Source organism: Paraburkholderia sp. RL17-383-BIF-A (assembly GCF_046028015.1).
Taxonomy (GTDB): Bacteria; Pseudomonadota; Gammaproteobacteria; order Burkholderiales; family Burkholderiaceae; genus Paraburkholderia.
The window spans coordinates 287,412-343,951 of the sequence record NZ_JARESR010000004.1 but is presented as its reverse complement, the minus strand read 5'-3'; the positions used below and the strand labels follow the sequence as shown (position 1 = coordinate 343,951).

Sequence of the window (56,540 nt, the reverse complement as noted above, 5' to 3'; positions counted from 1 at the left end):
CGAGAAACACGCCAAGCCCCGCCGCCGATACCGCCAGCATCAGCACCAGCGCCGACAGGCAGCCCGCCATGGTGGCGCTGGAGCGGCGCAAGCCGTGCTGGGCGCCGTGCGTCATCACGAGCAGCATGTTCGGACCGGGAATCGCGGAAACGACAAAGACAGTGGCGACGAACAACCACCAGGTATGCAGGCTCATGGGAATCACGGCGAAATAGGATCGGGCGGCTATTATGCCCGCCCGCGCCCGTCACCACTGCATGTCAGTGCCTCTTAGCGCCCTGCTCGCCGTGCGGCGACCTGGCCCAGCACGGCGAAATCCTTCTCGCCGTCGCCGTGAGCCACCGCTTCGATCAGACTGTCACGCACTACGCTGGCGATCGGCAGCGGCGTCGTCACGGCCTCAGCCGCGGCCAGCGCCAGACGCATGTCCTTCAGGCCAAGACGCGCCTTGAACAGCGCCGGCTCGTAGCGCTGCTCCGCGATCAGCTTGCCGTAGCCCGAATAGACCGGGCCCGGAAACAGGCCGCTCGTAATCACGTCGAGGAAATCCTGCATCGCCAGACCGTGCCCGGTCACCAGAGTGGCCGCTTCGCCGAGCGTCTCGACTGCCGCGCCCAGCATGAAGTTAGCCGCGAGCTTCATGACATTCGCCTGCTGCGGCAGCGAACCGATGCGCCAGGTTTTCTGGCCGATGACGTCGAAAATCGGCTGAACACGGTCGATCGACTCCGCCGGTCCGCCCGCCACGATGGTCAGCTTGCCCGCCGCAGCGACATCGGGCCGGCCCAACACCGGCGCGGCGACGTAGTGAACGCCGCGCGATGCGTGCGCCGTCGCCAGTTCCTCGGCCAGCGCGACCGAGATCGTCGCCATGTTCACGTGAATCAGTCCACGCGGAGCATGTTCCAGCAGGGCGGCGGTGATGACCTCGCGCAACGCGCTATCGTCGGCGAGCATCGAGAACACGGCGTCGCCCGCAAACGCTTCGGCCGGCGTCGCGACGATCCGCGCGCCTGCATCGACGAGCGGCTGCGCACGTTCCGGCGAGCGATTCCACACGCGCACCTGATGCCCGGCTTTCAAAATGTTTGCAACCATCGCGGCGCCCATCTCGCCGAGACCGATAAAACCGATGTCCATCTGTCGCTCCGTCTTCTAAAGAACTGGAAGTAAAGCACACCCATGCGACACGTGCAGGACAGCACGCAATGAAACACGGTGCGATACTGCGGTGATGGTGACCGCGACATTCCGCTTCTACGAGGAGCTGAACGATTTTCTCGCGCGCCCGCTACGCCGGCGCGCGTTCAGTTATGCCTGCGCGCCGGGCGCCACCGCCAAGCACATGATCGAGGTGCTCGGCGTGCCGCACACCGAGGTCGAGCTGATTCTGGTCAACGGCGAGTCGGTCGGTTTCAATCATCCGCTCTCGGACGGCGATCGCATAGCCGTGTATCCGAAGTTTGAAGCGCTCGACATCCAGCCGCTTCTGCGCGTGCGCGAACGGCCGCTGCGCGTGGTCCGCTTCATCGCCGACGCGCATCTGGGCGGCCTCGCGCCGCTCCTGCGGCTTGCCGGCTTCGATACGCTGTACGACAACCACTTTCCCGACGCTGACATCGAAGCGCTGGCCGCCGCGCAACAGCGCATCGTCCTGACACGTGACCGCGAGTTATTGAAACGCCGCAGCATCACGCATGGCTGCTATGTCCGCACGCTCAGACCACGCGAACAATTGCGCGAAGTGTTTGAACGGCTCGATCTGGCCGGCAGCGCGCAACCGTTTCGCTTGTGTCTGATGTGCAATGTGCCGCTACGGCGCATCCCCAAGGAGGAAGTCGGCACGCGCGCTCCCGACGGCGTGCTGGAAAGGCATGCACAGTTCGTTACCTGCGACGTGTGCCGTCGCGTGTTTTGGGAAGGCACCCATTGGCAGAGAATGCGCGCGCTCATGGACAGCGTGGCGGCCGCGCCTGGCCGGTCTGCCTGAGCTCCGATTGAGGTGCTTACTCTGGATCCCACTTTGCGCGGCGATCGATGCAGGTGAAGCCCCTGGCGCCGCGCGCTCGCCCGACGTCCGGCGCGGTGCGTACAATGCGGGATTACTTATCTGGCAGAGGCCTTCCGTATGGCGATGAAAAAGACCGACCTTGAAAAGAACAAGGCACTCAAGCTGAACAATGCAATGAAGCTGTCGACGGCCGACCGTTTCGGCAAAGCCGCGGCCGCAGAGCCGAAGCTCGATCGCCGCGAACAGCGCAAGCTCGATCAGGCGCAGGGCCTCGTCGCATTCGCGTGCAAGCTGAACGGCGATTTGGTGACCGAGCTGAAAGAGCGGGCCGCGACCCATCCCGAAGGAATGAGCGGACTGCTGAACGAAGTCATCAAGCGTGGCCTGGCAGGCTAATCGCCGCGACAACCGCGCCCGGAATGCAAAAGGCCAGAGCACGAGCTCTGGCCTTTTTGCTTACGACGCCTTCATCCGGATCACATTGCACCTGCCGACAAGCGGCTCGGAACGGTCAACCGGCGAGGCTGGCCCGAAAAATCGGGCCGCAGCTTAGTTTTGCGTGCCCTTGTCGTTCGTGCCAGCTGCCGAAGCGGCTGCCGAAACCGGAGCGCGCTTGCCGTGCGTCTTCAGCTTCTTGACGTGATGCTTCTTCGGCGCGCTTGCTGCAGCAGCCGGTGCTGCTGCGTCCGACGCTTGTGCGAAAGCTTGAACGGAAACCAGCGCGATCGAAGCGGCTGCGAGCGAGACGATAACTTTTTTCATGTGTTGTTCCCCAAACCTGGACGACTGAGTCAATGTGAATGAATAAGCTGCACGGTGAAGCAGACAGGGCTTGAGGCGCCTTCCCGCTCCCCGCGGGAGAGTATTACGCAGTGTAGGCGGTTTGTCATGCCCAAAACTCGATATGTATTTTCCGGGAGACAGCTTGCTTTCGACACGCTTTCACTCGTCAAGCGCCGCCTACCAGGGGATTCACCTAGACCGCATCAAACCAGGTTGCGCAACAGGCTGGCGTTCTCCAGAAGGGTCGGCAACACGCGATGCAACGCGGCGTTCGCCGACTCCTGTCCGATCGGCATGCTGACGCTGATCGCCGCCACGACCGAACCATGCCGGTCACGCAACGGCACCGCGACGCCGCGCACGCCCAATTCCAGTTGCTGGTCGGTGACCACGTAGCCATTGCGGCGAATTTCCCCGAGCACGTCACGCAACTGTTCGATCGTCGAGTAGGTGTGAGGCGTGAATACCTTGATCGGGTAAGACGCGAGCCACTGCTCGATGCTCTCCGGCGCCTGAAACGCCAGCAAAACCAGTCCCGCCGACGACAACGGCGCGGGCGCGCGCGAGCCGAGCACGAAGCCGACCGCCATCGCCCGGTTCACGCCGTTGCGCGCCACATACACCACGTCGTGTTCATCGAGAATCGCCACCAGCGCGGTTTCCTGCACCGTTGCGGTAATGCGTTGGAGAAACGGCTGCACGGTGCGCGGCAAGCGCGCTGAATCCAGATACGACTGGCCGAGCCGCAAGACACGCGGCGCGAGCCAGAATAGCTTGCCGTCGGTGTCCACGTAGCCGAGTTCGCGCAACGTCAGCAGATAGCGACGCGCCGCCGTGCGCGACAGGCCCGCGCGCCCAGCCACCATGGTCGGTGTCATGCGGGCGTGCTCTTCGTCGAATGCTTCGATGATCGCCAGCGCTTTGGCCGCGCCGGCGATCCAGTCTTTCTCATCCATTGCGTTTGCCTGAAAATCAGCCGGCTCGCTGGGTCAGTCGTGCACTGAACTGTTGGCCGTCGCGCGATTATCGCCCGAGTCGGGCGCGCTGCGAACGAGATGCGTCGATCGGATCATTCAAGGTCCAGTGCGTCTGATCGAAGATGCCGATAGTGAGGGATGTCCGGACATCAGCCCTCGCGGTGCACACGTATCATGTCTGCGGCCGAACGGCGACGCGCTCATCGAGTCGACGCCGCCAGTCAGCCGCGAACGCGTTGTCATCACCATCGAACCTGAAAGACCACCTTTGAAAGCCGAAACCCGCCAACACCTGCATGCCAATATGCTGATGCTGATCGCCGCGATGATCTGGGGCTCAGCGTTCGTCGCGCAACGCCTGAGTCTCGACGCGATCGGACCGTTTCTCTTCACGGGACTGCGCTTCCTGCTCGGCGCACTCGTCGTGCTGACGCTGATTGTTTGTGTCCGGCGCTCCGCGCTGGCCGAACTGTCGAAGCGCGAACCCGGTGGCGCACGCGAGCTGTTAGGTGCCGGCGTGCTGCTCGGCGTGGTGTTGGCCGCCTCGATTTCGTTGCAACAGATCGGCCTGCAATACACGAAGGTCGCCAATGCGGGCTTCATCAGTTCGTTGTACGTGGTAATCGTGCCGCTGCTGGGCGTGCTGTTCAAACATCGCACGGGAATCGGGACGTGGCTCGGTGCGGCGCTCGCGGCGGTAGGCATGTATTTTCTGAGCGTGAACGCGCAGTTTTCGATGCTGTACGGCGACTGGTATCAACTGGCCGGCGCACTCGTCATCTCCATCCAGATGATGCTGGTCGGGCGCTTCGCGCTACGTCATGACACGCTCATGCTCGCGCTCGTGCAGTTCGTGACGTGTGGGCTAGCGTGCCTTGTTGTCGGTCTCGCCGTCGAGCCGTTCAGTCTGGCGGTAATTACACGTGCCGCGCCGACCATTTTGTACGGCGGAGCGCTGTCAGTCGGCATCGCCTACACGATTCAGGTGGTCGCGCAAAAGCATGCGGCGCCGTCGCATGCGGCGGTGATCTTCAGCATGGAGGGCGTGTTCGCCGTGCTAGCGGCCTGGCTCGTGCTTGGCGAGACACTGTCGGCGCGCGCGCTGTTCGGGTGCGCGCTGATGCTGGCGGGATTGATCGTGTGTCAGGTGATGCCGGCATGGCGACGCGGGCGTGAACGCTTGCCCCATACATCGTCCTGAATGCATCGGCTTGAGGATATAGCCGGTCAACCTATCGCGTGTCGAAGAGTGCGAGCTATTTGCGTAGGCGGTCGGCGTTGCTGGATTGCGGGCCGTCTTTACGCAGCTCGCGACTGCGCATACAAAGCCGGCGTGTCCGCGGTGGGCGGAAATACACACCAGCAGCCGTCGTCGTGACGAAAGAAGAACAACCCGCGTGAGCCCGCCTCGAGCGACGTCTCGACGCGTACATAGCGGCGGCCACCTAGGCGGGTACGGCTGAATTCGGTGACATGGACCGGCACGGAAGGCTCCGGCGCAAGCCATTTTTCCACTAGAAACCGCAGCGACTGTTCGCTTGCCATTCTCATGATCCGCTCCGGGCTGGCTTGTCTTGATGCGCGTCGCGCGTGGGATCGGTGTTGCCGTCGCTGTCCGCAACGTCCGCGTCGTGTTCAGCGGATGCGAGCGTAATGGCCCGGTTGGTGGCTGCCGCCCGTAGCGTGCTGCAATGGGTGGCATGTCGAATATCCGAGAGAAGACGGACAAGCTGTCGTGCTGTTCTACGTTTCATTCCACACCCCCGCACCGCACCATTAACTTCAGAAAACACTTTAACTCTATGCCTGGATCGGCCGTTACCGAAATGGTTTTGACTAAATAGCAACAGTCGCGCTTGCAAAAAGAGAGACGCAATCTTTGTACCGTCCGTCTTGAATGTGCGCGTCGGGGCGGCTGCGGTCTGTACGGTGGCGAGCGCATGGCGAAGTTGAAAAACCTGCCCGGCAGCAGTTGAAGAAAGGGGCTCGAAGGCGAGTTATCCACAGTTCCCTATGAATAACTTCGGGATAGCGCGTGGAACAGCCTGTGTGCGGAATCTTGATAAGACGGCCCATCAGCCAGGCGCCATCGAACTTATCCCAGGTTTGTAGTTTTTCTACAGACGTGTTCCGCAGGGTTGTGGAGTTTGCATGACATTGATGTGACGGAACATTTGGGAGTTATCCACAGAAGGGGTTAACCCTTGTTAACTATTACTACATATATATACATATGAAGTAAAAGACATAGGATAAGTGATGCTTCGCGGTGAGATTGAAGGCTGATCAGCGCTTGATCAACCTCCACCCGGCGAACTCCCTTAGATCACTCAAGGCGCCACGCCGACTCCGCTCGCCGGTGGCACGGACGCCGCCGTGCCGATCGCGTCGGGCATCTCGCGAACAGTCGCCGGAGCCGCCGCTTGAACCGGCACCGGCAGGAGGCGCGTCTCGATGCGGCTGTTCGCGACCGGCTGCGTGCGCACCACCGTTTGCAGATAGTGATCGACAAGGCCGAAGAACCGGTCGTAGAACTTGCCCGAGGGAATCGTTTCGCTCGAGATTTTGACCATCGCATCGCTGTTCGAGCGGATCGGCAGCGACAGCGAACCCAGCACACTCAGCCCGACACTCGCCGAGGTGTCGCTTTTCTTCAGCGCAAAGCCGTTCTGAACGGCATTGACGTAGACGATGCTGGTGTCGCTCGCCTCTTCCCCGGGCGTGCAGACCACGTGAAATTCGACGACCACGTGGCTATCGCCGGTCGGCTGGAAATTCTTGGTGCCATCGACGGTGTCGTTGCGCGTCATCGTCGTCAGATAGCCTTGGCTCAATAGCGCACGACGCGCGGCCTCGCAGGTATCCGTCGCGCTCGAATTGAAATTGCGTGCATACGGGCTCGCGCCAGTTTCGAACAGTTCCTGTTGGAATTTCTGCTGCGGCGCGCTGCTACAGGCGGCAAGGGTCAGGAGGCCGGCGAGCGCGGCGGCAGGGGCTTTAAAAAACGAGGTCGGCATGGTCGATCGGAAGAGACGCCGCGTGAGCGCGAATGGGAATGCATTGTAGAGCGGTTGCCAAATATGCGTAAAAAGCACGCACTCCGGCATATCACGGGACGTGACAGCGCATTACCACGGCCGCGACGCCGTGAGAGAAGAAACAGCGAAAACGGGATGTCGCTCAGTGCGACGTAGCGGGAAGTCCCATTGACGACGCGGTCGCGCCATTTTTCCCGGCGGCGCTGACGGCCGGAATCGTGAACGCATCGGCCCAGCTATCCAGCGCAGCGCAATGGTCGGGCGCGGGTTGCGCCGCGCACGCGACAGCCTGCGCATCCGCCTGTCGATCAGAGTCTTGAGGCGTGGCGACCGCCGCGAAATCTTCAACCTTCAAGCTCACTTTCTGCGCGTAGGCCTGCGAGCCGCCGTAGCTCTTGAGCGCGGCGTTCATGTCGCCGTTGGCCGAGCGCATGTAGCCGTACAGGATCGCCGAACCCACTTCGATGTTCGCGGTCGGCTCAGTGAGATCCTTGACGTTCCTCAGCAGCCCGCGATGCGCGCCAGGCACCACCTGCATCAGCCCGGTCGCGCCGTTGGCGCCCTTGGCCTTTTCCTTGAAGCGGGATTCGATCGAGATGATCGCCAGCAGGAGCGCCGGCGGGAGGGAATATTTCGAGGCGGCGGATTGCACCGCGTCGGAAATCTTTTCAGCCTTTTCCTTTGCCAAGCCGAATTTATGCGTGAGATACGCGGACATTCGCTCGGTGTTTTCGTCGGCCGCCGCGGTCTGCATCAGGCCGAGCGACAGCACGATCAGACAGAGTAACCGGCTCATAACGGAGGACGGGAAAGAAAAGGGGATCCGGCCATTATAGCTCTGCCCCCAAATTAGACCCAGAACGAGCCGAAATTCGTCTTAGGAATTGCGGCCGCCCGTGCTTCTTTCGCGTTCAATGCGTGGGTTTCGGCTTTGTAACGTAATCGTCGTTCAGCGTGGCGAGGAAAGCGGCGACGTCGTCGATATCGCGCTCCGACCAGACCGGACGCTCGCCGGCTTTGCGTGTGAGCGGCTCGTCTGTCGTGTCGACGTTGACGCGTAGCGCGACGGGCAAGTCGTTGAATTTGTCGATCTTGCCGTGCGCATCTTCTGGATACCACTTCGCCGGATTGGTGTCGCGTTGCACGTAGAAGCGCAACGCGTCCTTCAACGTATGGAACCGGCCGTTGTGGAAAAACACCTGACGCGTCGCCGTATTGCGCAGCGACACCGATTTGAAGAGCCCGCAATTACTTTTGTCGCTCGCCTGATCGGTGCGCAGCGGGCCGCACAGCCCCATATCGAAGTACTTCGGATCGGAGTTGGCCCGCAATTCCGGATTGCGCGGCACGCCGAGCGCCTGGAAGTTGAAGTCGGTGAAAAGCGGATGGGAGCCGTCGGCGCCGACCTGGTCGATATGGCAGGAGGCGCAATTGCCACCCTCGGGATTGTCGAACAGCTTTTTGCCTCTCAATTCTTGTGCCGTTAGTTGCAATTTACCGTCCAGATAGTAATCGAACTTGCTCGTGTACGGATGGAAACTCGGGTCTTCAAGCTCGAAACGCTCGATCGCGTACATGGCCTGCGTGAACGCCTTGGCGCGATCAACGAAGATGTTCTGACCGAACACTTCCTTGAAACGCGCCGCATAGGGCGCGTGCTCCAGTTTTGCGAGCACGGCCGCCGGATCCGTGTTGGCCATCTCGTTGGGATTGAACAGCGGGAAACTCGCCTGATCGCGCAAACGGTTGAAGCGCCCGTCCCAGCCGAAACCGCCCACCGGCGCGTTGTCCGTTTCGCTCAGACGCTCGGACAGACTGGCAGCCTGCGCGTGGCTCCACATCGGCGTGCGGTTCAGCACGTAGCGCAGGCTCGGCACGGCGCGCGTGCCCTGCGAGTGCATGTCCGCCCCACCCAACTGTGCTGCGAGGCCGTTGGGCGGCCCATACGCATGCGACGGGCTATGGCAGCTCGCGCACGACATCTTGCCCGAGGCCGACAGCGAGGCGTCGAAGAACATCAGCTTGCCGAGCGCGGCGGCGTCGCTATAGGCGGGGTTCGTAGCGGCCGGCGCTGCCGCGGCCGCACCGGACATCAGCGCGGCGCCGAGCAGCGCGGCACGCGCCGCCCAATTCAGGCCGGCGCGCGCGGTCAATTGCATTGCAGAAGACAGCATCGAATCGCTTACAGGTTCGTGAAGATGTCGCTGCCGAACCCGACGAGGCCGGCCTGGCCCGCGTAGCCGAGGTGGTCCAGCTGGAAGATGTCTTCTATGCTCTTGAGCATCGAATAGTGGTTGTACTGCACCGTCGATACCGTACCCGGCTTGATGAACTTCGAGATCATGACCGCGCCGGTCTGGTCGCCGCCGAAGCTCTGCTTGGTCAGGTTGATCGTCAAACCCTTGTACGTCAGCGAAGACGTCTGCGGGAACGACGGCAGATTCGGCCCCGGCTGCTGGCTGCAGCAGGTCGCGCCGGTGAAAATCAGATCCTCGCTCGTGCCCGACTGCGTCACCGTCGCGTAACTGCTTTCGTCGAAGTTGATGATCAGCAAACCGTCCTGCTGAAACGCCGGTGACGCCGTGATAATCGGCACCCACTTCTGGAGGAACGTGTTCGCGCTCGTCAGGCCACCCGGCTGGCCGTTCACGCACGGCGCGTCATGGCCGTCGTCGCACAGGTTCGGCGTGATGAGGTTGAAGTTGGCGGTGGTCGAGACCGACTGCAAGTCGGTCGTGAGCTTGTTCAGATTGACGACGTTCTGCCCGCAGTCCGCCGAGTCGATGATCGAGTGGAAGTACATGAACGGGTTGTGACGCGTCGCGTACTGGTCGCCCAGCGGCACGGCGGCGCTCGGCGCTTCGGCAGACTGCGTCAGGTCGGTCGTGTTGAGCGTCGGGTGGCCGCAAGTGGCGGCTTCACGCGTCGGATCGTTGCCCATGTCGCCTTCATAGCCCTTCCACGTGTAGCCCGCGGCCTTCAACTGGTCCGGCAACGTCTTGACGCTCGCCGGGTAGACGCAGCCCGAGCCGATCGCCTGGCCGTCCGATGTCACGCCCGTGAGCTTGTAGTCCTGATAGGTGATGCAGTCGTTATCCGTTTCCGGCGTCGCCGCCTGGCCGCTGATCATCGAGATGTAATTGTCGAGGCTCACATGCCCCGTGCCGTAGTACTGCTGCACCATCGCGCCCTGCGAAGCGAGCGTCTGCGACAGATACGGCGCCTTGCTGTTCGCACCGAAGGTGGTCGCGTAGTTTTCGTTCTCGAGCGTGATGACGAAGACGTGGCGGATCTGCTGCTGACCGCTCAATTTGAGCGACGAGGATGACGATCCGCACGCGGCGACGATCAGGCCGATCAGGACCGCGCAAGCGACCATGAAGAATGCACGCAAGCCGCTGCGTTGTGACATGGAGTGCCCCTTTGTATTGGCGTTTTTAGTGGGGACAAACTTTATGCAGCGCGTATGACGCAGCCGTGAATCGCACTACATTCTTGCCATATAACGGTCATCTCGCGCGGCACATAAACGCGCCTGACGATGCCGGCGACCGGCTTGATCGACGGCCGCTCGCCGGTTCGCTTGTGGACCCACCGGCCGAATCCGCCGGGATTTGAGACAATGAAACCCGCCGGCGAATGTTTTCCCGGTACAACCGGGTGTAGGCTTGGCGTTCTTGCCGCTGTCGGCCCATTGAACAAGCGATGTTTTCAGGTATGGCCAAGACCGCATTTATTCCCAGCGTCCCCGCGACGTCCGAGGACGATTTTGAAATTTCAGCGACGTCGAAGCTCGCCGGATACAAGCGTTTTTTCGGCGTGTTGAAAGTGGTTCGAACCACCGACGCACGCGTGCTCTTTCCGTTCGACGGCGCGCCAGAGCTCGGGCCGTATGCGACCAAGCTGGAAGCGATCGCGGCGGCGCAGGTGTATGGCGAACACATTGTGGCCAGCGACCTGGCGCGCCCGGAGTTGTAGGCGCGAGAAGTCGCCGTTTTTGCGTTGATCGCTGGGGTTTATCGATTGCGTTGCGCGCTTGCGTTAATCGATCGTGATGATCACTTCGGGAGCAGCGAATGACCTGTCCGCGCAGATTCGCTTCATCGGCCGCTGTCATGTGGCGGGCGGCCGCGCTGGTGAGCATTCTCACCGTTGCGCCCTGTCAATCCAGCTTCGCTCAGGACGCCGATGCCCACGCCGGGCAGCAGGCGCTCGCACGCGCCGAGCTCATTCACGCTCAAGTCCGTGTGGTCGCCATCGACACCGCCACGAATAGCGTCACGCTGCGCGGCCCGCGCGGCAACCTGGCGGACGTGGACGTCAATCCCGCTCTCGCGGATGTCAGTCGGCTCAGAGTCGGCGACAAGCTCAACGTTGCGTACCAGCAGGCGCTGCTGCTTAGCATCGACAGATTGTCCACCAGGGGTGTGCGCGAACGCGTGGAGACGACCGCTGCGATACCGGCCTCGGCAGGCTATGCTTCGTCGGCGCATAGCGTGAAGGTGGTCGCGACCGTGATGAAGATCGATCGCAAGAACCGCATGGTGACGCTGCGTGGCCCGAAACATCAACAGGAACTCAGGGCCGCCAAGGGGATTCCCCTTGGACAGTTGAAAGTCGGCGATAGCGTGCGTGCGGAGTTTGTTTCGGCGGCAGCGGTGGAATTGGTGCGGGAGTAAGGTTGTTTGCGGGCAACCGTAGGCCCGAAAGAAAGACCTGGCGGGTGTTTTTCCAGCATGCGATCCCAAACGGGATAGGGCATTGTGCGTTCAAAGCGGTCGTTTCTCCGGGGTTCAAACGATGAGAAGATCCAACCTACGCAGCCAGTCTCTTTGCGCGATATTGTTCGGCATGCTCGCAAGCAGTGCCATCGCACAAAGCTCAGCGGACGACGCGAACAAGAGTAATAACCCGCTCAACGCGGCGCCCTCGTTCAACATACAGAATTACTTCACGCCAAACCTGTTCGGGGTCAGCGGTCACACCAACGATTTACTTTTGCGGCCGACAGTTCCGGTCGGCCCGATTGGGCCCATTGGCGTCCCACAGATTTTCCGGGCGACGGTGCCGGTCAGCACTCGCCCGGACGCCTCGGGCGGCTACAACACGGGCCTTGGCGACATCAATCTGTTCGACATTTTTTTATTATCGCAGTCGGATATCCAGATAGGTGTCGGCCCGCTGATCACGGCGCCGACCGCCACGGACCCAAGCTTGGGCACAGGGAAATGGCAGGCGGGACTTGCTGCGGTCGCCGTCAGTGCCACGAAGGCGCGTCTGCTCGGCGCGCTTGTACAGTGGCAGCATTCCTTCGCTGGCCAGAGCGGGCGACCCACAACACAATCGCTCACGGCCCAGCCATTCGGCATCTTCAATCTGCCTGACGGATGGTACATCCGGTCAACCGGCACATGGACCTTCGACCTCCAGCGTGGTACGTATTACATTCCGGTCGGCCTCGGTGCGGGCAAAGCATGGAAGAGCGGCTCGACCATCTATAACGCATTTATCGAACCTCAGTATTCGGTGGCTCACTCTGGCGCCGGGGTACCTCAGTTCACGCTATTCGCCGGGCTGAACCTGACATTCGGAAAATAACGAAGCGACTCTGAGAGGTTAAATAGTGAAACTTTCCAAGCTCTTTATTTCCACCTCGACATGCTTATTGATTTTTATGGGAATGTGCTGCCTGACCTCTGCTCCAGCCAGTGCAACAACGGCAGCGACATCGGTAACGGCAACTCCTGAGGAAGCCAGGACGATTGCAAAGGATGCGTTCATCTATGCGTATCCGATGCTTTACAACTACAAGACGATGTACGAGCAGGCGATTGACCCTACTGCCAAGGCCTACGTAGGGGGATTTGGGAAATTCAGAAACTATTCGCAGCCCTACGGCCCCGAGAACAAGGAAATCGTCACTCCGAATAACGACACGCCATATTCATGGGCATGGCTCGACCTCAGGCGAGAGCCTTGGGTGCTGACTGTTCCTCCGGTACCCGAGAATCGATACTTTGTCTTTCAATGGATTGACCTGTTCACCTATAACTTCGCCTACGTCGGCTCGCGAACGACGGGCAACCAAGGCGGCCACTACCTGTTTGCGGGACCGAACTGGCACGGCGAGACGCCCAAAGGTATCGACAAGGTCTTCCGTTCGGAGACCGACTTCATTCTGACGCTGGGACGCACAGCATTAAATGGCCCCGACGACGTGAGCGCCATGCAGGCTATCCAGAAGCAGTACCGGCTCACGCCGCTTTCTTCGTTTGAGCATGCCAAGGCACCGCCCTCTGTTCCAAAGGTGGCCTTTCCGAAGTGGGACGAGCCGAAGGCGACATCCATCGACTTCATCTCATACGTGAATTTCCTGCTGCAATATACGCAGCCGCCTGCGCCGTCGGAAGTCGAACTGATGGAGCGGTTTTCAAAGATTGGTATCGCGCCCGGCAGACCCTTTGATGCTTCCGCGCTGCCAGTTGATATCCGGCAAGCTATCGAAGCAGGTGTGGCGGATGGCAAAGCTGCGCTAGCCGATGCGGAAAAGCATACGACGAGTTCCTACGACATCTTTGGCTCCCGGCAGGAGATGAACGGCGACTATATGAAGAGGGCTGTCGCCGCGGCCATGGGCATCTACGGCAACACCAAGGAAGAAGCTGTCTACGTAGGCACGCGCGTCAATGCAGACCGCGAACAGTTGCTAGGTTCCCAGCCGTATGTCATTCACTTTGACAAGAAGGACTTGCCGCCCGCGAAGTTCTTTTGGTCGATGACAATGTACGACCTGCCCGGACGTCATCTCGTGGCGAATTCCATCCATCGTTATTCGATTGGTGACCGCACGAAGGGCCTGAAATACGGTGCCGACGGTTCTCTCGATATCTACGTTCAGCACGACTCGCCCGGCAAGGAGAAGGAATCGAACTGGCTGCCCGCACCGACGGGCGCATACAACGTCATCGCCCGGATTTACGGCCCGGGACAGTCAGTATTTGACGGCACCTGGAAATTCCCCGTCCCACAGAAGCAGTAAGCCTGTGTGGAGGGATCGGAGTGAGACATGAATGGAAAGGCGGCGACGTGGGTCACAGCGGTTTTGCTTGCGTCGCTCGCGAGTCGTCGTGCGCATCGGAATTAGATGCGTTTACAGAAGCCGGATTTTGAACCACATCGACAAAACGTCATGTGCAATGAATGCCTTACGGAAAGCGTAAACGCTTCTGGACACACGCAAGTCGCCCCGAAATCTCACGAGAATGACGCCAAGCTGAATTTGCCCAGCACCGGAGTCAAAGCGTTTACGCGCCGTCCCCCTTGGCTTCCGTGGTTTTCCGTAGAAAGTCGGGCCGTCACAGACCATCTTTCCCAAATGCCCTGCGGCACTTGGCAATCTTCTTCGATGTCGGACGGACCGGGAGCGTGCGCATGTGGACGCGCCACTCGTCGAATTTCGCACAGAAATCGTCCAGACCGTCGTCCGTCGGTGAGTGCTGACGCCGCGACGGCTGCAAAGCATCAAGAATGGCCATCGCGCGATTTACCGACACGTGCAGAGCGGCAACCAGTGGACCAAGCTGCATGTCCATTCGCTCGCCGAACGTATCAGGGTCAAGCTCATCGTCCCAAACCGTTACGGTAATCCGGTCATTCATCAAGTTATCGCCGAGGTCGTCCCAGTCTCCGTAGCCGCACATCCGCGCAAATATGTTTCTGGCGCGAATCGTTGACAGTCGTCGCACGCCCGCCACAAGCCTGAGCCGCTGTGCCATCTCTTCGCCGTAGCGCTTAGACGGAGGAAAGAAGACCGCATCCCAACCGTTCATAATATCCTCCTAGAAAGAGCCGGCAACCCTGTGCGGGCAAGCCAGCCCATGACCTTCCTTCGCGGGCGTTAATGAAGATGCGTCCCTGCATCGCCACGGCTACGCGCCAGCTTTTTCTCCCGGACTCTTGCCGCGTATGCTTGGTCAGCCGCAGTTGACTTTGACGGCTCCGTCGGCGTGGGCGCAACAAGCTGCTTGGTATCAATGCCGGCCGCGGCGGCCTGCTTATCGCCCCATTTGCGGTCAAACTGTGCAGTCGCCCGTGCCTTGGCGTCAGATACCGAGGTCCCCTCGAGCTCGATAACGTCGCTATGTGCCTGCAAGACCTGCTCGCGCGCGGTAATCAGTTCATCTTGCTCGACCGTCACGCGGTCACGGCTCGCCCGCCTTTTACTGTCGGCCGCAGGTTTCAGCATGGAGGCAACTTCTAGCGTCATGTCGAGCTCTGCCCAAGACATTTGGCGGATACGCATAGCATCAGCCTCAATTAACTTCAGAAGGCCTTCCTCTCCATTGGGCATCTTCCAGATAAGACAGTGAGGATTTCCCTCCAACCGTTTGACGGACACCACAAGTGGACCGCGCTGTTCTGTTGGAATTTTCACGTGGTTGTTCCAGAGTGTCGCCAGGTCCGCTGACCCATATCGAACCTTGCGTTTGAAATGAACCAACCCTCGGCGGACCTTATATCTCTTCCAAGGTACAAATCTAGCGAGCACGTCCCTCTCCGTCCATTCCCTCCGTGCGTCACCTCGCCGCGCCAACTTCGCTGTCTGAAAGTTTTGCGCCGGTGTGCCTTCCCAACCCTCTTTCATAGCAGCGTGGCCACGAAGATACGACCTGTCTGATGTGAGGTTGTGATGCTGCATAGCCTTGTAGATAAGCGTTTCGAGCTGCCGTATCGACACACCGCGCGCTCTTCGGGCGCGTCTGCGTTCTTCCTGTTGGACCTTGTCATGCTTCCGGTTATGGCCGCTGGGTTCCTCCTCACAGAACTGCACCATCAGCGAGTTCAAGTTCTCTCCTACCGGTTTGTAGTCTCCTCGTCCTGGCGGCGCCAATTCGTACGAGAGCCTCATCTCCCCGCAGGCGACCTGAACGTTGTCTTTCGCTGGTCCCGCGCCGTTGTCGACAAACACCCCATCTATGTTTCCATGGACGAGCCCATCGCTCGACTCAAGCCCCAACTCCTTTGCCCGCCCAGCCTTGTCTAAAAAACATGAGGCGATGCATCTGCGATAAGCAACCGCGTTCTCACCTCTCAACACAATTTCCGCGGCTAGTACTGCATGAGTATTGCGGGACACCGCAAATATCACCTTCACTTGAGTGGTCTTCCACTTGTTCCTGACTTTCACTCTGATGAAAATTTTTGGGGTGAAGCCGTCAACATCGACAATCTCAATTTTCCCTTGAGTGTAGTCAGTGGCCGTACCCACTCGAGCACCGCAATATTGTTCATGAATCACTGTCCGATTTCGGATGGCCACCAGGTCATGCTCGACTACCAAGCGCCTTGAGTGGTATCGGAAAGTGTCGACCGTCGGAATCTCGCGCTCGTCGATGCCCACGTAATGCTCAAGAACAAGCTTGGCGTACGCCCTTCCTAAGCTGAAGCGCTTGTTGGCCCAGTAGCGTGTCAGCACATCGACGAAATTCTTCTCGTCATCGAGATTCGTTGGCCGACGTCTGTATTTGACAGGCTTCCCGGTGACTTCGCTTCGTCCCTTGGCTCGAGCCTCCTTATCGGACAATCTGCCCGGTTTGATTCGCAACGTCCCCACGCGCGTCCTGATGCGCCCACCTTTCTCGTTGTGTTGCGCCAGCATGGCCCCGGTTTCGCCTGCGAAATGGCAAAACTGATGGAAGAGCTTTCTTACGTGCGACTCCCAACCGCGCGGTTTGCCGAGCGAATCCCGGACAAAGCGCTGCGCTTCGAGTCGCGCCTGGGTGTTCACCACCACCTCGTCGTTGAATACTAGGTCCTTTTCCCGGCCCTTTCCTCCAATGTCCAGGAAGCAAAACGCTTGCACGACTCGCTCGCGCCATGCGCGGCCGTTAAGCCCCTTCGTTAATTCCTTTGGAAGCTCAGTGAGCGGTTTCGTCATGTAATCGGGCACTACAGATTCGTCCGCACGTCTGATGTCCTTTAGTGGGGAATCGGGCGCGTCGGCGGCCCACACACACCACTCTCCCGGCCCCATCGGTGCGCCGTGGGATACGAGCTTAAGCACATGAAGCTGTCTGTCGACGGCATTCCAGCAAATTGCCCGATAGCGCACGGTTTCTCCATCGCGAAACCGTTTCAGCATCGCAAATCGAAACAGGCCTTTGGGCCATTCTTCCTGCGGTTGCTGAAGGCGTACTATCGTCGCAGCGTCCGCAACACGCGGCTTCAACTTGGATACGGGCGTGAGCCTTTCAGCTTCGGACTGGCTCATGCTCCAGACCTCGCTTTGGCGGCGGCCCTCGTACGCCGGCCGCTACGAACGAGATGCAGCCTCAAGTTCGTATCCAGCTCCTCGTTGTGGTCAAGCTGGAGGAAGCCGTATGCAACCGACGCCGCGAACCTGTGGTACGCCTCGTCGAGACCAATGCACATTGTGCGCGAGACACGCTCCATGACCGCGTCCAGGCTACCTCGGCTGCTGCTACGAATGACAATAGGCGCAAACTCTTGCGCGGCAAAGTAGAGGGACGGAAGGTTTTGCTCGCGCGCGAAAGTGAGGACGAGCCTCAGGTTTCCAAATTCCGTCATCGATATTGCATCACCTCGAATGAGCTCCCATGTCCATCCTCTTTCTGCCATTGCAGCACGTTCACGCTCCTCGCGCCTGAGTTGCTCGTCTTTTGGCAGGTAGCTGCCATGCTTTATGGAGATGGCGTGATACTTCAGCTTAAAGTCTGGCGGCTGGACATACGTGACGATGACATCGATTGTCATCAGGTCCGAACGGCGCATGCGCTCACCTTTCGCCTCAGCGCGCCAATACGCTTGGCGGTCGTAGATGCCATACTGCTCGCGAAAGTCCCAGACGGCTGGATGCAGTGCGAGCTTCACCATCACACGAAACTCGGACATCGACAGCGCCTGGTGCAATCGGTCCAGCTTGAAACCTGGAATAATCGCGCGCGTGCTTATCAGTGGCGTACGCGCCTTTAGCAGCGGTGTGTATGCGTCTCCGTGTGGCCATCCGAACGGGTCGTGCGCCGGCAGGACAATTTGGAACGGCGACACGAAAGGCGGCGTCAAATCAAAGATGTGAAATCCTTCCTTCGCTTTGACCGGCACTTCGGGAACGACGCCATCATCGTACTCGAAGTCAGGATGTCGCCAACGTTGAGCCGCGACGTCGAAAGGTGAGATGTAAGTATGTGAGCGGCGACCGCGCTCACCCGGGCGGCCGGTTTGACGCAAGACCATTTGAATCTCCTTAGCTGTTCGCAACATCGGAAGTCGACGTGGTGGGCGACCGATAAAAGCGTTGTATGGACCGGGCGCTTGCTGGCCTGTCATATGACGCGATTCGTGCTTTCCACTCCGCAGCAGTCTCCACATTTCGCTTCAGGGCCTCAGGCACACCCACCAGCTTTTCAGCCATACCTTTTCCACTCAGCGCCTTCGGGCGGACAAATCCCCGCTGTAGTACGCGCCGGTCGATGCGCCCGGGATACCGAGTCGCACGCAAAAATTCCGCACGCGTATCGATGTACTCGACAAGCATCTCAGCGAGTGCCCGATTTCGAACGCCATTCTTAAGAACCATCGGCACGTCGTGGCCGGCTGCCGCAAGTGAGTTCTCAGTCAAGACGTCATTAGCCGTGGTCGGCAGAAGTCGCATCAGCTGAACATGACTTAACTCGGGACGCTCACGCCGTAGTTCGTCGTACTGGGAGGCATAGCGACTGAACAAGCTTTGGAAGTTCCGGTTGATGTAGCTCTGGTGATACATCGTCCAGTTCTTGTGTGGTGTCCTTTTGACAGGATTGGATTGCTTTTCAATGGCTGCCGGATTCGGTGCGTTCATAAAAATTTTCTCCACGTGTTCCCAGCTTGCGTTCAGGGCCCTGAGCATGCCGATTGCTTCAATTGGGTGACGAAGAAACTGTCGACCCTTGAGGATGTTCCCGAACGTTTGACTACGTTCAATTGCGATTCCGGTGCGCTCGACAAGCGGTCGAAATGAGTGTTGCGCGAAGTACTCCTTGGTGGTATCCCAGAAAAACATACCGCTGCGTATGAGTCCATGCCTGGTTGCCGCTTCCGCAATTGCCTGGGCTACGCTGGCATGGTTGAGATGAGGGAGGTAGTCAGGCTCCAGCAGCTTCGATGCGATTCGAGCGACCTCGACTTCTGTTTCCGCATGTCTGTCCAGGAGTGATGTGGCCTCGGCAATGGGTCTGAGACCGCAACCACAGTGATAGCCAGCGTGCAGGACCCGCTCGGGATGCTTCTCGTAGTCCATACATAGTTCGCAAGCTTCATACAGCGGCAGCCCGTGAATTCCGCAAAACATGCTTCCGGGCAGCAGATGATTTCGGCGCCAAAACGGGCGACCGCAGCAACCAATGTCCTCTTCCAGGCACCGCAGGCATCGCAGCAGCCGATGCCGGGCCCAGCCCGACCTTGGCCCTGCCATTCCCTGTTTTGCTTGTAAGCCAGCGACCGGGCCGTCAAGGAAATGCGCCGTGACACAACGGAAATCTTCTGGCGGGATGAAACGCGAGGCGAGCGGGGAAAGAGTGTTGTTGGTAAGAACATCATTAACGGACCCGACAGTAGTCTCAAGGAGTTCTATCACCGGACGCATGCGGCTCGGGAGCATCCATGCGCGATTCGGAGAGAGGTTGTGTTTCGCCACTGCTCGGAGGCGTCGAAGGTACAGGGTGAGCATCTCCCCCTTGGAGATAGAAAGACCCAGGCCGGGGCGGTATAGACGCCTTAATTTCATGTGTTGTCAGCGAGACCTTGAACCCAAATTTAGAGACCGTTGCAATGCGCAACCTTGCAGCGCGAGACACTGTTGCGATGTCCAGTGACTTGCCATCGCGAGCGAGTTGTTCGAGGGCAAAGCCGACGCGTCGGCTAACGAAGAGCTCTTTCAAGCCTGGCAGTTGCGCCTGGCGACCCACCGCTGGCGGCATCGTGGGCAGTCGATTGAAAAGATACTCATTCATGCCGTACGCAAGGCGGGTTTGGTATGCAGACGGGAGTGGCTCCCGACCATCGTGATGCTCACGAAGGTCGACGTCGCCATGGTTGATGGCAGCGTTGATGAATTCCGGAATCTCATGGAATCGCCGTCCGCCTGCAGGTGTTGCGGCTGGGCGTTGGCGGTCTTGCAGCCACGGCCGGTCATTCCGGTACAGCCAGCTCCAAACGTCGGGGAGCGAATGCCGCAGTTGTGTTCGCGTCATCTCCGGGTGCGCAACGCTCTGTTCGAGCCATCTTGTTCGTTGTGACGTTCGCAAGGCCGCATCGACGTCTACTGGCGACGACGGGGAGTGTGGCCGCCGATGCGATGTACAGGCGGCATCAATGTCGCGGGCAGCGTAATTGAGCAGGACCAGCATCGGGGCCGGCGCCGCGCGGTCCGCCCGTTGAACTGCTTCGATGCAGCAATCGAAAAAACTCGGGTCGTGCACGAAATGGCAGAGGCGTTCGTCCTCAAAACCGGCGGAGAACAGTTTGCGATACGAGTCGCGCAGTTCCGCCATCCGCAGTCTCCCGTACTCGGTGACGTACCCCTTCTCACGGAGAATCCTCAGAATGCGAGGCCAGAGAGGCTCATGCGGAGCATCTTCGCTGATGGAACAACCGAGCTGTGCATATCGAAGTGAATTTTCGGCGCGAGCCTTGTTCACTTCCCTCGACAGGAGCATTTCCAGTCTGCTGCATTCAAGGTCACAAATGAGCCTGCAACCATGCCAAGGACACCTCGTCGCGTAAGGGATACAGTGCGCGCAGTAAGACACCCTGCGTCCGGCGGTCACGGTGGCAAGGAGAGTGCATTCCGGGCACTGCAGTCCGTACCGGTTGCCAGATTCGAACCCCGGCAACATCCGCGGAAACATAGTCCGACTCGTTGGGTGATACGCAATACTGCGCGCCGCTTTCTCCGCCATGTCTGCGGACATCCCGCACGTCGCGAAAGAAAGCAGACTATGCTTTGACAGTACATGCAGGGGGTCACCATATGCCAAACGGGTTGCTTCGCAGAGGCCGGCGGACCTGCACGGCAGCGTGCTATAAAGGAGTAAGTCGCCTCGAATTGCACATCGGAACATGCTTTTAACAGCCTTGTCGCCGGTGGTTCTGGCCACCATATCCGTGATGCTTGTGAGCGACTCTCCGGGTTCTGCCGGGATGTAGGTAGGCCCGTTCATGAGGCCTCTCCAATCAACGGCAGAAAAAGCGAGCCAGAATAGCTCTCGTTGACCGCCGGAATCGCCATGATGGACGTATCAAGAGGAATCCAGTCAGCGTAACGCAGAGCGCCATCCCGTGCGGTCGGACGATTCGCGCGGACGTGCGCGACTGCTCGGAGTGGGGCACGTTCAAGTTTTAGCGCCTGTTCCGCGAAGGAGGACAGCCGCTCCGGGGTGAGCTCTTCGCCGGCATTCAGCTCACGACGTTCATAGATGTGCCGGACGAGTTTTGTGGCCACCTCGGTGTGACCGCGCGAGTGGTTCCACAGCTCTTTGTGCAGCCAGTCGGGCATGACGTGGTTGAAGACGAATCGGAGATAGTTGTCCCACAGATACTCGGTCCACAATCCCCATTGGGCCTCCTCGAGTTCGAGCGCTGCGATACTGACGCCTCCCTTGCTATAGAGCGATGAGGCTGTGGCTCCAAGTTCGACAAGACGAGAGGCCGCTCCCGTGGACCCAAGGCAGACAAGAGGCACGCCTGAAAGCTTCGCGAATTGAGAAAGCTCGCCGAGGAGGACCGAGGCACCACTTTGCTCGAGGGCTTTCGCAGTGATGTCCGGAACGAGTATCACGCCAATGTTGTGCCGGATGCATAGAGCACACATCGCGAATGCGCACTCATCCGGGAGCCGGTGGAACGGGCCGGTCGTTTCATTTGCATAGCCCGTTTGCGCCGCAGTGTCGATTGCGTGTAGCAGAGTTTTCACGAAGCGCTTCGGGGAGCCATTTGGCGGAAACCGGACCGTGAGCGACTTGACCTTGTTGACTTCGATTTGTCCTCTGTGCGGAGTGTTCACATAGAACCACTTGCTCTCCGTGCCAACATAGTCTTCGATAGCTTTCACCAGTGTGTCCTGGCCCATCTCGGCGGGCATGAACACGAAAATGCCTCGAGCTCCGTCATTGCGAACAGATATAGCTTTTGTAGATATGGCGTGCCCGTGACAGTCTTCGGTTTCAGCTAGGACGGCTGATGCGTTAAACATCAGGCGCTGGTACTCAAAATCAGCCGGATTGCGCTCAAGCGCACTGAAAAACATCGCCTCAACGATTGCTCGGGTCAGATGCGCTTGAACTGAGGTGGGAAAGTTGGCAACGCCGTCAGACTCCATGCGGCCATTGCCAAGCCGGATAGGCTCTACGGTTAGCCTGTCCATCGCATCGTCGAATCCATTCCAAACCGGTAGGTAGTCGAGGCAAGGGTTGTTTGGAACCGGGGATGGCTGAAGCATCTCGATTACGCCATCAGCGCCGCTCTCTTTGGTCGTCATCACGCGGACTCCCGATTCGGGAACACCGCACCGCGCAGTTGTCGAGATGCAATTCGTGGCGGGAGGAGGCCGATTCCCTCGCCGGCTGCCGCAAGCCAACGCATCCCCGGGGCAAATGCGCTTCCGCGCTGGCGCGAAGGGAATAGAACTGCGCTTCGTCCGCCGATAGACGCATCAGCGCGCCAGCGACACGATTGTCCGCAGCTATGAATGTTGGTTGGCGCCACATTGGGCGATGAATCTAACTTGCTGAAATACAACACTTTTTTGCCTCTCACGATTACAAATTGGGGACGAGAATGCCCCTGCCTTCCGGGCGGAGGCATAGGCGCGAGTTGACGCCAGCGCTCGCTCATGAGAGACTGCAGTTCTGTGTACTGCGGTGTATCCCTCTTGAGGGCGCGCCACGACAAAAGGGGACGGTTGCCGCTGTCCCTTTTTTCGTTTACCGGTCGTCTGTGGTCGATTGAATCCGTCGACGCGGCGGTGATTTATTTGCCTCTTACATTTCTTACTCCTAGCGCGATTCCGCGCCGGTTCGATTCACCGCGATGATTGCCGTCATCGCGATGCCTTGCATCTGATTCCCCGGGCCCGTGTTCGTCAACTACCGTGCACAAACCCGTTTTCCCGATACGCTCGCTAATTAGAGTTACACGTCCTGCTGGAACAAAACCCGTTGGCCCCGCATTGGCGCCGCTTAGAGGTGCGCTTCGCGCGCCGAGTCGGACACACCTGCAGTATGCTTATCCGGGCGCCGGGCTAAACAAACTTCAGCCTCGAACGTTTTAGATAACTTTAGAAGTGCCCCCTTCCGTATCTTTTCTCCCGCGGCACGTCCTTGGGCCCCATGTGATTCAAAGTGGAGGGGATAATTTCACGCTGAGCGGTTCGTTGCAAGAGGCTATGCTTGATTCCCGGCGCCGCTCGCAACAATGTCGAGGCGTTTTTCCTTTCTGAACAAAGAATTGGCAGCTTCAAAAAAATTTAAATCTTTTTTGAGCCAACTGGACTTAACGCGCTTCCGATACAGCGAAAATTCGGATGCACAATTCCCGACGTCCGTCAATAACCCCTTCATACCTCTAAAAAAAGACCTGTATTTCTTAAAATTTAGATGATTTATAAATCACTTACAAATCATGTGTTTATGAAATTAGGCATCCTTAAAATATACACCGTGTACATTGTTGTGAGCGCAATGTTGACGACCTAAAGTCGAGCACGAAAAGCTTATTCCATCGGGCTTCCGTGCGGTCGTCTCAAAAAATCTAAAGTGAATTTACTGCGCAATCGTAGCCAAATCGGACCACCGCGTTCGGGCTATCACTTTAGATAACCTTATGCGTCTTCTCACACTGGACGCTATGAGGGCTGAATAGACGCCAGCTGTAAGACGAAGCCCATTTATGGTTACTCGCCCTTCCGCTTTGAATGAGCGAGTACACGCGTGTTCCAGTGCCAACCGCATTGGCCCAAAATCTCCGCGCTGCGCGTGTCCACGCGGATTGCTATCAGAGGTCCGGCGCATTACGGTCGGCGGACCGCACGCAAAGGTGCGCAAATGCCCGTTCAGTTTGCAAACGTTGCATTTGAGTTGCTTGATATGCACCCCTGCAGTCCGGCAAATGATATGTTCGTCGGATGCACGTTGGGTAACGTCAGTGAAATCAACCGGACGAAATCGCTGGCGTATACCCGACGTGAGGTAAGGGGCTGCGGTGAAAGCTGGTGGTCGCCTGCCCATCCATCTAAAATCGACTGCTCTGTCCGTCAGTTCTGCGCGAACTCCCTCCTGCGCTGGGTGCTCGCAAGCGCTGTTTTTTTATCTTTCTCAAGTGAGATTTATCTCTCACTTTCAGTCTAGGACAATCGCGGTGGAAAACAAGGAAATCTAACGTGAGCGAGGTCGATTCGGTTTGGCAGAGGCTTGCATCCAGAGTTATCCGCGTTGCGCTCGCGCGCAAGGACAAGTCCTACGCCGAGCTCATCGAGGAGTTCGCAGAACGCGGTTCGCCAGAGTCGATACGCGCCCTGACGAACCGAATTTCACGCGGTACGATGAGGCTGAGCCTCCTCCTTCAGGTAATCTCGGTAACTGGTGCGACTGCGCCAGCTCTCTGGCAGACTGCCATCCACGCGAGTGGTGATTGGGACGACAGGGCGAGGGCCGTGGTTGCAGCAGAGCTTGCTCGTCAGCCGTGGGTAACGCCGGCCGAGTTGAATCGGCGCCTAGGACAAATGGGCACGAACATCTCCCAGCGCACGCTTACCACTCACCTGACTTCCGGCTCTGTCCCGCTCTCCCTATTTCTCCAATGCATCGCCGCGCTCGGCAGCAGTAGTCTCGAGCAATACTTGGACTTCGCCGATTTGCATGCGGCCGCAAATTTCGACCGCGAGCCTCTCGAGGGCAACCCTAGCACCTGACCTCCCAGGGATGAGCGACATGCCGGCCCGCGTTAAGCGCCGCCTCCACATGTCGCGGGGCTTGCCTTTTCCCTCACGCGACCTAGAATGAAAGTGAGATATTTATCTCAACCAACAGCGTCGCCAGACCGACGGCATTTGACGACACTCCTTCGCATTGAGCCTTTCCTTAGTGGCTCGTACCGCCTGCACGCTCTCTAAAAGCGCTTTCCTGCGTCCTAGATGGCCTGCGAGGCATGTGGGCTGCACCGGACCAACCACCCGACTTGCGCCCACCTCAGACTTCGGAGTCGAAAATGGGCATAGGGATGGCAGCGCGGTTGAGTGAGCAGTAAGTTTGTCGGCAGGAACGTTCATAGACTCGACGGCCACATCAGTTCTCCCGTTCAATTTTTCGACGCTGACCGACGGCGAGGCATCACATCATCAGGTGTTGATTGGACCTCCAGGGGGGCGCTGTCGTCAGTCAATATGTTCGGGACGAATGGCGCGACCGTCATGGCGTTTCAGGCTAAACCGACGTTACGGACGAACTGTTTCAGGAGAACTGGCAATGAACATCACCCCTGAAGAAAGAACTCGCGCCATATTAGACGCTCGGCAGTTGCTCCAGACGCTCGCCGCTGGTGACGAAATCACTGTGGTCAATCTGCTCCGCTCCGTCGCGGTAGGCGTGCTCCAGCACTATCCGCTTGACGTTGACCTTGAGCTGTCCGCAGTCGCATTACCGGAAATCTGGGGCGCACTGAAGAGCAAGCAGATATGAACCGCGAGTCTCCAGAGAGGAGAGGTCGGGCCATCGACCACCAATCGTGCAGTCCGCGTCGCATAACGGCCGCCTCACAGGTCCTTTACACGGACCTCGACCACAGCCTGCACCGCACGAATGCTTATCGAACGAAAGACGGAATTGTTCCAGGGTCATCAAGCACCCCTTTCTTCGAGTTCGCCGATTTGCTCGAACGAATTCTTGCTCCGTATCGCGATGTCGCTATCGTGTTAAGTACATCCTGGGTGCAGGAGTTGGGGTTCGAGGAAACCCGCTCGCGCTTCCCGATTGCCTCACTAAGAGCGCGCATTGTTGACTCAACTTATCACCCAGAAGATGGGCCAGTGTCCGAGTGGTCCAAGATTCCAAGAGGCGCTCAAGTTCTTCGCCACGTGCGACGTTACGGGCTCAACCGCTGGCTTGCGATTGACGACGACCGGAGAGGCGTTAACGGTTACGAGTCTCGTTTAATTCACTGTCAGCACGGTGTCGGTCTTGGCGACCAAGACGTGCAGAAGTTACTTGCTCGCCGCCTTGAGCAAATGTTTGCATTGCAGAGTTCCTCATGCGCCGGCATATCACAGTCGACGCCCCCGACATGAGGTCTAAGCGCCATGGACGGCACGTCGCCATCGGCTCCGAGACATCGCGCGTTCTCACATATGCGCTGAGTGGAGTCGCGAAGGAATTCGCCCGTCTACTCGGGCGACACTTGGCGCGGCGCCGCAAAGCTCTGACGCGGCGAGGTGAAACACGGATATCAAATCGAGACATTTTTTGCCTTCTCTGTCAGGCATTCTCGAGGGCAATGCTAAACCCGCGCGGTGACGTAGCGCGGGCGGCAAGACGGCGGAACGCCCTTATATTCGCGCTCGCTGCCGCAGATATGCCTGCGACTCTAAACGTCCCGGGCATATCAACGGAACTACGTCGCGCTCGGAAGCGGAGGAGAAGATGACAATACCAGTCAGGCATTCGCAACACTTGTTGGCCGACGAACCAACGCTCTACCTTAATTTCGGAGGCGTGCTCAACGTTGGTCATGGCCTAATAAATGAGGTCGGCGATATCGCATTGGATACGGGACGGCGGCCTTTTGAGTTTGTGCCTTATCTCGTTGACATTCTCGCACCCTACTCGCAGGTACAACTCGTCCTCACCACTTCCTGGCTGCAAAGCCTGGGCGCCGGAAGGACCATCGCCCTGTTACCAGACCATCTGCGCCGTAAAGTCGTTGGCACGACGCTTGGAACGCCGCCTCGACTAGGCGAAATAAAAGATGGCACAGCGAAAACGATGTCCATCATGCGGCACGCAGCCAAACACGGCGTAGCGAAATGGTTGGCATTGGACGATGACGCATGGGGCGTGCCGCCGGGTTTTGAAGAGCACTTCCTGCACACAGATTCGGAAACAGCACTCGGCTCGCCGGAAGCTCGCAAACAGCTACGAGAGTGGCTCGAAACAGCTTCCAAGCCTTGATTGCCGACAAGTCTTCTGGGTAGCTATCGGTCGGCTTTCTAATCCACGACCAACTTGAGAAGCCCAGCGTGGAGTGGAATGGAGGAGATTGTGCAGAAAATTGACAGCATACGGATGGCAGCCAGTCGCGACTATCTGAACGATGCGCTGCGTGAAGAGTTATCGTCTTCGACACGGCTCAAATGCGCGTGGGAAGCAATGTACTTCTGCTGCGTCGAATACTTTGCTAGCAAAGGTGGTTGCATCGATAACCTCGAGCATCCGGACGCCAGCGTCGTTGAGCAACTGCTTCAGGCACTCCCGCTGTCTGCAGGCGAGCGGACTCTAGTTGAAGCACTTTTCCGGTGGCCGTCATACCTACAGCCGCTGCTCCCAGAGCCTTGCTCCCCTGAAGAGGCTTGCGGCCTTGCCGAGTACGTTAACAGTCAAACTGCGGCGCTGCTGGCCGCGACGAAAGAGAGACGAAGTGAATCATGAAAGTATCCGAATTATTGGAATTGCTGCGGCGCGCAGACCCCGAGGCGCGACTGATGTTTATGCCGCCCGGTGCAGACGAGCAGGAAGTCAGAGATATCGTCTCGAGTGACGTCAGATGGACCCACGAATCGGGTGTAGACAAAGGGCGTCAATACGAACTCCTGTACCCCGGTGAGGCTCACCGTGACCTTCGCACCGACTGCGAACAAGTTAGTTACGCGACAGTCTCAGTCGTCCTGCTCCTAACAGAAGAAGAGTCTTCGCGTTTGACGCGCCCCGGCTGATTGTCGGTGGATGTTGTTCACAACTGGGCTCAGACCTCCGCCCGCGGACTCTGCGCTGACGTACGCCGGCCAGCCTAGGACAATTCGCGATGAAACTGGAAACCCGCGTCATGCGCTCGATTATCCGGCGGAGGGGCGTTGTGATTCTTCGCTCCGAGCTGTCTGACCTCGGGAGTCCAGCGCAGTTGACCCGCGTTCTCGCGACACTGCTCAAAAGCGGAAAGCTCGTACGCGTCGGTAGGGGTATCTACGCTAAAACGCGAATCAATCGGTTCACGGGAAGACCTGCGCCGGCCGCTCCCTTCGAGGCAATCGCATCAGAAGCTTTTCGCAAACTGGGTATCGACATCGCTCCCGGCACGCAACTCAGCGAGTACAACGCTGGAGTGTCCACGCAAGTGCCTATGACTCCAGTGGTATCGACCGGAACGCGTCGAATCAGTCGAAAAATCCAAGTCGGAAGGAAGGTTCTTATATACGAGCGCCGGAGCAAATCGCGCTGGCCCTCGTGACAGTGCGATGCAGTGCGCGCGACAGGAATATTGAGATGATAGGGGGATTACATGTCCACGAGCGGTTGGGACATTGCCATGCAACGCATCGACGCCCAATACGACCTCCCACAATTCGTAGCGTCATCCCTTGTGCGCAAAATCGCGGCGAACAATTTCCGGCTCCCGACCGCCGACCGCACTAAGTTCCAAAAGCTCCCCGATGAGGTGATTGCTCACATAGAAGACATTGTTCGGCAGGCTTACATCGAAGCCGACGAGGACGTCGGCGGCAACGCTCTACGCGAGCATCTTTGGCAGCAAGCCCTCGATGCCCGCCACGCCATGATTGCAAATGGCGAGCTGATTTCAGAAGATGACTTCCGCCAACGCCTCGGCGCCACTCCGCGGCGTCTCAGCAAGCTGCTGACAGACTGCAGCGTGTTCACGTTAGAGGTCGACGGAGCCCTCTACTACCCCGCACTGCTCGCAGACTCAACATTTGACCGAAAGCGATTGCAGGCAATCTGCCGCATCCTCATTCCCGCACCTGCTTGGAGTCGCCTCGATTTTCTGTCGTCGACTCGCGCTAGCTTGGGCGGCTGTCGTCCCATCGAGCTGCTCGACGCGGACGATGATTTCAAACTGTTGCGACAGGAGGCTACAGCATGGGCGAGCGAGTGGTCGCGTACTACTGTTACAACATACGAAGGCACGCACGAAACCGAACCCGCCGGCGTCACGCCGTTGTACACGGCGAGCACAGAAATTGACCCGCGCCGAGCACTATGGGAACGTGCATCCGAGGCTCTCCATGCGCACGGATACGAATGGCCGATGGGACCGTATCCGGACGTTCGGAAATTTAGCCTCTTTGTTGAGCGACAAACTGCTGGAGATGCTACGCCGACGTCGGAGGCTTGCGTGCAAATCGTTGTGGACGGTGAGTACGTCCGAGTCCGAGTCGTCGCTGCCTCAGGCACTGTGCTGCATCCAGAGACGGTGCTCCGCGATAAGCACGAGAGCTTCGTCGAAATCGCTAAACGTCTCATTGGTCAGCTTTGCAAGCACTTCTAGTCGACGAATGAGCAGGGAGAACGAATGACAAATCCCGATGAACCAACAGCAATCTCGGTGGCCGTGAATGAACGTGACTTCACCCTCCTGCTCAAAGACGGTCGAGAATTTCGAGTCCCGTTTCGATGGTTTCCTCGATTGCTAGGGGCGACGCCCGAGCAGCGACATGAAGTCCACGTTTGCGCGGCCGGCGCGCGGCTCCGTTGGAACCAATTGGACGAAGATATCTGCGTTGGTGCGCTCATGCTCGACGTCGAGCAGCTCTTGATTGAGGAAAAGTTGAGCTCGCAGATACCTGACGACTTTCCCTCAGACACGACGCCAGCGTCACTGTCCGGGTCGCAACCAAAACTCGCAGCGCGGAGAATTGCCGGAAGGATTATCGTCGGCCTGACGGCACCAGAAAGATATCAGCGATGGGACATTTGCGAGGACCTGGCGCGGCAGCTGGTTTCCAAAACGCTGAAGGACGCTGCAAAGTTTCCCGAGCACTCGCACGATACGACGCTCCGACGAATGCGACGAGCCATTGAAGGCAAGCGATGGACAAGCGTTGTTGAAACGGATTGGCTTATGGAACGGCTGCGCGTGCTACTCGGTTGGTAACGCGCAACTGCATGAAGGCCCACCCGTGCATCGACTTTCTGCAAGTGTAGCGCGAGAACTGGCTCCTATCGGCGAGGCTAGTCAGCATAGCGGAAGCCGACGGCGCATCTCGCTTACCGACAAGGTCGCATTGGCGCCGCATGGTGATGCACTTGTTTCACGCACGACTATGTCTCTCACGCGAAGAGCGCGCCACTCGAAGTCATCTGGGCCGGGCCGCGACTCAGTCCGTTGCTCCTGCTTTTTGTCCCAGCTTGCCATACAGAGATGTCCGCAACTCGCTGAATAGCGCCGTGATGGGGTAATGATTCGGTGCAAGTTCGGCCGCGAACACCGAAGCGGCGAAGTTAGCTGCCGTTGCACCAACTTCGCGCGTGTGTGCTGCGCGGGTGCATTCGACCATTACGCCATTTATACCCTCACGAACGCGGGCCAGATTACTCGCATATCAATACTTTCTGAGCCACTCGGGGATGTTTGCCCGATTCGCTGCGAAAGTGGTCAGGCTTGAGTACACTTGCCTTCCATTGATGCCTCAATTCCAATCTGGGCGTGGTCCTGCCAGTTGAGGGGCGGGCACATGCGGAGCAAAGGTATGTGAATACGGGTTGACCTATGCGTGTATTGATATATGAGCACGACAACGCGTTCGCTGAAGTTTTGCGGGAGGCTTTGCGGGCGAGAAGTTACGCTGTCGACCGCGTTAGCAGCCGTCGCCACGCCGCACTCGCGCTCGAAAATGACATTTATGATTTGATTCTTTTCGGAATCGAAGGCGACCCTGGCAGCCTTTCAATCCTCAAGGAATATCGTGCTGGCGGCAGTAGGGCAAGCGTTGTGGCTTTCAGTTCGCAGCATTCTGTTGCGGAGCGGACCCTCGCATTTGAGGCGGGTGCCGACGCCTGCCTCGAAAAGCCCGTCAATATGACTGAACTCACAGCGCAGATTCGCGCACTTATGCGGCGGCGCACCGGACAACTGCGGTCCGTCGTGTCTTATGGCACGCTGACGCTCGACGATGCTTCATGCAGTGTGTGGGCTGATGATGTGCCTATCGCGTTAAGGGCCAGAGAGTACGCAATATTGCGCATCTTCTTAACGGAGCCTAACCGCTTTTTTTCCGCCGCTTATCTTGAAGAGAAAATCTACGGCTGGGGAGAAGAAGTCCAGAGCAATGCAATCCAGGTGCATGTGCATAGCCTGCGAAAGAAGCTCGGCACTCAGCGCATCGAGACGCGCAACGGAGCTGGGTATCGGTTGGTGACCAACTCAGCGGACGTGACATGCAGGTTGAGGACCCGGCAGACTGCTGCCGTGGCGGAGCACGGCGAACAGGGCTATCAGGTAAAAGTCGTTTCGTAAGTTGTGGCGTGGTTCACGGTCAACGCCCATGCGTCGCGGTCGAACATAAATTCAATCGTCAGCATTTTCATGGTGTTTGTCCAGTGACGTCGGCTCGTGCGTTAGCCGCGCCGAAGTTGCATGTACCGCTAAAGCCCTACCGGTTGCGCGGCGGCAACCCGCAGGCAGGTGCTCGCACCCGAACAAAGCAGACATGGCCGCGTCCAGATGCGATGCCTGATTGTGAGTCGTGGCTGGCTACTGAAAATGACAGCGCCGCGCTGAATTCGAGCCCCTGGCTTTTCATACATTCCTCCATATTCTAGCCGCCAAAGGCGACGCGAAGTTCGCTGTGAGTTGCGCTGTGAATAGCCGGTCAGCGTGAGCGGCTTCGTTTTCGGTCACGCCGCTGCAAATAAATTTTTCGGCGATATCGTGTGCTTGCGCTGCTACCGTTATAGACGCTCCGCTCGACGGCTACTGGCCGCGTGCTAAAAGGCGTTGATTTCCGCGGCGCTGCTGCAGCACCAGGGCCACATTTCCGAGACGGCCCGCGCCCTTGGCATCTGCACAAAGAGTCTTTGAGAGAAAATACGCCGATATGCGATTGCAGCCGAACCGCCTCATTGAACCTCGCTCGTCAGTGCATCGACCTGCAACCGGAGTACGCCCATGGAATCCCACGATAAGGACGAGCCGCTTGAGATACGATTGGCGCAAGTGTGTGGCCAGGTGCAGGGTGTGGGCTATCGGGAGGCGTGCTTACGCCGCGCGTCAGAACTCGGCGTCGCCGGTAAGGCCCGCAACCGCATGCGTGCGTCGACGAGTTTGACGTAACGGAAGTTCCGCCACCGTTTGCCTGCTTTGACAACTTTGAGCGGTTGCCCACGTTGTAGCTGCAAGGTCGTCAGAGCCTCACGCGAAGCGCGGGCCTCTCTAATGCTTCGGCTGTAAGATGCGCAGCATCGTCTGTCCGCCAAAGTTTTTGAGTGGAAAGTAGGCGCGGTGTGTCTCGACGTCTACCGCCACGACGTGCGCGTTCGGGCCGACATGACCGTCACCCAGTTTCGAGACCCCGCCGGCTCCCACTCGAAACATCGAGACAACACCCGCCTCGCCGGCGACGTATAACCAATGCAATGAAGGGTCGTACGCGAGGACATCCGGCTCCTTTCCGACTTCAAACGACGATGTCACGCGCCTCGTGCGCATGTCGAGAACAATGAGCCGGTCGTTTCCTTCGCATGCGATGAAAGCCAGCATCTGGTCGGAGGCTATCAGCAGCCCATGGTTTCCCTTCGCGCCGGGCAAGTCAACGCGCGCGAGAATCCGGTCACTGGTCGGGTCGATTTCAACTAGTTGATTTCGCGTCTGGACGTTGACGAAAATGTGCTTCCAGACGGGGTCATATTGAGTGTTCCCTGCCTCGCCACCGAGCGGGATGGTTCCAACTCGCCGGTTAGACGTCACATCAACGACCGTCACAGTCCCGTCGGCTTCATCTGAGACATAAAGTTTGTGTGCGTCAGGCGCGTAGGCCATCCCATCTGGATATGCGCCTGTGGGCATGCGAGCTGTGATTCCGAGCGTCGCCATGTCGATGGCAACTACCTCGTTTGCGGCAGTAGCGGACGCATAGACACGTCCCAGTTCTGGAATCGCCAGCACTCCGTGAACCGAACTGACGTTCGCGACACGCCCGACGACACGAGACATCTCCGTGTTGAAAGCGACGACTTCGCTATCGCCCAGGTGCGCGATGAATAGCAGATGACGGCTTGGGTCAAAGCTTTCGTAGTCAAAGCGCGTTGTCCCACCGCCGAGAGGCACGTCGGCAACTTTCTGCAGAGGTAGATTGGAGGCTTCAACCGCTTCTTCTGTGCCATTTGTGCGGTTCGAAACAGATGCAATTACGACGATTGCAAGCGCTGCAGCGGCGGAGGCGCGGAGGGTCAAGAACATGTTCGAAAAAGCCACAATGTTGCCCCAGCATCATCGTTCCTACGACGCTGGCGGCCAGCCGTGTGCTTTGCTCTGACAGTCGCGACACCACGCGTAGAGCGCGTCATACATGACCATGCCATAAGAAAGCATCTCGTGGTCGTCCGCATAGATTCGCGATAGACCGAGAGACAAGGCCAGCAGCCCTGGGGCTTGCGGAGCCAAGTCGAGCCGAGCCGTATCTGCTCCACGTACGATGACTGCAAGTGCGGCCAGAGCCGGGTCGGTCAACTGATATTCCGCGAGGAAAGTATCGAAGCTGCAATGTTCGCCAACGTGTGAGAGCTTTACGCCGGGAATGTCGAACGGTATCGCGCCCTCACGCTCGGCGACGACCGGCACCTGGTCTGTTGATACGAATAGAAACTCCGGCGACTCATCGATGAATCGGGCAATCAGCCATGGACAGGCTATACGGTCGATTTTCGGACGTTCACGCGTAACCCATTTCATGTCGGCCTCCGCGTTGGCTGTGCGGCACTGAATCGTTGTGCAGCATTTTCCCAGTTCAACAGCGTGAAGAGTTGGGTGAGGTACTCGTTGCGCTTGTTCTGGTACCGCAGGTAGTACGCGTGTTCGAAAACGTCGAGAACAAGGATGGGTTGAATACCCCACGCTGTCAGCTTCTGATGATTTTCACACTGCAACACCATCAGCTTCCCGGTTGCCGGAAGGTATCCGACGACGCCCCAGCCCGATGCTTCGACCGCCAGCGTCGCTGCGAATAGCTGAGCCTTGAACTTGGCATAGGAGCCAAAATTCGTGTCGATAGCCTTGGCCAGTTCGCCTTTCGGTTCGGCGCCTTTGCCCGAGATGCTGGTCCAATAAATCGTGTGCAGGATGTGGCTCGAGAGCTGCAACGCCAACTCTTTCTCATAGAACTTCACCAATGCAAAGTCGTTTGAATCGCGTGCCTTCGCAAGCGCCTCCTCCGCCTTGTTAGCCGCGACCACTGCTGGCTTGTGATGGAAGTTGTAGTGAACTTCGACGGTTCGAGCATCAATAATCGGCTCGAGTGCGTCGTATGCAAATGGCAGTGGCGCCGCCGAATACTTGCCGTCCGCGTCTACAAGCTTGTCACTGTCCACAGTTTCCTCAGCTGCCTGCAGTACATCGGCGGAGGTCAGAACCAGGCCTGCGCCTACTGCAGTCGTCTTGTGCAGAAAATCTCTTCGGGTCGCCACATGCTTCTCCGTTCGTTCGCGAGAGCCACCTGTCTCGGCTGCGGCGTCACATCCGCCGACCAAACGCGCGTTTTGAAAGCCCCGGATTGGCCGGGCGCGAATTGTGAGTCGCCCGCTCCTGCGACGAATCGTAGGCCTGAATTGCGCACAAAACAAAAATGATTTGTAGCGTTCGCAACTATTATGTAGAGTACGTAACATGAATGAGTTAACCGACTGGCTTCTCCTCGTGCTCACGCTCCCGACCGACAACGCAACCGCGCGCATGCGTTATTGGCGTGCCTTGAAAACCAGAGGCTGCGCTGTCTTGCGGGACGGGGTGTATCTGCTTCCGGACGGCGAAGGCGCGGGCAGCGAGATGAGAGAAATGTGCGAGGGTATTAGCCAGGCGGGGGGCACAGCCTATCTGATGCGGTTCCCAAGCCGCGATGCGGTGCAGGAGCAGGAATTCCGGGGGCTGTTCGACCGAGCCGACGAATATGCGACGCTGCGGCGCTTACTCGACGAAAGCCGGAAGTCGCTCGCAAGCCTTGCGCCTGCGGACATCACCAAGGTCCTGCGAAAAACGCGAAAAGAGTTTGAAGCGCTTTCGGGCATCGACTTCTTTCCGAACGAAGCCACGGTCCGTGCCCAGTCAGCCTGGCAAGACTTCGTCGCCGCTACGGATGCGGTGCTGTCCCCTGGGGAACCCCATCAGACGGAAGGCACGATAACCCGTCTTAAGCCAGAGGAGTACCAGGGCCGAGTTTGGGCAACCCGTCGGCGGCTCTGGGTCGACCGCGTGGCAAGCGCATGGCTCATCAGGCGATTCGTCGACCGTAACGCCCGCTTCAAGTGGCTTGCCTCTCCGGATGATTGCCCCCCAGGGGCGGTCGGTTTCGATTTTGATGGCGCCACATTTACGCACATCAATGAACGCGTGACCTTTGAAGTCTTAGCGGCCAGCTTCGGTATCGACGAAGAGCCGGGTATGGCCGGACTCTCAAGCATGGTTCACTCGCTCGATGTCGGCGGCATCGTCGTTCCCGAGGCGGCCGGGTTTGAGGCGGTGATGACAGGCGCCACACAGCGCGGCCTGAGCGACGACGAACTGCTGGACGAAATGAGCCAGATGCTTGACTCGCTGCTCGCGCATTTTGCGGCGGTGGAAAAGGGAGCAGCCAGGCGACGGAGGTGAACGGGCCTCTGAATGGTTTCGCAGTAGCTTTCTCCGTTCACAGTGTCCGTTGCCAATCGCCATGGAAACCGATGTCGCAGTCAGCGCCCACGCGACTTACAACACCCGTCTGGGGTGACGCCGCCGAGGTACCGGCACACCGCTGAATATTCAATCGCAAGTTGAAGCATTCGGAGTTTTAAGTGCAACAAAGTCAACTGGCACCAGATAACGAAATGAGCAATCAGCGCATTGAGGCGGTCGAGTCGGTAACCTTCGGCCAGGCGCTTTGGTACTGGCTCAAGCTAGGCTTTATCAGCTTTGGAGGTCCGGCCGGGCAGATTGCCATCATGCATCAGGACCTGGTCGAGCGAAAACGCTGGATTTCCGAGAAGCGATTTCTGCACGCGTTGAACTACTGCATGGTCCTTCCCGGACCGGAGGCGCAGCAACTGGCCACGTACATCGGTTGGCTGATGCACCGCACTTGGGGCGGCATAATCGCCGGAGGGTTCTTCGTTCTTCCGTCCCTCTTCATCCTGATAGGACTTTCCTGGGTCTACATGGTCTTTGGCAGTGTCCCGGCCGTAGCAGGCGTGCTTTACGGCATCAAGCCGGCGGTCACGGCCATCGTTGTCTTCGCCGCGTACAGGATTGGCTCTCGCGCACTGAAGAATGCGTGGCTGTGGTCAATTGCAGCAGCGGCATTCCTCGCTATCTTCGTAGCGAATGTCCCGTTCCCTCTCATCGTCCTGGTAGCCGGCATCATTGGGCACATTGGAGGTAAATACGCTCCGTCCAGATTCGTGGTCGGAGGCGGACACAAGTCGGGCGACAAGGGGTTTGGTCCCGCACTCCTTGACGACGACACGCCCACCCCGCGTCATGCGCTCTTCACATGGAAGCGGTTCACGGTCGTGCTTGCGGTCTTCATGCTGATTTGGCTCGTGGCCATCACGGTGCTTTCGCTTATGTACGGCTGGACGGGAACGCTTACGCAAATGGCCTGGTTCTTCACGAAAGCCGCTTTACTCACTTTCGGGGGCGCGTATGCGGTGTTGCCGTATGTGTACCAAGGCGCCGTTGATAACTACCACTGGCTGACCGGGTTGCAGATGATAGATGGCCTGGCGCTCGGAGAGACGACGCCTGGACCACTCATCATGGTCGTTTCCTTCGTCGGGTTCGTGGGCGGCTGGACCAAGGCAGTGTTCGGGCCGAATGCAATATTTGCCTCAGCGGTCGCCGCATCAATCGTCGTGACGTTCTTTACGTTCCTGCCGTCTTTCCTGTTCATTCTGCTCGGCGGTCCCTTCATCGAAACCACCCACGGTAATCTGAAGTTTACTGCGCCGTTGACAGCCATCACTTCCGCTGTGGTTGGCGTCATCGTGAATCTCGCCGTGTTTTTTGCCCTTCACGTGCTGTGGCCGCATGGCATCAAGGGCGGATTCGAATGGCCCTCGCTGCTTATAGGGCTGACCGCCGGTATCGCACTGTTCCGGTTCAAGGTCGGGGTAATACCGGTCGTGCTCGCATGCGGTGTAATAGGACTCGCGCTGCGACTGTTTGTTCTTTGAGGGACCTTATACCAGCACCAGCTGCCGACGCTGCTTATGCGGCCGCCCGTCAATAGAAGGCCCAAATAGCCGTTTGCCGTCCTTCGCACGTCAATGGGTATGCCGGTGATGGATGTCGGGAAAGTGCGCGTGCGTGTGAGTGATAGGCGCATGTTGATGAGGATGCGTGTGCGGCTCCTCACCGTCCCAATCAAAATCATGCGTATGCTGGTGGTGCTCGTCGTGCCGGTGTCGATGGTTATGGCCCAAAACCTCGTGAGTGTGCGGATGTTCATGCCGCTCACGGATATGAAGCCAGATTCCCAAAGCCATGAGTGCCGCGGCAATCCAGAAAGACAGCGATGGCACTTCGGGCCAGAGGAAAAGCGATAACGCGACGCCGAATACCGGGGCGACTGAAAAATACGCGCCGGTTCGGGCGGTACCCAGATTTCGCAGGGCGACGACAAAAAGAACCAAACTCACGCCGTAGCCAGCGAAGCCGGTCAGCATGGCAGCCGCCACCTTCCCGGCGCCTGGCAGATGCGCGCCGAGAAGCAGCGCGATGCACAGATTGACTGAGCCTGCGACAAGCCCTTTCAGGCAGGCAATGACCATCGCGTCGTTCGCCGAGACCTTTCGCGTCAGGTTATTGTCGACCGCCCACGCAACGCAGGCTGCAACGACGAGCAGTGCACCGAGCGAGACGGCAGTGTCGCCAGGCTGCCACGAAAGGACGACACCGCCTACCACTATCGCGACCATCCCAAGAAATATCTGGACGTCGACGTTTTCGCGGAACACAACCCAGGCAATCACCGCCGTGAATACGCCTTCAAGATTGAGTAGTAGGGAACTGGTTGCAGCGGGAGTTGTGCTGAGACCGAGCATCAGCAGCGCAGGTCCGGCCACCCCGCCCGCTGCGATTGCCCCGAGAAGCCAGGGCACTTCGGCGACCTGAATCCGGCTTTCGTTCTGGCGCTCTCCAGTCGTGCGGCGTAGGCGTTGAACACAAATTCCGAGAGCAAGACCAACGCCACTGCCCAGGTAGAAGAGGCTTGCGACCATGAAGGGCGACAGCGTGCCAAGCAGCGTCTTGGCGAGCGGCGTTGTCGCGCCGAATAGCGCGGCTGCTAGCAGAGCGGTAAAAGCGGCGTTGTGACGTGCATTCATGAATGACGGCTGCAAACATTAACCGGGTTTGGGAGGCATCTGGCGAAATCAGCGAGCACGGATAATTTCACACAAACAAATGATACCCCTACCCCCTATGGTAGACTCGGAGCAATTATATACCCCGGTGGGGTATCCGGAGGGCGCGATGAGTCACACAGTTCAGGAAAAACAGAAGCTTCTTAACAGGGTCCGCCGTATCAAAGGGCAGGTCGAGGCCATCGAACGTGCGCTTGAGGAAGAGCACGGGTGCTCCGACGTCCTGCAACGGATTACGAGTTGCAGGGGAGCGATGAACGGCCTGTTGGCAGTTGTGTTGGAGGACCACATCCGGAACCACCTTGTCGATGCTGAAAACGGCGAGGAACACGGCGACAGCGCCACGGAACAGCTCATCGAAGTTGTTCACAGCTATTTCAAGTGATTGGGTTGGAAATGAATGATTTCAAAGACGCCGCGTTCGGCGCAGGGCATGACCACATCTTCCTTGGCGCTGGTCACGAAAAGAACGAGCGAAAGACGTGGGCCGTGATTGCGCTGTGCAGTGCCATGATGCTGGTTGAAATCGTTGGCGGCAGTATGTTCGGGTCGCTTGCGCTGGTCGCCGATGGACTGCACATGTCGACGCATGCGGGTGCGATGCTGATTGCAGCACTTGCCTATACATACGCGCGCAAACATGCTTCTGATTCGCGCTTCGTGTTCGGCACGGGCAAGCTCGGCGACCTGGCCGGATTTACCAGCGCCATCGTACTGGCAATGATTGCCTTGCTGATTGGTTACGAGGCGGTCTCCCGATTTCTTGCGCCGATTCCTATCCATTTCGGCGAGGCAATTCCCATCGCAGTGGTCGGCTTGCTGGTCAACCTCGCGAGTGTCTGGCTTCTGAGCGGCGACCATCACGGCCATAGCCATGGTCATAACCACGGACATGGGCATGGTCATGGTCATGACGACCACGCTCACGAAGAGGAAGCGCAGAAGATTGTCGCCCCATCTGGTGTATTCGCGGTATCAATTTTCGAGGACGGCGTGCCGCCCGTCTTCCGGATTACTCCGGAATCACCGGACTCGCGCATGGTCGCATCAACGATGACTATCACGACCGTCAGACCGGACGGGGCGCGTCAGGTTTTTGTGCTGGGGGACCGTGGTGGTTACCTGGAATCGAAAGACGAAATCCCGGAGCCGCACGCATTCAGAGCGATTGTGAGTTTGTCTGACGGCGACCATGAAGTCGAATTTGCCGAGCATGAGCATGGCCACTACACGCATGAGGCTGTAAGCAGGGACCATAATATCCGCTCCGCCTATATGCACGTCATGGCTGACGCGGCGGTATCCGTGCTGGCAATTCTTGGTCTTGTACTGGCGCGCACCTTCGGCTGGCTCTGGATGGACCCGCTGGCGGGCATCATCGGGGCGCTGGTGATAGCCAACTGGTCTTATGGACTTATGCGCGACACCGGTGCGATTCTGCTCGATATCAATCCGGACAGGCGCATGGCGGAAAACGTGCGTCACGCCATCGAGGACCATGGCGACAAGGTTGTCGACCTGCATGTCTGGCGCGTGGGGCCTGGCCACATGAGCGTGGTAGTGTCGGTCTCGACCAGTGAGCCACAGCGAGACTCACGCTTCTATCATGCGGTGCTCGAGCGTTTCAAGGGGCTATCGCACGTCACGGTGGAAGTTCAGCCATCGAAGGCGGCGGCCTGACTTGTGGCAGTCAACTCGCCGGGCTTCGACGTATTCAGAATTGATGGCAAGCCCGGTATATGCGTCGGAAGCTGTTGCGCACGGGATGCCCGATAAGCAAGCGAGTCCAAGCACGGCAGACGTCTCTGATGTCGCCCTCGCAGCGACACATGCAAGCTGCCCTTGTGTCCATCGCTGTGAGCCAGTTAATTAACATCTCAAACTTGGAGGAGCTATGCCTAGGCGACACAAGGAACAGCATCGTCTCGAATCGATTAGCTGGTTGCGTGCCGCTGTACTGGGCGCCAATGACGGGATTGTCTCGACGGCGAGCCTCGTCGCCGGCGTGGCATCTGCGCACACTGCTCATGGAAGCGTTGTGCTCACGGCCGTGGCAGGCCTGGTTGCTGGGGCTATGTCAATGGCGACGGGAGAATATGTATCCGTTTCCTCGCAGGCGGATACTGAAAAGGCATCCTTGGCCCAGGAGCAGACCGAACTCGATGCCGACTTCTCCCGCGAGCAACGGGAACTGACTGCAATTTACGTGAGTCGTGGTCTGGACTTGCCGCTTGCCACCCAGGTTGCTGAAAAGCTCATGGCGCACGACGCACTGGGGACTCATGCGCGTGATGAGCTAGGCATTTCGGAGGTCACGGCTGCGCGACCTCTGCAAGCCGCGCTGGCTTCCGCTGGAAGTTTTGCGGTTGGCGCCGCATTGCCGGTTATCGTCGCCGCCCTTACGCCCGAATCGGTACTGCTTCCAGCCATCATCCTCTCTGCGCTGGTTTCGCTGGCCGCTCTGGGAGGCCTCGCCGCGAAAGCCGGTGGAGCGAAAGTTGGGCCGGGTGTTATCCGCGTGGTCTTCTGGAGTGCTCTGGCAATGGGCGTGTCATCAGGCGTCGGCGCTTTGTTTGGCGCGGTAGCGTGAGCACCAGACGCTAGCGGAGGCGATACTTCGAAGAGAACCGGAGCCTGGGTGGCCGTCGGGAAATGCTACAAGTGCTTACAAATCTTGCGGACTTTACGTCCACCGGTTTGCCGGCTCCCGCGTTCTTGCTGACACACGTCAACGGAGCGCGACATGAACACCAACCAGACATCCAATCTGCCGCAACGCAGTCGTATTCATCCGCTGGTTGCCGGTGCTGCTGTGGCCGTCATCCTGGCGAGCGCGACAGGCATCGCTGCGATGACCGGCATTCTGCCAACGTCACGCGCAACGACCTCGCCTTCGACGCCAGCTGCGCCAGTGACCGCTCAAGTTTCGAGCGCCCCAGCGACTTCACCGCAAGCTGCCACGGAGCAACGCGTCACGCATGAGGACACGTCAGCGCAACCACGCGTCCATCATCACCGTAGCGCGACGGTCGAACAGGCTCCGAGGTATGCGAACGACAATACCTATCAAAACCCGGCACAACCCGCACCAAGACCGGTCGCCGTCGACCCGAATGCCGGCGAAGTGGTTGCCGTCAATACCGTTCAGGAAGCCGAACCGACAACGGGTCTCGGAGCCGTGGGCGGAGCCGTCGCTGGTGGCCTGTTGGGAAATCAGGTCGGGGGAGGACGCGGTCGCGTTCTGACCACGATTGCAGGAGCGGTTGGCGGCGGACTTGCGGGTAACGGCATCGAGCATGCGGTGCGTAAGGCGACCAGCTACCAGGTGCAGGTAAGAATGCAGGACGGCAGCTACCGGAATTTCAATTATTCGACGCAGCCGCCGGTTCAGGTCGGACAGCGCGTCCATGTCTCGGGCGACTCGCTGAGCACATCGTAATCGCGGCCGGAACCGGCAGTATCCGAAGCAGGTTACTGCCGGTTACAGAATTGACATTTCAGCCGCACCTGCGGCCGCGCGCCACACCTAGAATCCGCATCGTTTCACCATTGTCTGGCGTCCGTCGGAAGTGGGCAGGACAGGAGAACACCATGAGACGCGCTACCCTTTTTCTGGCAGTTGGCATTTCCGCTGCATGCGCATCCAGCGCGGCTTTCGCGCACGCGGACATCGGCGTGTTTCTGGGCGTGCCGGGGCCAGTTTATGCTGCGCCGCCGCCTGTTGTGTACGAGGCTCCGCCGCCAGTGGTCTACGCACCCGCCCCGGTCTATGGCTATGGATACCGCTATGACGAGGATTACGGCGACGGGCGCCGGTGGCATGACCACGGGCGCCACCGCGGATGGGAACACCATCGCCACGGTGATGACGACGACTGATTCAACGACGGCTGCGCCCCGCCCCACATTGAACGCTCAACCTTTCAGCGTGACATCAACCACGTTCGAATCCCACTGCACATGAAGTGCTCTTCTGGCATCGACGCACGCGGTGACAACAAGAGGGTTGCCAACACGCTACCCGGGGGCGTAGAGGGTCATGTCCGCACCATGTTGCATGATGATGTGCACCGTCGCGCTGATGACAAACGTGACGAAGGACGCCACGCCGAGTGAAGAAGCGTCCCTCTGGCTTGCATCGCCTACATGATGTAGCACAGTTGCCGTTGCTATCCACGCCACACCGAAGCTGATTCCGGCGAGCACATCAGAAAACCAGTGGACGCCCAGATAAAGGCGTGAGAACGAAATCAGGAGAATAAACAGCGCGGTGGCAATTGCAATACGCAGCCGTGCGGCGCTGCCCCATGCGCGCGCAACGAAAAATGCCAGAAAACCGTAGGTGACTACGCTCAGCGTTGCATGATTACTGGGAAAGGAAAATCCCTGCAGGCCCTCATACATCGATGACGGTCGCGCACGGCGCATGGCAAACTTCAGTGTTACGACGAAGGCCTGTGCAAGCACTGTCGCCAGTATCCAGTAAGTGGCGCTCCGCAGCCGACGTTGCCAGACGAGCCACGCAAGGACGACGAGAATCACCGGGATGGTGACGGCAGCATCGCCCAGTTCCGAGGCGGCGACCATAACGGAGTCGAGTAGCGGGAAACGGATAGATTGGAGCGCCGCGTGAATCCTGACGTCGACCGTAACAAGCGGGTCCCCGCTAACGACATCCTCCAGCACGCCAAGGAAAAGCCACGTACCACCGACAGCTAGTACGCCAGCAACGAGCAGGTTGCGGATTCCGATGCGGTTGAAGAGCAAACGCCAGTTCATGCTTCACCGCCAGACATCGTTGTCCTCGCGACGAGCGCAATCAGCGTCGCGATACAGAATCCAGCGCCTGCATAGAACGTTGTGCCTGCTCCAAACCGGTCCCAGAGCTCGCCGGCGACGAGGCTTGCCACAAGCATTGCCAATCCGCTCGTGAGGTTGAAAAAGCCAAACGCTGTCCCTTTCAGTTCGGGTGGTGCCACTTGCGCGACCATGGTCGCCAGCAGACCTTGTGTGAGCCCCATGTGCAGGCCCCACAGAATGACGCCGAGCAGCACGATTGGCCAGTGACTTCCGTGCGCAAGCACGACATCCGACACAATCAGCACGACGAGACCGATGGCTAGCAGTCTGGTGTGACTCATCGAGTCAGCGAGCTTGCCAAATGGATAAGCCGAGGCCGCATACACCAGGTTCATCACGACCATCACGAGCGGCACGAGCGCCACGGGTACGCCGCCCTGCATGGCGCGCAGGACGAGAAACGCCTCACTGAACCGTGCGAGTGTGAACGCCGCACCGACAAATACAACCCACCAGTACGGCCTGCTGAGCTTCTTCAGGTTTTCGAGCCTCAACGGATTGACGCGTTTCGCACCTGACTGACGCTCCGGCTCCCTCACGCCGAACACAAGCAATGTCACGGCGGCGATGCCCGGAATCACGGCCACCCAGAATATCCTGCGGAAGTCGTTTGCCCAAAGCAGCATCAACACGACGCCCAGCAACGGACCGATGAAGGCGCCGACGGTGTCCAGCGACTGGCGCAGGCCATACGCCGCACCGCGCAGATGCGGCGGAGTGATATCCGCTACTAGCGCATCGCGCGGCGCCCCCCGCAGACCCTTCCCGACCCGGTCCACAACGCGCGCGGTCAGGACAATCCCCGCCGTAGGCGCAAGTGCAAAAAGCGGCTTGCTGAGCGCACCCATGCCGTAGCCAATGACAGCGAGCCATTTCCTGTTGCCAAGATAGTCGCTCAATGCACCGGAAAATATTTTCACGATGGGCGCGGTCGCTTCCGCGACACCTTCAATGAGTCCAACCATCATGGCGCTCGCCCCCAGGCTCGTCACCAGGAACATCGGTAGGAGGCTGTGGATAATCTCCGACGAGATGTCCATGAACATGCTGACGAAGCCGAGCATCCAGACGCCACGGGGAATCTGGCTGAGCGTGCGTGCGCGAGGCTTGAGATTAGTCTGCATTCTTTCTGATTCTGTAATCGTCCGGTTCGATGGCGGTATGGCCGCACGTCGGGGCTAAATCAATATGAAGTGCTACCGATGGTATCGGACGTTGTTCCGCCCTGAGGTGGTTTAGGTTACCTTCCGACGCTGCTTCTCACGCCTGTACACATAAAGCGCCGGTAACAGGTTTGTACTTAGCAGACCGCTCCAGACCAGACCGCCCAGCGTAACAATGGCCAGGCCCTGTTCAGGGGCGGCGCCTTTACCGAAACCGAGTGCGGTCGGCAGCAGGCCCAGTGAGGCTGTCAGCACAGTCAGGAGAATCGGCCGGAAGCGCACGTCAACAGCGTCGCGCACGGCTTCGACCACCGGGAGTCCTTGCGCTTCGTTTCGCTTTACCAACTGCAGCAAGACGATGCCGTGGTTCAGGCTCACTCCAATCAGGGTAAGAAACGCAATCAAACCGATGGCGTTGAGACCGACACCACTCACCACCAAGGCAATAGCTCCCCCGGAGAACGCCAACGGCATCTGCAGCAGAAGCAGACCGGGCACGAGGAGGCCATCGAACTGCAGTGTCAGGATACCTAGCATCAGCGCGAGAGCAACTACGGCTGCCACGCCAACATTGAGCGCGGCATGTTCGAGTTGCGGATACAGGCCACCGAACCTCACCTCGTATCCCGCCGGTAAGGGAAGCGTCGCGAGGGCCTTCTTTGACGCTGAAATGACCTGGCCGAGCGGCGCAGTGGGCGTCGCCAGAATCTCGACCGCCCGCAGTCCGTTCAGATGCCGTATGACGTTGGGTCCGGTCGCCATGCGGACGTACGCCACGTCTTTCAACGCAACCCACCCATTGGCCATTACAGGAAGCTGGTTGAGCTGCTCGATGGACAGATGCGTGGGGTCGGCGAGTCTCACGAACACATCCAGGTGACCATTGCCCTCTGGAACGGTGGCGACCGTTTGTCCCGCCAGAAGGATGTGCAACTGGGAAAAAAGCGCCGCCGGCGTAATGCCGTGGAGCGCGAGACCATCGGGATTGGGCGTGATTTGCAACTCTGTTACGGGATAGGCATCGTTGTTGAAGACGTCCGAGAGGTCGGATACCCCTGAGAGCCGACGTGTAACCTCGTTCGACAGTGACTGCAATGCTTCAATCGAATCGCCGTAGACATCGATGACAAACGGTTGCGGCAGGCCGGACAGCGTTTCACCCACCCGTTCGAGCGTCGGTGTCCCGATGACTGTCTGGACCGCCGGGAGCTTTGAGGCATCCAGAACCTGCTTGCCGACTCGGTCGAGACTGCTCGCGTTCACATCAGGTTTTAGCGCAATCTGAATCTCGCCTGCATAGGCAGGCTCGGTGTATGAGGTTCCCGAAGCAGACCCCACGCGGGAAAACACGTGCGCAACAGGCGCGAGCCCCATCAATCGTTGCGTGATGCGGTCCGATGCGTCCTGGGCGTCATGCAATGAAGTTCCCGGCGGCAGCGTAAAACTTTCGAGTAGCACGGCCTCGTTCGGAAGCGGCAGGAAATCGACGGGCACCAGCACAAGCCCAGCCACCGAGACCACGAAAATGGCGATGCAGGACCACAGCGAAACACGCGGATGACGCAGCGCAACTTCGAACAGGCGCAAGTTGCGGCTTTTGAGCCATGCGACCGCACGCGAACCAGATGTGACGCGCTTCTCGATATGCGGTCCGATGAATCCCAGCACAAGCGGAATCAGACTCAACGAAATAAGTAGTGACGCAATGAGACTCACTGTCATTGCAAGAGAGAACGGGACGAAGAAAAGTCCGGCGAGGCCTCCCACGAACACAAGCGGCAGGAATACCGCGACGGTCGTCATCGTCCCTGAAATGTCGGGACCGGCTATGTCGCGCAAGCCACGTGCAACACCTTCCCAGCGACCGTCACCCGCCTCCCAGCGGTGATAAATGCTCTCGAGTACGATGATGGCGTCGTCGGCGAGCAGGCCGACGGCCACTGACAAGGCGCCGAATGTCAGCAGATTCAGCGTCTGCCCCATGAGGTACAGCCCTGCAATACCGAGCAACAGCGACAACGGAATGCTCAGCGCGAGCGCCCATATTCCGCGACTCGCGCCAAGCATCCAGAACAGGACCGCAACCGCGAGCAAGGCCCCAATGGCCAGATTCCTGGTCAAATCCGATGCGACCACGCCGACAATGTGCCCCTGGCTGTAAATTCGCACAAAGCGTGCGCCGCCGGGCAGTTGGGGTTCGAGTTCCTGCAGAGCCTTATCAACTTCGTTGACAACGGGCAGCGTCGAGGCACCGGGTTGCTTGAAAACAACTAGAGCAATGGTCGGCCGGTTATCGAGTTTCACGGAGTGATGAGACGGGAGCGCAGACCGGATGACCTCTGCAACAGCGCCTAAAGGCAACGTGGCGCCAGGGCTCCCAACGAGCATGCGCGCGTAGCCGGAGGTACTCGTCGGCAGACTTCTGCCTTCCATGAATACGTCCTGATGTCCGAGGTTGACATATCCGCTCGGCACCATCGCTGTCGCCGCGTCGAGCGATGCTGCGAGCGCCGACGCAGAGACGTTGAAACGCTGCAGCCTTGCAAGGTCGGGGCGCACCCATATCGCATCTGCTCCGGGTCCGGCGACCGACACGCGTTGTACACCAGCGACCGCCCGGACACGTGGTGCGAAATTTGACTCGACAATACGCTGGATTTGGGACGCGTCCACGCCGTCAGGAATCTGGATTGCGTAGTCCGCCACCTCATTTATGGCATTGCCGGAGATTTCCGTCGTCAGAGTCGTACCTTTGGGTAACGAACCGTTGATGCGTCCGATAACACCGTTGACGTCCTGGAGCGCACTTGCTGCGGTGGTCCCCTCCGAGAATCGCGCTTCAATCTTGACGGAACCTTGCCCTATGACTGTCCGCACGTCGCTCAATGACGCGAGCGACGATAGTTCGGCCTCGACCGGTCGGGCAATCAGCCCCTCCAGGTCCAGCGTCGTTGCGCCCGGCAGTTGCGCGACGACGCTCACTTGCGGCATATTGAACTGCGGCAACACTTCCGCGTGAATGTTCAACAGCGCGTAGACACCATACGCAATCAGCCCTGCGTAGAGCATGACCCAGAGTAGCGGCCTCTTGACGATATCGTTGAGCATTGTTCTTCTTTGAAAGCGACGTCAATCGGCTTGCTGATAACGCGTAGCAAAGTCCTGGTGAAAGAGAAGATAGGCGTCCTGCGTCACGACGCGTTCGCCCGCCACGAGACCTTGCCTGACTGATGTCCAACCGCCGTCCGACAGGCCCGGAACGACCTGGCGGCGACGGCTACCGCTCCGGTCACTCACCAGTACCCACCATTGACCGGCGTCGAGAATGAGCGCCGTTGATGGGATAGCCACCTGCCTGTCATCGGACAAGACCAGAGAAACGTTGCCAACCGCCCCCGGGTCAAGGGTGTAGCCTGGTCCAGCTTTGAGCCAGACTTCCACCTGACCCGGAGCGGTGAGACTGCGCGATACACGCTGGACAACCACTTGAACAATTGCATTGTTGCCCTCGGGCAGAAAAACGCCCTTTATCCCCGGCACAATCGAGCTGGCATTGCTTCCAAACAGGTCGGCGACTACGTAGAGGCCAGCTGTAGGCGCGATGGTTGTGAGCGCCTGCCCCGCATTCACGTACTGACCATCGGCAGCGCTAACGGCCGTCACCATCCCGGCGGCCGGCGCACTGATGGTGGTGAGACTGGTGTAGCCGCGGGATGCCGCCTGCGCCGCGGCAAGTTGTTGACGCGCGGTGTCGAGTTCGGCATGTGCGCGAATGACCGCATCGCGAGTACTTAGTTGTTCCTCCAGCTTCTGTTGTTCGATAGCGGCGGCCTGGCTCGCGGCCCTCACCCGAATCTGGGCCGACTTCAGGTCCGCGGCAAGACGTGCGGTATCAGTCGATATGGTGGGACCGGTGAGCCGTGCAACCACTTGCCCAGCCCGCACTTCTTCACCCGGAATCACGCGCAGGCTGGAAACGACGCCGGCAGTAGGCGCGCTAAGTACGGTATTGGAGGCTGCCTGCACGCGGGCGGGTGCCGAGAAGGTGGATGCAAGGCGCTTCTGGACCGCTGGCATCGTCACGACATCTTCCGCAGACGCGGGATGACTACCAACGGAGCACGCGCCGATAACTGCTATGAAGACCAGCAGGCGGACAGATGTCATGGGTAGCCTATTGAAGCGGTTGGTGGTCAATCGCGCTTACGCCTATCAAGGTACAGAGTTCGACTTGCTGTTGAAGGACGGAATTCGCGAGCTTTGCTGTCGCAACGCGTTGATTCAGCAATCGGACTTCAGCGTCGGCCAATACCGGGAAGGTCACGTCGCGAGTAGCGTAGGCAGCACGTAGCTGTTTCAGTGACGCATCGAGCGCGGCTTCTGTGGACTGCGAGTTGTGAAGACGTTCGGTTAGCAAAGTCAGTTCAGAACTGATGCCGTCGACGGCCGTGTATGCGTCGTCGAGCCGTTGCCCGTATTCCTGGTAGAGGCTCTCACGGGTGGCCTTTTCGACGGCGATATTGCCCCGGTTACCATTGAACAGCGGCAAGGTCACAGAGACGGCAAGTCCCGAGGTATAGATGGCCGACGTGTCGCGGCCTCTCGTGACGCCGACATCAAGCCGCGGAAACTGTGCGAGGAGCGCTGCGCGATAGCGTTCGTCCTGTTCATCGTATCCCGCACGCAGCGCCAGCAAATCGGGCCGATGCTGGCCAAGGTTTGAAAGCGCAAGGACGATGAGGTCCTGCGGGACTTCCGATGGCTCCGGCGGAGCCGCGAGCGCCGCATGCGTACCGGGCGGAAGGTCAAGGAGCCTGGCGAGTTCCTGCTCGGCCTTGAGATGCTCCTGTCGTAGCGTGCCCAACTGCTGCACGTTGTCACTGTACTGTACTTCCGCGAGCAGGGCCGCGTCCCGTGTTACCTCGGAGCGCGCGAGTGCCTTCTGCAACCGTTCGGTACCGTCCCTCTGATACGCCACGAGCTGCCCGACTTCGCCCTCGAGGCGCTGAAGGGTCGCGTTAGTGACGTACAGCGAATAAGCGCGGTTCGCGACCTGCCATTTCACCCATTCCAAAGCGAGCTGTTGCTTCTCACTGGCTTTGGCGGCCGCACGCTTCTTTGCGGGGCGGTCAACCAGCGCCGACACCTCGTAGCTGAGCCCGGCCATGAACGCTGGGACAAAACCGGCGGCTCCGGGACGGTCGGTACTGAATGTCAGCGTCGGGTCCGGCAACAGCCCGTCTGCATATTCTTTGGCAGTGGCGACATCGAGTTCCAGCTCGGCGCGCCGGATGTCGGGGCTACGCTGAAGTGCCCGCTCGACCACCTGGTCCACGGTCAGCGGCGCGTCTGTAGTCGCTAAGTCATATGACCATTGCGGCGCTTCTGGAAGAGGCTTGGGCGCATACGAAGCACATCCGCTTAACGCTACAGCCAGCGTCACCTGAGCGAACCGTGCGAGCGCACTTGCACCTCTACGTCGCTGAGCGGTTGCGGTAATGCGGTCTTGCAACCTACTATCGTAAATACGATGGCTCACAGTGGGTATCCGCCCGAAAAAACGCTTCAGATACTACTTCGCCAGACTTAGATTTGACTTAGCAAGTTGGTGCCGGCCGGTGGAAATAATGAGAATTCTGCTTGTAGAAGACGACGAAATGATTGGCGGTGCAATCGTGCAGGCGTTGAAGGACGCCGCCTACGCGGTTGACTGGGTATGCGATGCTGATTCAGCGACAGGTGCGCTGACAGGACGCGAGCACGATGTCGTGCTTCTTGACCTTAACCTGCCGAAGCGTGATGGCATTGATGTGCTCCGGTCATTGAGGGCAAAGGGGAGCAAGGCTCCCGTCATAATTCTCACCGCGCGCGATAGTCTGGATGACAGAATTACCGGGCTCGATGCGGGCGCCGATGATTACCTGGTGAAGCCGTTTGAAATCGGAGAGCTGCTCGCACGTATTCGGGCGGTCACGCGCAGACTCGGCGACCATGGTGACGCAAAAATGACGAGCGGAAATCTGACGCTGGATTCAAATACACACCTTGCGGTGTACGGCGACACCGAATGCAGCCTGACCGGTCGCGAGTTCGCACTGCTGAGCGCGCTCATGATGAAACCTGGAGCAGTCCTGTCGAGAAGTGAACTTGAGCGGAAAGTGTATGCGTGGGAAGAGCAGGTCGAGAGCAATGCCGTGGAAGTGGTGATTCACGGTATCCGCAAGAAGCTTGGAGCGTCGGTCATTCGTAACGTACGAGGTGTGGGATGGTTGGTAGACAAGGAAAGCAATCGCGCTCCCTGACGTTGCAACTGTCTGTCTGGATTGGCTGCGTAATCGTCGCGGTTGGTGTGATTGCCTGTGCGCTGTCGTTTCTGTTCGCCTATCAGGAAGCCAGGGAACTGCAGGACGGGCAGTTAAACGAAATTGCTGCTCTCATCGACAGTCGGGCTCTCGAGTTCAGTGGTTCCCGGTCATCGATTGAAAGTTCACAGGATAAGGACGTCAAGGTGGTCATTGACAGGCTCAATGGAACGTTGACAGGTTTCGCACAGGCGGCGGGACTCATCGTACCCAACACGTTGACGGACGGGTTTCATGACCTGGATGACCATGGCAAGGGGTGGCGCGTCAACATCAGAACACTGCGCAGCGGAGAACGCATAGCGTTGGCGGAGCCCTCCGCGCTGCGCGATGAAATTGCACGGGACGGCGCAATGAGAACGCTTGTACCCATGCTCATTCTTCTTCCAGGATTGGGCGTCGTCATTGTGGTGATTGTCAGAACAAAGCTGGGTCCACTCTCCCGGCTGGCGAATGTTGTGGACCAGCAAACTGATGTATCGCTTGAACCGTTGTCTGAAGACGGAATAACCAACGAAGCGTTGCCGTTTGTCAGGTCCATTAACCGCCTCATTTCGCGTTTGCGCGAAGCCATCAGTCTTCAGCGCCGATTTGTCGCGAGCGCCGCGCACGAATTGCGCTCACCGCTTGCAGCATTGTCGCTGCAGGCGGAAAACCTCGGCACAACCATCACGTCACAAGACGCTCGAGAGCGGCTGACGGCCTTTCAGTCGGGATTGCGCCGGACCCATAGGCTGGTTGAGCAACTGCTCACATTGGCGCGGTCCGAACAGGGGGGGCTGGAGCAGCCAACGAGGGTGTCACTGCGCGCGGTGGCAACTGACGTTATTAACGCGACCATTGACATGGCCCATGAAAAGGATATTGACCTGGGATTCGAGCACTTTGAGGAAGTCGATGCCGTTATAGACGTGTCGTCCCTCACTGTGGTGCTGAGAAATCTTGTCGACAACGCGGTGCGATATACGCCAACCGGAGGAAGGGTGGATGTTTCGGTCATCCGGTTGGGCGAAGAGATGGTGCTTGAAGTTACCGACTCTGGTCCGGGTATTCCGGAGGAAGAACTTGCGCACGTATTGGAACCGTTTTATCGCCTGGACCACTCGGCGCAGTCGGGCAGCGGACTAGGGTTGTCTATCGTCTCTGAAATCGCCCGCCGCACCGGCGGGCGCCTCATGCTTGCGAACATGAAGGTCGGCTTCCGGGCCCGTTACTTCCATCCGCTCCATCAGAAGGCCCGGTTGTGAGACCGGGCCCGCTCGCCTGAAGAGCCACTGGCTCCATCATGAATCAACCTGGATGACTTGATTCTCAGGCCTCCGGAACGCGGTACCGCAAATTGAGGCGAGTGAGACAAATGAGCGACAAGAACGAGAACCTGATGGAAACGCCTGGCCCGCGTGAAGACAGCTCTGCCGGAGCAGCCTCTCCTTTGGCGCAGGTCTTTGCACCGCCGCAGGCCGGGCATCCGGGCGCCAGCGATGCAACTTCCGATAGCGCCGGTCTGACGCAGGCAGAGGTGTCCGAACAATGTCGCGCAGGCAACGTCAATCTTGCGCCAAGGTTCACGACACGGACCGTGTCCGGAATTTTCCGTAGCAACGTTGTGACGGTCTTCAATGGCATTCTGGTCGTATCGATTGTTGCGCTCCTCCTCGTCCATTCCAACAACGACGCTGCGTTTTTGGCGGTTGTTACCTTCGCAAATATGCTGGTCGGTATTGTCAATGAGTTCCGTGCCAAATGGGCGTTGGACCGCCTCGCCGTGCTTCGGAATACCACCGTCACCGCGCGCCGTGACGGAACCGACCAGAAAATTGGAAGTGACGAGGTCGTCAAAGGAGACGTCTTACGCCTCAAACCTGGTGACCAGGTCGTGGCTGACGGCGAACTGGTTACTTCCGCGAGCATCGTCATGGATGAATCGCTTCTGACGGGTGAGGCGGAAGGGGTGGAGAAGCGTAAAGGGGACCCGCTGCTATCGGGCAGTCATTGCCTCAGCGGCTCTGGAGATTACGTGGCTACGCGCGTCGGTATCCTCTCTGGTGTAAACCAGCTAACTGCCAAGGCGAAGACATACGCCTCGCGGCTAACGCCCACACAGAGAAGCATCAATACCGTCATAAAGGTCCTGACTGCAATCCTCGTACTGCTCGTCGTGCTGTTACTCATGTCGGCATACATCAAGCACCTTTCTGCCAAAGACACCATCCTGTCGCTGGTCACCGTGATAAAGGCCCTGGTCCCGGAAGGTCTGGTTCTGGTGTCGACACTTGCGTTCGCCATGGGAGCGTTGCGTGCCGCACAGAAGCAGGTGCTGGTCCAGAAGCTCGGTGCGGTCGAATCGTTGAGCCATCTCACCGTGCTATGTATGGACAAGACAGGAACGCTTGGAACTAATCGTTTGCTGTTTCATTCGTTGGTCCCCTTCTCTGGCTCGCCTGATGAAATCGGTGGGTTCTTGCAGCTTTTCGTCGGAGCCGTTGGTTCGCAGAACCAGACTACCGAGGCAATTGCTTCCGCCTACTCCGCGCTCAAAAGTAATGTTCTTGGCGAATTGCCGTTCAGCAGTGAGACGAAGCTGAGCGCTGTGCGTCTGAATGTCGATGGGAGGGAATTTTCGCTGTGGCTTGGAGCACCTGAGGTGCTCGGGGAGAAACTTCTCACGCCTTCCCAGAGAGAGCAGCTTGATACGCTTTTGAAAAAAGGCATGCGCGTGCTCGCTATAGGCCGTTCAGACGCGGCCTTATCCGAGCCCGCAGGCGATATGCGCATTCTGGGGCTCGTTGTTCTATGCGACGAGCTTCGTACTGATGTGGTAGGTGCGGTCCGCTTTTATGAAGACCGCGACGTCTGTCTGAAGGTGTTATCCGGCGACAACCCGCAGACTGTCGCTGCGGTCGCGCGGCTCGCAGGCATGACGCCTTACGGAGCGACCCTGAGCGGTCCGGACCTGGGCGCGATGACTCCCGAGGAGTTCGACAAGGCAGTCCAGAGTGGTCAGTTCTTCGGACGGCTCGTGCCGGCTCAGAAGCAGCAGATTATCAAGGTTCTGCAATCGCACGGCAGCTTTGTGGGCATGATAGGCGACGGTGTGAATGATGTGCTGGCGCTAAAACAGGCGGATATTGGCGTTGCCATGAATTCCGGCGCAGCCGCCGCTCGGGATGTCTCCGATATTGTTTTATTGAAGGATTCGTTTGCCCATTTGCCGGCTCTCTCGGAAGAGGGCGACAGAATTATTCACAACATCAAACGCATTCTGAAGCTGTTCCTCACGAAAAACGTGTACAGCCTGTTTTTCGTCGGCTTCGTCGGTTTTGTCGGCCTTAGCTTTCCCCTAAGTCCCAGACACATTACGTGGATTGACATCTTGACGATAGGCGTACCAGCGACCCTTTTGACGCTGATGAAGCCGCGCATCGGAAAACAATCAACGAAACGCTTCGTAGCCGAGCCACTCAAGTTCGCTATTCTGGCCGGCCTCGTAACCGCATTTTGCTCACTCCTCGTATACGCGAATTTCTTCCTGTTTCAGGACCGGGGTGAGCAATACGGTACGACAGCAAGTGTGTCAGTCATCGTTCTTATCGGCTTGTACGTTCTGACGCTGGTAACCACCGAGGAGCGGGGAAAGAGTGGCACGGCGCTGCAGCGTCGAATCATCATCGCGTTTCTGGCGACAGCCCCGCTGCTTCATCTTCTGGTCGTCTATTGGCCACCCTTGCAAAATGCGCTCGGCATGGTCCCCCTGGATGCAGACTCGTGGATTACTATCGTCGTCATTTCTGCTCTGGGAATGACGACTTTGCACTACGTACTCAAAGATTCGATTCGCAGGCGATTCGTAGGAATCTGATTGAGTTGGCGCACGTACCAGCTACCTCATCGTTGGTTGCGCATTGCATTTTTGGCTCCTGTAGCAAACACGGCGACACAGTGGCCAGGCAAGGTAAATGCAACGGTGGCGCTCGCCAACCCGGCTGCGAAGGTCTTCCAGGCTGTTTTGGCAAAGCATCGGGTGGTTACAAGCTGACACGGTCTTCCTTACAGTCTTCTTGTCGAAGCATGCTAGACTTTCTCACCATGTCTTACTGGCGCAAACTCTTCCTCGTCCTGCTGCTGGCACTGAGCCTTCCGGTTCAGTCGTTCGCGGCCATCTCCATGAAATGCGGTTCATCGCATTTCGGGAGCGATGTCGCGTATGCTCAGCATGAAGACACTGATGAATCATTGCCTCACCGTCACGTGCATGACCTGACGATGACCGACAGCGACCGTGACAGCCATTCCCATGGCGGCGATTCGCACCATGCTCATTCATGCTCGACATGCGCGTCCTGCTGTTTCGGCGGAGCCTTGCCGGCTGTCCCTACCGTCGTAGCGTCAGCCGACGTACTTCATCTTGTTGTTCCGTTTTCCCGCTCTGACCGCGTCGTGCCGTTTCTGACCGACGGCATCGAACGACCTCCCCGAATCTCCCTCGTCTAGTCCTTCTGTCGCGGCCGATAAGTCGCGATGCGGAATTTCGACCTGATGGCCGCTCCTCGGCCACCAGGTGACTTACGACGAGAAAAATCCATGCGAATGTTTATCGCGGCGCTGCCCGGCGCGGCGGCATTGTTGCCGACGCTCGTGCTCGCCACTACAACACTTCCTGACCCGACAGATGCGGCAGCACCGGTTCCGGCCATCAACGTGCCGTCGGTGTTTGCGGACTTTCAGCCGTATCGCGACCAGAAAACGCCCACATGGCAGGAGGTCAATCGGGCAGTGGCGACCGCACCCGGAAGACCGGGGATGAGCCAAAGTCAAATGCCGTCAGGCGGCAGCGGTGCCAGAAATAGTGAGCACAGCTCCCATCACGAGGAGCCGACGAAATGACGACGCACATCTTTTTGGGTCGCCGTGTCATTGTTTTCGGGACCGCGGTTGCGTTCCTGGCCGGATGTACGACATTTTCGAAGGATGGCGGCTTCAATACCGTTTCGACGACCGCTTCCGAGCGTCTGGGGAAAGACGCCGTACTGGTGAAGACCGACGAAGACCGGGACGCTGTCGCAAAGCGAACGCAGGAACTGCTTTCCAGACCATTGAGCATGGATGACGCAGTCCAGATTGCGCTGCTGAACAACCGGAGCCTGCAGGCCTCGTACGGCGAGCTTGGCATTTCCGAGGCAGACCTCGTTCAGGCGGGACGGCTGCCCAATCCCGGTTTCAGCTTCAGCCGCACGCATGGAGGAAACGACCTCAGCATCAATCGCACGTTCACGCTCGGGTTGTTAAGCGTTCTGACGCTGCCACTGGCCACGCGCATCGAGAGTCGCCGCTTCGAGCAAACCAGACTACTGGCGGCGGACGCGATGCTCAGGGTGGCTGCCGATACCCGAAGAGCCTATATCAATGCGGTCGCAATGCAACAGTCTGCCGCGTATGCCGGGCAGGTGAAGGATTCCGCGGAAGCCGGCGCCGAACTTGCGTTGCGGATGCAGCAAGCGGGCAATTTCAGCAAGCTCGACTACGCGCGTGAGCAGGCTTTCTATGCGGATGCCGTTGCGCAATTGGCAAGAACGCGGCAGCAGTCAGTGGCCGCGCGGGAAAAGCTGACACGCATGATGGGCCTATGGGGCGCACAAACGCAGTTCACGCTTCCCGAACGTTTGCCAGACCTGCCCAAGGACCGTCCCGAGCTGAATGACCTCGAAAGCTTCGCGATGCAGAACCGCCTGGATATCCAGGCCGCGA

Annotated in this window: 56 protein-coding genes and 1 pseudogene (2 of these 57 cut by a window edge); 32 read left to right on the top strand and 25 right to left on the bottom strand. The window is 58.6% G+C overall.

The window, feature by feature from the left end:
* A protein-coding gene (locus P0D71_RS07315; RefSeq protein WP_091798275.1) for a LysE family translocator crosses the window boundary here: on the bottom strand, positions 1-196 show its 5' portion. The gene continues 440 nt to the left of window position 1, outside the view; 196 of the gene's 636 nt are visible here — the first part of the coding sequence; it begins with the start codon at positions 194-196; the stop codon falls past the left edge of the window.
* Positions 197-270: 74 nt separating this feature from the next.
* Positions 271-1,140: an NAD(P)-dependent oxidoreductase gene (locus P0D71_RS07310; protein WP_408303271.1), complete on the bottom strand. Its 870-nt coding sequence runs from the start codon at positions 1,138-1,140 to the stop codon at positions 271-273.
* 94 nt (positions 1,141-1,234) lie between these two features.
* Between P0D71_RS07310 and P0D71_RS07305 the strand changes: the two genes are divergently transcribed.
* Both P0D71_RS07305 and P0D71_RS07300 read left to right on the top strand, forming a co-directional pair.
* On the top strand, positions 1,235-1,990 hold the full coding sequence (locus P0D71_RS07305; RefSeq protein WP_091798270.1) for a Mut7-C RNAse domain-containing protein: 756 nt from the start codon (positions 1,235-1,237) through the stop codon (positions 1,988-1,990).
* 138 nt (positions 1,991-2,128) lie between these two features.
* Entirely contained in the window at positions 2,129-2,407 is a 279-nt protein-coding gene (locus tag P0D71_RS07300; protein ID WP_091798267.1) for a hypothetical protein, read from the top strand.
* 153 nt (positions 2,408-2,560) lie between these two features.
* Here the strand turns inward: P0D71_RS07300 and P0D71_RS07295 are convergent, their stop codons facing one another.
* Positions 2,561-2,773: a hypothetical protein gene (locus tag P0D71_RS07295; protein ID WP_091798264.1), complete on the bottom strand. Its 213-nt coding sequence runs from the start codon at positions 2,771-2,773 to the stop codon at positions 2,561-2,563.
* Between the two features lie 224 nt (positions 2,774-2,997).
* Positions 2,998-3,750 carry an IclR family transcriptional regulator domain-containing protein gene (locus P0D71_RS07290; protein WP_091798262.1) on the bottom strand — a complete coding sequence of 251 codons (753 nt, stop codon included), beginning with the start codon at positions 3,748-3,750 and terminating at the stop codon, positions 2,998-3,000.
* Between the two features lie 289 nt (positions 3,751-4,039).
* On the opposite strand from P0D71_RS07290, the gene P0D71_RS07285 reads away from it, so the two are divergent.
* Entirely contained in the window at positions 4,040-4,972 is a 933-nt protein-coding gene (locus P0D71_RS07285; RefSeq protein ID WP_408479563.1) for a DMT family transporter, read from the top strand.
* Between the two features lie 98 nt (positions 4,973-5,070).
* On the opposite strand, the gene P0D71_RS07280 is transcribed toward P0D71_RS07285, so the two are convergent.
* The 5 genes from P0D71_RS07280 to P0D71_RS07260 all read right to left on the bottom strand — a co-directional run bounded on the left by P0D71_RS07280 (position 5,071) and on the right by P0D71_RS07260 (position 10,221).
* Positions 5,071-5,322, bottom strand: a complete 252-nt coding sequence (locus tag P0D71_RS07280) for a hypothetical protein (RefSeq protein ID WP_091798257.1) — start codon at positions 5,320-5,322, stop codon at positions 5,071-5,073.
* Between the two features lie 779 nt (positions 5,323-6,101).
* Positions 6,102-6,788, bottom strand: coding sequence for a DUF2242 domain-containing protein (locus P0D71_RS07275; protein ID WP_408181371.1), 687 nt, complete (start codon positions 6,786-6,788; stop codon positions 6,102-6,104).
* A gap of 163 nt (positions 6,789-6,951) precedes the next feature.
* On the bottom strand, positions 6,952-7,605 hold the full coding sequence (locus P0D71_RS07270; protein WP_091798254.1) for a lytic transglycosylase domain-containing protein: 654 nt from the start codon (positions 7,603-7,605) through the stop codon (positions 6,952-6,954).
* Positions 7,606-7,720: 115 nt separating this feature from the next.
* Positions 7,721-8,983 carry a cytochrome-c peroxidase gene (locus P0D71_RS07265; RefSeq protein ID WP_408479562.1) on the bottom strand — a complete coding sequence of 421 codons (1,263 nt, stop codon included), beginning with the start codon at positions 8,981-8,983 and terminating at the stop codon, positions 7,721-7,723.
* An 8-nt stretch (positions 8,984-8,991) separates the two neighbouring features.
* Positions 8,992-10,221, bottom strand: coding sequence for an alkaline phosphatase family protein (locus tag P0D71_RS07260; RefSeq protein WP_408479561.1), 1,230 nt, complete (start codon positions 10,219-10,221; stop codon positions 8,992-8,994).
* Positions 10,222-10,526: 305 nt separating this feature from the next.
* Between P0D71_RS07260 and P0D71_RS07255 the strand changes: the two genes are divergently transcribed.
* From P0D71_RS07255 to P0D71_RS07240, 4 genes are all read left to right on the top strand, one after another.
* Positions 10,527-10,787 carry a DUF6723 family protein gene (locus tag P0D71_RS07255; protein WP_091798249.1) on the top strand — a complete coding sequence of 87 codons (261 nt, stop codon included), beginning with the start codon at positions 10,527-10,529 and terminating at the stop codon, positions 10,785-10,787.
* A 98-nt stretch (positions 10,788-10,885) separates the two neighbouring features.
* Positions 10,886-11,488 carry a hypothetical protein gene (locus tag P0D71_RS07250; protein ID WP_408479560.1) on the top strand — a complete coding sequence of 201 codons (603 nt, stop codon included), beginning with the start codon at positions 10,886-10,888 and terminating at the stop codon, positions 11,486-11,488.
* Between the two features lie 121 nt (positions 11,489-11,609).
* Positions 11,610-12,407: a hypothetical protein gene (locus P0D71_RS07245; protein WP_408479559.1), complete on the top strand. Its 798-nt coding sequence runs from the start codon at positions 11,610-11,612 to the stop codon at positions 12,405-12,407.
* Positions 12,408-12,432: 25 nt separating this feature from the next.
* The gene (locus P0D71_RS07240; protein ID WP_408479558.1) at positions 12,433-13,848 is read left to right on the top strand and encodes a DUF1254 domain-containing protein; all 1,416 of its coding nucleotides are present in this window, start codon (positions 12,433-12,435) and stop codon (positions 13,846-13,848) included.
* 316 nt (positions 13,849-14,164) lie between these two features.
* On the opposite strand, the gene P0D71_RS07235 is transcribed toward P0D71_RS07240, so the two are convergent.
* The 7 genes and pseudogenes from P0D71_RS07235 to P0D71_RS07205 form a co-directional block, all read right to left on the bottom strand.
* A complete protein-coding gene (locus tag P0D71_RS07235) occupies positions 14,165-14,638 on the bottom strand; it encodes a hypothetical protein (protein ID WP_408181385.1) in 474 nt (157 codons plus the stop codon).
* Between the two features lie 68 nt (positions 14,639-14,706).
* The gene (locus P0D71_RS07230) at positions 14,707-17,079 is read right to left on the bottom strand and encodes a TnsB C-terminal domain-containing protein (RefSeq protein WP_408181387.1); all 2,373 of its coding nucleotides are present in this window, start codon (positions 17,077-17,079) and stop codon (positions 14,707-14,709) included.
* A complete protein-coding gene (locus P0D71_RS07225; RefSeq protein WP_408181389.1) occupies positions 17,076-18,062 on the bottom strand; it encodes a TnsA endonuclease N-terminal domain-containing protein in 987 nt (328 codons plus the stop codon). The genes P0D71_RS07230 and P0D71_RS07225 overlap by 4 nt, the downstream gene beginning before the upstream one ends.
* A gap of 10 nt (positions 18,063-18,072) precedes the next feature.
* Positions 18,073-19,104, bottom strand: a complete 1,032-nt coding sequence (locus P0D71_RS07220; protein WP_408181838.1) for a hypothetical protein — start codon at positions 19,102-19,104, stop codon at positions 18,073-18,075.
* Positions 19,105-19,185: 81 nt separating this feature from the next.
* A pseudogene (locus P0D71_RS07215) lies at positions 19,186-19,533 on the bottom strand (hypothetical protein); the annotation flags it as partial.
* Entirely contained in the window at positions 19,424-20,356 is a 933-nt protein-coding gene (locus P0D71_RS07210; protein ID WP_408181391.1) for a TnsD family Tn7-like transposition protein, read from the bottom strand. The gene P0D71_RS07210 and the pseudogene P0D71_RS07215, both read right to left, overlap by 110 nt.
* 665 nt (positions 20,357-21,021) lie before the next feature.
* The gene (locus P0D71_RS07205) at positions 21,022-22,341 is read right to left on the bottom strand and encodes a hypothetical protein (protein ID WP_408479557.1); all 1,320 of its coding nucleotides are present in this window, start codon (positions 22,339-22,341) and stop codon (positions 21,022-21,024) included.
* A gap of 1,899 nt (positions 22,342-24,240) precedes the next feature.
* On the opposite strand from P0D71_RS07205, the gene P0D71_RS07200 reads away from it, so the two are divergent.
* The 12 genes from P0D71_RS07200 to P0D71_RS07145 all read left to right on the top strand — a co-directional run bounded on the left by P0D71_RS07200 (position 24,241) and on the right by P0D71_RS07145 (position 32,135).
* Positions 24,241-24,771 (top strand): DUF6471 domain-containing protein, encoded by a 531-nt coding sequence (locus P0D71_RS07200; protein ID WP_408181395.1) that lies wholly within the window; start codon positions 24,241-24,243, stop codon positions 24,769-24,771.
* Positions 24,772-25,324: 553 nt separating this feature from the next.
* The gene (locus P0D71_RS07195; protein ID WP_408181397.1) at positions 25,325-25,537 is read left to right on the top strand and encodes a BPSL0761 family protein; all 213 of its coding nucleotides are present in this window, start codon (positions 25,325-25,327) and stop codon (positions 25,535-25,537) included.
* Positions 25,534-26,142 (top strand): HAD domain-containing protein, encoded by a 609-nt coding sequence (locus P0D71_RS07190; protein ID WP_408181400.1) that lies wholly within the window; start codon positions 25,534-25,536, stop codon positions 26,140-26,142. Before P0D71_RS07195 ends, P0D71_RS07190 begins: the two co-directional genes overlap by 4 nt.
* Before the next feature lie 352 nt (positions 26,143-26,494).
* Positions 26,495-27,022 carry an HAD domain-containing protein gene (locus P0D71_RS07185; RefSeq protein ID WP_408181403.1) on the top strand — a complete coding sequence of 176 codons (528 nt, stop codon included), beginning with the start codon at positions 26,495-26,497 and terminating at the stop codon, positions 27,020-27,022.
* Positions 27,023-27,100: 78 nt separating this feature from the next.
* Positions 27,101-27,499, top strand: a complete 399-nt coding sequence (locus P0D71_RS07180) for a hypothetical protein (RefSeq protein WP_408181405.1) — start codon at positions 27,101-27,103, stop codon at positions 27,497-27,499.
* Positions 27,496-27,783, top strand: coding sequence for a hypothetical protein (locus P0D71_RS07175; protein ID WP_408181408.1), 288 nt, complete (start codon positions 27,496-27,498; stop codon positions 27,781-27,783). The genes P0D71_RS07180 and P0D71_RS07175 overlap by 4 nt, the downstream gene beginning before the upstream one ends.
* A gap of 89 nt (positions 27,784-27,872) precedes the next feature.
* Positions 27,873-28,295 (top strand): DUF6088 family protein, encoded by a 423-nt coding sequence (locus P0D71_RS07170; protein WP_408479556.1) that lies wholly within the window; start codon positions 27,873-27,875, stop codon positions 28,293-28,295.
* A 78-nt stretch (positions 28,296-28,373) separates the two neighbouring features.
* Complete coding sequence (locus tag P0D71_RS07165; protein ID WP_408181410.1) at positions 28,374-29,351, top strand: hypothetical protein; 978 nt, start codon at positions 28,374-28,376, stop codon at positions 29,349-29,351.
* A gap of 24 nt (positions 29,352-29,375) precedes the next feature.
* The gene (locus P0D71_RS07160; RefSeq protein ID WP_408181413.1) at positions 29,376-29,957 is read left to right on the top strand and encodes a DUF2442 domain-containing protein; all 582 of its coding nucleotides are present in this window, start codon (positions 29,376-29,378) and stop codon (positions 29,955-29,957) included.
* 615 nt (positions 29,958-30,572) lie between these two features.
* Positions 30,573-31,319: a response regulator transcription factor gene (locus P0D71_RS07155; protein WP_408181415.1), complete on the top strand. Its 747-nt coding sequence runs from the start codon at positions 30,573-30,575 to the stop codon at positions 31,317-31,319.
* A 480-nt stretch (positions 31,320-31,799) separates the two neighbouring features.
* Positions 31,800-31,883, top strand: a complete 84-nt coding sequence (locus tag P0D71_RS07150; protein WP_408181819.1) for a helix-turn-helix domain-containing protein — start codon at positions 31,800-31,802, stop codon at positions 31,881-31,883.
* 87 nt (positions 31,884-31,970) lie between these two features.
* Positions 31,971-32,135, top strand: coding sequence for an acylphosphatase (locus P0D71_RS07145; RefSeq protein WP_408181417.1), 165 nt, complete (start codon positions 31,971-31,973; stop codon positions 32,133-32,135).
* Positions 32,136-32,234: 99 nt separating this feature from the next.
* Here the strand turns inward: P0D71_RS07145 and P0D71_RS07140 are convergent, their stop codons facing one another.
* Genes P0D71_RS07140 through P0D71_RS07130 form a run of 3 tightly spaced genes read right to left on the bottom strand, consistent with a single transcriptional unit; the run spans position 32,235 to position 34,483 of the window.
* Complete coding sequence (locus P0D71_RS07140) at positions 32,235-33,260, bottom strand: YncE family protein (RefSeq protein WP_408181419.1); 1,026 nt, start codon at positions 33,258-33,260, stop codon at positions 32,235-32,237.
* A gap of 39 nt (positions 33,261-33,299) precedes the next feature.
* Positions 33,300-33,752, bottom strand: coding sequence for a chromate resistance protein ChrB domain-containing protein (locus P0D71_RS07135; RefSeq protein ID WP_408181422.1), 453 nt, complete (start codon positions 33,750-33,752; stop codon positions 33,300-33,302).
* Complete coding sequence (locus tag P0D71_RS07130) at positions 33,749-34,483, bottom strand: superoxide dismutase (RefSeq protein WP_408181424.1); 735 nt, start codon at positions 34,481-34,483, stop codon at positions 33,749-33,751. The genes P0D71_RS07135 and P0D71_RS07130 overlap by 4 nt, the downstream gene beginning before the upstream one ends.
* Positions 34,484-34,682: 199 nt before the next feature.
* Between P0D71_RS07130 and P0D71_RS07125 the strand changes: the two genes are divergently transcribed.
* Together P0D71_RS07125 and chrA are read left to right on the top strand one after the other, a co-directional pair.
* The gene (locus P0D71_RS07125) at positions 34,683-35,660 is read left to right on the top strand and encodes a chromate resistance protein ChrB domain-containing protein (protein WP_408181426.1); all 978 of its coding nucleotides are present in this window, start codon (positions 34,683-34,685) and stop codon (positions 35,658-35,660) included.
* 215 nt (positions 35,661-35,875) lie between these two features.
* Positions 35,876-37,219, top strand: coding sequence for a chromate efflux transporter (gene chrA / locus P0D71_RS07120; RefSeq protein WP_408181822.1), 1,344 nt, complete (start codon positions 35,876-35,878; stop codon positions 37,217-37,219).
* Positions 37,220-37,309: 90 nt separating this feature from the next.
* Here the strand turns inward: chrA and P0D71_RS07115 are convergent, their stop codons facing one another.
* On the bottom strand, positions 37,310-38,371 hold the full coding sequence (locus P0D71_RS07115) for a DMT family transporter (RefSeq protein WP_408181429.1): 1,062 nt from the start codon (positions 38,369-38,371) through the stop codon (positions 37,310-37,312).
* A 148-nt stretch (positions 38,372-38,519) separates the two neighbouring features.
* Between P0D71_RS07115 and P0D71_RS07110 the strand changes: the two genes are divergently transcribed.
* The 5 genes from P0D71_RS07110 (at position 38,520) to P0D71_RS07090 (ending at position 42,289) form a co-directional block, all read left to right on the top strand.
* Positions 38,520-38,795 carry a metal/formaldehyde-sensitive transcriptional repressor gene (locus tag P0D71_RS07110; protein WP_408303216.1) on the top strand — a complete coding sequence of 92 codons (276 nt, stop codon included), beginning with the start codon at positions 38,520-38,522 and terminating at the stop codon, positions 38,793-38,795.
* Positions 38,796-38,806: 11 nt separating this feature from the next.
* Entirely contained in the window at positions 38,807-40,090 is a 1,284-nt protein-coding gene (gene dmeF, locus P0D71_RS07105) for a CDF family Co(II)/Ni(II) efflux transporter DmeF (RefSeq protein ID WP_408181434.1), read from the top strand.
* Between the two features lie 214 nt (positions 40,091-40,304).
* A complete protein-coding gene (locus P0D71_RS07100) occupies positions 40,305-41,000 on the top strand; it encodes a VIT1/CCC1 transporter family protein (protein ID WP_408181436.1) in 696 nt (231 codons plus the stop codon).
* A gap of 153 nt (positions 41,001-41,153) precedes the next feature.
* On the top strand, positions 41,154-41,849 hold the full coding sequence (locus P0D71_RS07095) for a glycine zipper 2TM domain-containing protein (RefSeq protein WP_408181438.1): 696 nt from the start codon (positions 41,154-41,156) through the stop codon (positions 41,847-41,849).
* 152 nt (positions 41,850-42,001) lie between these two features.
* Complete coding sequence (locus P0D71_RS07090; RefSeq protein WP_408181440.1) at positions 42,002-42,289, top strand: hypothetical protein; 288 nt, start codon at positions 42,002-42,004, stop codon at positions 42,287-42,289.
* 138 nt (positions 42,290-42,427) lie between these two features.
* Here the strand turns inward: P0D71_RS07090 and P0D71_RS07085 are convergent, their stop codons facing one another.
* From P0D71_RS07085 to P0D71_RS07065, 5 genes are all read right to left on the bottom strand, one after another.
* Positions 42,428-43,189: a phosphatase PAP2 family protein gene (locus tag P0D71_RS07085; protein WP_408181442.1), complete on the bottom strand. Its 762-nt coding sequence runs from the start codon at positions 43,187-43,189 to the stop codon at positions 42,428-42,430.
* The gene (locus P0D71_RS07080) at positions 43,186-44,394 is read right to left on the bottom strand and encodes an MFS transporter (protein ID WP_408181444.1); all 1,209 of its coding nucleotides are present in this window, start codon (positions 44,392-44,394) and stop codon (positions 43,186-43,188) included. Before P0D71_RS07080 ends, P0D71_RS07085 begins: the two co-directional genes overlap by 4 nt.
* 111 nt (positions 44,395-44,505) lie before the next feature.
* Positions 44,506-47,541 (bottom strand): efflux RND transporter permease subunit, encoded by a 3,036-nt coding sequence (locus P0D71_RS07075; protein ID WP_408181446.1) that lies wholly within the window; start codon positions 47,539-47,541, stop codon positions 44,506-44,508.
* 21 nt (positions 47,542-47,562) lie between these two features.
* Positions 47,563-48,630, bottom strand: a complete 1,068-nt coding sequence (locus P0D71_RS07070) for an efflux RND transporter periplasmic adaptor subunit (protein WP_408181448.1) — start codon at positions 48,628-48,630, stop codon at positions 47,563-47,565.
* Positions 48,608-49,768 carry a TolC family protein gene (locus P0D71_RS07065; protein ID WP_408181450.1) on the bottom strand — a complete coding sequence of 387 codons (1,161 nt, stop codon included), beginning with the start codon at positions 49,766-49,768 and terminating at the stop codon, positions 48,608-48,610. Before P0D71_RS07065 ends, P0D71_RS07070 begins: the two co-directional genes overlap by 23 nt.
* 292 nt (positions 49,769-50,060) lie before the next feature.
* On the opposite strand from P0D71_RS07065, the gene P0D71_RS07060 reads away from it, so the two are divergent.
* The 6 genes from P0D71_RS07060 to P0D71_RS07035 all read left to right on the top strand — a co-directional run.
* Positions 50,061-50,735 carry a response regulator gene (locus P0D71_RS07060; protein WP_408181452.1) on the top strand — a complete coding sequence of 225 codons (675 nt, stop codon included), beginning with the start codon at positions 50,061-50,063 and terminating at the stop codon, positions 50,733-50,735.
* Positions 50,699-52,042 carry a sensor histidine kinase gene (locus P0D71_RS07055; RefSeq protein WP_408181454.1) on the top strand — a complete coding sequence of 448 codons (1,344 nt, stop codon included), beginning with the start codon at positions 50,699-50,701 and terminating at the stop codon, positions 52,040-52,042. Before P0D71_RS07060 ends, P0D71_RS07055 begins: the two co-directional genes overlap by 37 nt.
* Before the next feature lie 110 nt (positions 52,043-52,152).
* Entirely contained in the window at positions 52,153-54,654 is a 2,502-nt protein-coding gene (locus tag P0D71_RS07050) for a cation-translocating P-type ATPase (protein ID WP_408181456.1), read from the top strand.
* A gap of 227 nt (positions 54,655-54,881) precedes the next feature.
* The gene (locus P0D71_RS07045) at positions 54,882-55,286 is read left to right on the top strand and encodes a hypothetical protein (RefSeq protein ID WP_408181458.1); all 405 of its coding nucleotides are present in this window, start codon (positions 54,882-54,884) and stop codon (positions 55,284-55,286) included.
* A 90-nt stretch (positions 55,287-55,376) separates the two neighbouring features.
* Complete coding sequence (locus P0D71_RS07040; protein ID WP_408181460.1) at positions 55,377-55,679, top strand: hypothetical protein; 303 nt, start codon at positions 55,377-55,379, stop codon at positions 55,677-55,679.
* A protein-coding gene (locus P0D71_RS07035) for a TolC family protein (protein WP_408181462.1) crosses the window boundary here: on the top strand, positions 55,676-56,540 show its 5' portion. Its footprint extends 572 nt past the window's final position; 865 of the gene's 1,437 nt are visible here — the first part of the coding sequence; it begins with the start codon at positions 55,676-55,678; the stop codon falls past the right edge of the window. Before P0D71_RS07040 ends, P0D71_RS07035 begins: the two co-directional genes overlap by 4 nt.

What these genes read in the sequence shown, in the direction of transcription:
- P0D71_RS07115 (WP_408181429.1), bottom strand. Translation starts at nt 38,371, where the DNA reads ATGAATGCACGTCACAACGCCGCTTTTACCGCTCTGCTAGCAGCCGCG.
- P0D71_RS07095 (WP_408181438.1), top strand. Translation starts at nt 41,154, where the DNA reads ATGAACACCAACCAGACATCCAATCTGCCGCAACGCAGTCGTATTCAT.
- P0D71_RS07195 (WP_408181397.1), top strand. Translation starts at nt 25,325, where the DNA reads ATGAACATCACCCCTGAAGAAAGAACTCGCGCCATATTAGACGCTCGG.
- P0D71_RS07310 (WP_408303271.1), bottom strand. Translation starts at nt 1,140, where the DNA reads ATGGACATCGGTTTTATCGGTCTCGGCGAGATGGGCGCCGCGATGGTT.
- P0D71_RS07125 (WP_408181426.1), top strand. Translation starts at nt 34,683, where the DNA reads ATGAATGAGTTAACCGACTGGCTTCTCCTCGTGCTCACGCTCCCGACC.
- P0D71_RS07160 (WP_408181413.1), top strand. Translation starts at nt 29,376, where the DNA reads ATGACAAATCCCGATGAACCAACAGCAATCTCGGTGGCCGTGAATGAA.
- P0D71_RS07135 (WP_408181422.1), bottom strand. Translation starts at nt 33,752, where the DNA reads ATGAAATGGGTTACGCGTGAACGTCCGAAAATCGACCGTATAGCCTGT.
- P0D71_RS07045 (WP_408181458.1), top strand. Translation starts at nt 54,882, where the DNA reads ATGTCTTACTGGCGCAAACTCTTCCTCGTCCTGCTGCTGGCACTGAGC.
- P0D71_RS07145 (WP_408181417.1), top strand. Translation starts at nt 31,971, where the DNA reads ATGGAATCCCACGATAAGGACGAGCCGCTTGAGATACGATTGGCGCAA.
- P0D71_RS07210 (WP_408181391.1), bottom strand. Translation starts at nt 20,356, where the DNA reads ATGGCGGAACTGCGCGACTCGTATCGCAAACTGTTCTCCGCCGGTTTT.
- P0D71_RS07180 (WP_408181405.1), top strand. Translation starts at nt 27,101, where the DNA reads ATGGAGGAGATTGTGCAGAAAATTGACAGCATACGGATGGCAGCCAGT.
- P0D71_RS07165 (WP_408181410.1), top strand. Translation starts at nt 28,374, where the DNA reads ATGCAACGCATCGACGCCCAATACGACCTCCCACAATTCGTAGCGTCA.
- P0D71_RS07110 (WP_408303216.1), top strand. Translation starts at nt 38,520, where the DNA reads ATGAGTCACACAGTTCAGGAAAAACAGAAGCTTCTTAACAGGGTCCGC.
- P0D71_RS07255 (WP_091798249.1), top strand. Translation starts at nt 10,527, where the DNA reads ATGGCCAAGACCGCATTTATTCCCAGCGTCCCCGCGACGTCCGAGGAC.
- P0D71_RS07185 (WP_408181403.1), top strand. Translation starts at nt 26,495, where the DNA reads ATGACAATACCAGTCAGGCATTCGCAACACTTGTTGGCCGACGAACCA.
- chrA (WP_408181822.1), top strand. Translation starts at nt 35,876, where the DNA reads ATGAGCAATCAGCGCATTGAGGCGGTCGAGTCGGTAACCTTCGGCCAG.
- P0D71_RS07265 (WP_408479562.1), bottom strand. Translation starts at nt 8,983, where the DNA reads ATGCTGTCTTCTGCAATGCAATTGACCGCGCGCGCCGGCCTGAATTGG.
- P0D71_RS07250 (WP_408479560.1), top strand. Translation starts at nt 10,886, where the DNA reads ATGACCTGTCCGCGCAGATTCGCTTCATCGGCCGCTGTCATGTGGCGG.
- P0D71_RS07100 (WP_408181436.1), top strand. Translation starts at nt 40,305, where the DNA reads ATGCCTAGGCGACACAAGGAACAGCATCGTCTCGAATCGATTAGCTGG.
- dmeF (WP_408181434.1), top strand. Translation starts at nt 38,807, where the DNA reads ATGAATGATTTCAAAGACGCCGCGTTCGGCGCAGGGCATGACCACATC.
- P0D71_RS07275 (WP_408181371.1), bottom strand. Translation starts at nt 6,788, where the DNA reads ATGCCGACCTCGTTTTTTAAAGCCCCTGCCGCCGCGCTCGCCGGCCTC.
- P0D71_RS07220 (WP_408181838.1), bottom strand. Translation starts at nt 19,104, where the DNA reads ATGGACTACGAGAAGCATCCCGAGCGGGTCCTGCACGCTGGCTATCAC.
- P0D71_RS07075 (WP_408181446.1), bottom strand. Translation starts at nt 47,541, where the DNA reads ATGCTCAACGATATCGTCAAGAGGCCGCTACTCTGGGTCATGCTCTAC.
- P0D71_RS07230 (WP_408181387.1), bottom strand. Translation starts at nt 17,079, where the DNA reads ATGAGCCAGTCCGAAGCTGAAAGGCTCACGCCCGTATCCAAGTTGAAG.
- P0D71_RS07190 (WP_408181400.1), top strand. Translation starts at nt 25,534, where the DNA reads ATGAACCGCGAGTCTCCAGAGAGGAGAGGTCGGGCCATCGACCACCAA.
- P0D71_RS07170 (WP_408479556.1), top strand. Translation starts at nt 27,873, where the DNA reads ATGAAACTGGAAACCCGCGTCATGCGCTCGATTATCCGGCGGAGGGGC.
- P0D71_RS07040 (WP_408181460.1), top strand. Translation starts at nt 55,377, where the DNA reads ATGCGAATGTTTATCGCGGCGCTGCCCGGCGCGGCGGCATTGTTGCCG.
- P0D71_RS07205 (WP_408479557.1), bottom strand. Translation starts at nt 22,341, where the DNA reads ATGACGACCAAAGAGAGCGGCGCTGATGGCGTAATCGAGATGCTTCAG.
- P0D71_RS07050 (WP_408181456.1), top strand. Translation starts at nt 52,153, where the DNA reads ATGAGCGACAAGAACGAGAACCTGATGGAAACGCCTGGCCCGCGTGAA.
- P0D71_RS07295 (WP_091798264.1), bottom strand. Translation starts at nt 2,773, where the DNA reads ATGAAAAAAGTTATCGTCTCGCTCGCAGCCGCTTCGATCGCGCTGGTT.
- P0D71_RS07080 (WP_408181444.1), bottom strand. Translation starts at nt 44,394, where the DNA reads ATGCAGACTAATCTCAAGCCTCGCGCACGCACGCTCAGCCAGATTCCC.
- P0D71_RS07235 (WP_408181385.1), bottom strand. Translation starts at nt 14,638, where the DNA reads ATGAACGGTTGGGATGCGGTCTTCTTTCCTCCGTCTAAGCGCTACGGC.
- P0D71_RS07155 (WP_408181415.1), top strand. Translation starts at nt 30,573, where the DNA reads ATGCGTGTATTGATATATGAGCACGACAACGCGTTCGCTGAAGTTTTG.
- P0D71_RS07085 (WP_408181442.1), bottom strand. Translation starts at nt 43,189, where the DNA reads ATGAACTGGCGTTTGCTCTTCAACCGCATCGGAATCCGCAACCTGCTC.
- P0D71_RS07280 (WP_091798257.1), bottom strand. Translation starts at nt 5,322, where the DNA reads ATGAGAATGGCAAGCGAACAGTCGCTGCGGTTTCTAGTGGAAAAATGG.
- P0D71_RS07245 (WP_408479559.1), top strand. Translation starts at nt 11,610, where the DNA reads ATGAGAAGATCCAACCTACGCAGCCAGTCTCTTTGCGCGATATTGTTC.
- P0D71_RS07300 (WP_091798267.1), top strand. Translation starts at nt 2,129, where the DNA reads ATGGCGATGAAAAAGACCGACCTTGAAAAGAACAAGGCACTCAAGCTG.
- P0D71_RS07090 (WP_408181440.1), top strand. Translation starts at nt 42,002, where the DNA reads ATGAGACGCGCTACCCTTTTTCTGGCAGTTGGCATTTCCGCTGCATGC.
- P0D71_RS07140 (WP_408181419.1), bottom strand. Translation starts at nt 33,260, where the DNA reads ATGTTCTTGACCCTCCGCGCCTCCGCCGCTGCAGCGCTTGCAATCGTC.
- P0D71_RS07270 (WP_091798254.1), bottom strand. Translation starts at nt 7,605, where the DNA reads ATGAGCCGGTTACTCTGTCTGATCGTGCTGTCGCTCGGCCTGATGCAG.
- P0D71_RS07260 (WP_408479561.1), bottom strand. Translation starts at nt 10,221, where the DNA reads ATGTCACAACGCAGCGGCTTGCGTGCATTCTTCATGGTCGCTTGCGCG.
- P0D71_RS07175 (WP_408181408.1), top strand. Translation starts at nt 27,496, where the DNA reads ATGAAAGTATCCGAATTATTGGAATTGCTGCGGCGCGCAGACCCCGAG.
- P0D71_RS07225 (WP_408181389.1), bottom strand. Translation starts at nt 18,062, where the DNA reads ATGGTCTTGCGTCAAACCGGCCGCCCGGGTGAGCGCGGTCGCCGCTCA.
- P0D71_RS07060 (WP_408181452.1), top strand. Translation starts at nt 50,061, where the DNA reads ATGAGAATTCTGCTTGTAGAAGACGACGAAATGATTGGCGGTGCAATC.
- P0D71_RS07305 (WP_091798270.1), top strand. Translation starts at nt 1,235, where the DNA reads ATGGTGACCGCGACATTCCGCTTCTACGAGGAGCTGAACGATTTTCTC.
- P0D71_RS07055 (WP_408181454.1), top strand. Translation starts at nt 50,699, where the DNA reads ATGGTTGGTAGACAAGGAAAGCAATCGCGCTCCCTGACGTTGCAACTG.
- P0D71_RS07290 (WP_091798262.1), bottom strand. Translation starts at nt 3,750, where the DNA reads ATGGATGAGAAAGACTGGATCGCCGGCGCGGCCAAAGCGCTGGCGATC.